51 protein-coding genes, 2 tRNA genes and 1 riboswitch (1 of these 54 cut by a window edge) are annotated in these 48,140 nt (G+C 70.8%); of the genes, 20 read left to right on the forward strand and 33 right to left on the reverse strand.

The genetic code is table 11. The annotated features are described in order from the left end of the window. Positions 1 to 973, reverse strand: the 5' portion of a protein-coding gene (locus ACIHCM_RS18825) for a DUF445 domain-containing protein (protein WP_399896876.1). 419 nt of this gene lie to the left of the window's left edge; 973 of the gene's 1,392 nt are visible here — the first part of the coding sequence; its start codon is at positions 971 to 973; its stop codon lies off the left edge, out of view. Positions 974 to 1,157: 184 nt separating this feature from the next. Between ACIHCM_RS18825 and ACIHCM_RS18830 the strand changes: the two genes are divergently transcribed. After that, positions 1,158 to 2,492, forward strand: a complete 1,335-nt coding sequence (locus ACIHCM_RS18830) for an SGNH/GDSL hydrolase family protein (RefSeq protein ID WP_399896879.1) — start codon at positions 1,158 to 1,160, stop codon at positions 2,490 to 2,492. Between the two features lie 50 nt (positions 2,493 to 2,542). On the opposite strand, the gene ACIHCM_RS18835 is transcribed toward ACIHCM_RS18830, so the two are convergent. Genes ACIHCM_RS18835 through ACIHCM_RS18850 form a run of 4 tightly spaced genes read right to left on the reverse strand, consistent with a single transcriptional unit; the run spans position 2,543 to position 5,928 of the window. Beyond that, positions 2,543 to 3,271 carry a DUF1707 domain-containing protein gene (locus tag ACIHCM_RS18835; protein ID WP_399896882.1) on the reverse strand — a complete coding sequence of 243 codons (729 nt, stop codon included), beginning with the start codon at positions 3,269 to 3,271 and terminating at the stop codon, positions 2,543 to 2,545. 33 nt (positions 3,272 to 3,304) lie between these two features. Next, on the reverse strand, positions 3,305 to 4,309 hold the full coding sequence (locus ACIHCM_RS18840; protein WP_399896885.1) for an ATP-binding cassette domain-containing protein: 1,005 nt from the start codon (positions 4,307 to 4,309) through the stop codon (positions 3,305 to 3,307). A gap of 4 nt (positions 4,310 to 4,313) precedes the next feature. Continuing rightward, the gene (locus ACIHCM_RS18845) at positions 4,314 to 5,078 is read right to left on the reverse strand and encodes an ABC transporter permease (protein ID WP_399897186.1); all 765 of its coding nucleotides are present in this window, start codon (positions 5,076 to 5,078) and stop codon (positions 4,314 to 4,316) included. Positions 5,079 to 5,127: 49 nt separating this feature from the next. Beyond that, on the reverse strand, positions 5,128 to 5,928 hold the full coding sequence (locus ACIHCM_RS18850) for an ABC transporter permease (RefSeq protein ID WP_399896888.1): 801 nt from the start codon (positions 5,926 to 5,928) through the stop codon (positions 5,128 to 5,130). A 185-nt stretch (positions 5,929 to 6,113) separates the two neighbouring features. On the opposite strand from ACIHCM_RS18850, the gene ACIHCM_RS18855 reads away from it, so the two are divergent. Then, positions 6,114 to 8,489 (forward strand): transglycosylase domain-containing protein, encoded by a 2,376-nt coding sequence (locus ACIHCM_RS18855; RefSeq protein ID WP_399896891.1) that lies wholly within the window; start codon positions 6,114 to 6,116, stop codon positions 8,487 to 8,489. A gap of 28 nt (positions 8,490 to 8,517) precedes the next feature. Here the strand turns inward: ACIHCM_RS18855 and ACIHCM_RS18860 are convergent, their stop codons facing one another. From ACIHCM_RS18860 to ACIHCM_RS18870, 3 genes are all read right to left on the reverse strand, one after another. Next, complete coding sequence (locus tag ACIHCM_RS18860) at positions 8,518 to 8,838, reverse strand: DMT family transporter (RefSeq protein ID WP_399896893.1); 321 nt, start codon at positions 8,836 to 8,838, stop codon at positions 8,518 to 8,520. A 35-nt stretch (positions 8,839 to 8,873) separates the two neighbouring features. Further along, positions 8,874 to 8,941: riboswitch (guanidine-III (ykkC-III) riboswitch) on the reverse strand. Between the two features lie 67 nt (positions 8,942 to 9,008). Next, a complete protein-coding gene (locus ACIHCM_RS18865) occupies positions 9,009 to 9,311 on the reverse strand; it encodes a co-chaperone GroES (protein WP_125517739.1) in 303 nt (100 codons plus the stop codon). A 95-nt stretch (positions 9,312 to 9,406) separates the two neighbouring features. Next, positions 9,407 to 9,736 carry a DUF3618 domain-containing protein gene (locus tag ACIHCM_RS18870; RefSeq protein ID WP_399896896.1) on the reverse strand — a complete coding sequence of 110 codons (330 nt, stop codon included), beginning with the start codon at positions 9,734 to 9,736 and terminating at the stop codon, positions 9,407 to 9,409. Between the two features lie 93 nt (positions 9,737 to 9,829). Between ACIHCM_RS18870 and bcp the strand changes: the two genes are divergently transcribed. After that, entirely contained in the window at positions 9,830 to 10,297 is a 468-nt protein-coding gene (gene bcp / locus ACIHCM_RS18875; protein WP_399896899.1) for a thioredoxin-dependent thiol peroxidase, read from the forward strand. 66 nt (positions 10,298 to 10,363) lie between these two features. Next, positions 10,364 to 10,436 (forward strand) — tRNA-Leu (locus tag ACIHCM_RS18880). A gap of 52 nt (positions 10,437 to 10,488) precedes the next feature. Here ACIHCM_RS18880 and rdgB read toward each other — a convergent pair. The 4 genes from rdgB to ACIHCM_RS18900 all read right to left on the reverse strand — a co-directional run bounded on the left by rdgB (position 10,489) and on the right by ACIHCM_RS18900 (position 12,770). Beyond that, positions 10,489 to 11,091, reverse strand: coding sequence for an RdgB/HAM1 family non-canonical purine NTP pyrophosphatase (rdgB, locus tag ACIHCM_RS18885; RefSeq protein ID WP_399896902.1), 603 nt, complete (start codon positions 11,089 to 11,091; stop codon positions 10,489 to 10,491). 46 nt (positions 11,092 to 11,137) lie between these two features. After that, positions 11,138 to 11,539 carry a hypothetical protein gene (locus tag ACIHCM_RS18890; protein WP_399896905.1) on the reverse strand — a complete coding sequence of 134 codons (402 nt, stop codon included), beginning with the start codon at positions 11,537 to 11,539 and terminating at the stop codon, positions 11,138 to 11,140. A 156-nt stretch (positions 11,540 to 11,695) separates the two neighbouring features. After that, the gene (rph, locus tag ACIHCM_RS18895) at positions 11,696 to 12,433 is read right to left on the reverse strand and encodes a ribonuclease PH (RefSeq protein WP_399896908.1); all 738 of its coding nucleotides are present in this window, start codon (positions 12,431 to 12,433) and stop codon (positions 11,696 to 11,698) included. Positions 12,434 to 12,536: 103 nt separating this feature from the next. Further along, positions 12,537 to 12,770: a glucose PTS transporter subunit EIIB gene (locus ACIHCM_RS18900; protein WP_393104696.1), complete on the reverse strand. Its 234-nt coding sequence runs from the start codon at positions 12,768 to 12,770 to the stop codon at positions 12,537 to 12,539. 184 nt (positions 12,771 to 12,954) lie between these two features. Between ACIHCM_RS18900 and ACIHCM_RS18905 the strand changes: the two genes are divergently transcribed. Together ACIHCM_RS18905 and ACIHCM_RS18910 are read left to right on the forward strand one after the other, a co-directional pair. Continuing rightward, positions 12,955 to 14,241: a PTS transporter subunit EIIC gene (locus ACIHCM_RS18905; RefSeq protein ID WP_399896912.1), complete on the forward strand. Its 1,287-nt coding sequence runs from the start codon at positions 12,955 to 12,957 to the stop codon at positions 14,239 to 14,241. 190 nt (positions 14,242 to 14,431) lie between these two features. Continuing rightward, positions 14,432 to 15,697 (forward strand): PTS transporter subunit EIIC, encoded by a 1,266-nt coding sequence (locus ACIHCM_RS18910; protein ID WP_399896915.1) that lies wholly within the window; start codon positions 14,432 to 14,434, stop codon positions 15,695 to 15,697. Between the two features lie 80 nt (positions 15,698 to 15,777). Here the strand turns inward: ACIHCM_RS18910 and ACIHCM_RS18915 are convergent, their stop codons facing one another. Beyond that, positions 15,778 to 16,530, reverse strand: a complete 753-nt coding sequence (locus ACIHCM_RS18915; RefSeq protein WP_399896918.1) for an MBL fold metallo-hydrolase — start codon at positions 16,528 to 16,530, stop codon at positions 15,778 to 15,780. A gap of 204 nt (positions 16,531 to 16,734) precedes the next feature. Here ACIHCM_RS18915 and ACIHCM_RS18920 point away from each other — a divergent pair, with 204 nt between their 5' ends. Beyond that, positions 16,735 to 17,181: a type II toxin-antitoxin system PemK/MazF family toxin gene (locus ACIHCM_RS18920; protein ID WP_399896921.1), complete on the forward strand. Its 447-nt coding sequence runs from the start codon at positions 16,735 to 16,737 to the stop codon at positions 17,179 to 17,181. A gap of 25 nt (positions 17,182 to 17,206) precedes the next feature. Here the strand turns inward: ACIHCM_RS18920 and ACIHCM_RS18925 are convergent, their stop codons facing one another. The 7 genes from ACIHCM_RS18925 to clpS all read right to left on the reverse strand — a co-directional run bounded on the left by ACIHCM_RS18925 (position 17,207) and on the right by clpS (position 21,980). Further along, positions 17,207 to 18,157 carry a PLP-dependent cysteine synthase family protein gene (locus tag ACIHCM_RS18925; RefSeq protein ID WP_399896924.1) on the reverse strand — a complete coding sequence of 317 codons (951 nt, stop codon included), beginning with the start codon at positions 18,155 to 18,157 and terminating at the stop codon, positions 17,207 to 17,209. 15 nt (positions 18,158 to 18,172) lie between these two features. Next, entirely contained in the window at positions 18,173 to 18,451 is a 279-nt protein-coding gene (locus tag ACIHCM_RS18930; protein WP_399896927.1) for a MoaD/ThiS family protein, read from the reverse strand. A gap of 114 nt (positions 18,452 to 18,565) precedes the next feature. Further along, a complete protein-coding gene (locus ACIHCM_RS18935) occupies positions 18,566 to 18,661 on the reverse strand; it encodes a putative leader peptide (RefSeq protein ID WP_365457717.1) in 96 nt (31 codons plus the stop codon). Between the two features lie 79 nt (positions 18,662 to 18,740). After that, positions 18,741 to 19,163, reverse strand: a complete 423-nt coding sequence (locus ACIHCM_RS18940) for a Mov34/MPN/PAD-1 family protein (protein ID WP_399896931.1) — start codon at positions 19,161 to 19,163, stop codon at positions 18,741 to 18,743. A gap of 133 nt (positions 19,164 to 19,296) precedes the next feature. Continuing rightward, complete coding sequence (locus ACIHCM_RS18945) at positions 19,297 to 20,715, reverse strand: amino acid permease (RefSeq protein ID WP_399896935.1); 1,419 nt, start codon at positions 20,713 to 20,715, stop codon at positions 19,297 to 19,299. Positions 20,716 to 21,057: 342 nt separating this feature from the next. Further along, positions 21,058 to 21,651, reverse strand: a complete 594-nt coding sequence (locus ACIHCM_RS18950; protein ID WP_399896938.1) for a DUF2017 domain-containing protein — start codon at positions 21,649 to 21,651, stop codon at positions 21,058 to 21,060. 11 nt (positions 21,652 to 21,662) lie between these two features. After that, entirely contained in the window at positions 21,663 to 21,980 is a 318-nt protein-coding gene (clpS, locus tag ACIHCM_RS18955) for an ATP-dependent Clp protease adapter ClpS (protein WP_141314019.1), read from the reverse strand. 58 nt (positions 21,981 to 22,038) lie between these two features. Here clpS and ACIHCM_RS18960 point away from each other — a divergent pair, with 58 nt between their 5' ends. Beyond that, the gene (locus tag ACIHCM_RS18960) at positions 22,039 to 23,391 is read left to right on the forward strand and encodes a nicotinate phosphoribosyltransferase (protein ID WP_399896942.1); all 1,353 of its coding nucleotides are present in this window, start codon (positions 22,039 to 22,041) and stop codon (positions 23,389 to 23,391) included. Positions 23,392 to 23,556: 165 nt separating this feature from the next. Further along, positions 23,557 to 24,141: an isochorismatase family protein gene (locus tag ACIHCM_RS18965; RefSeq protein ID WP_399896945.1), complete on the forward strand. Its 585-nt coding sequence runs from the start codon at positions 23,557 to 23,559 to the stop codon at positions 24,139 to 24,141. A gap of 20 nt (positions 24,142 to 24,161) precedes the next feature. On the opposite strand, the gene ACIHCM_RS18970 is transcribed toward ACIHCM_RS18965, so the two are convergent. Beyond that, positions 24,162 to 24,503 (reverse strand): hypothetical protein, encoded by a 342-nt coding sequence (locus tag ACIHCM_RS18970; RefSeq protein ID WP_399896948.1) that lies wholly within the window; start codon positions 24,501 to 24,503, stop codon positions 24,162 to 24,164. 122 nt (positions 24,504 to 24,625) lie between these two features. After that, positions 24,626 to 26,992 carry an immune inhibitor A domain-containing protein gene (locus ACIHCM_RS18975; RefSeq protein ID WP_399896951.1) on the reverse strand — a complete coding sequence of 789 codons (2,367 nt, stop codon included), beginning with the start codon at positions 26,990 to 26,992 and terminating at the stop codon, positions 24,626 to 24,628. Between the two features lie 393 nt (positions 26,993 to 27,385). On the opposite strand from ACIHCM_RS18975, the gene ACIHCM_RS18980 reads away from it, so the two are divergent. After that, positions 27,386 to 27,658, forward strand: a complete 273-nt coding sequence (locus ACIHCM_RS18980) for a hypothetical protein (RefSeq protein WP_399896953.1) — start codon at positions 27,386 to 27,388, stop codon at positions 27,656 to 27,658. 76 nt (positions 27,659 to 27,734) lie between these two features. On the opposite strand, the gene ACIHCM_RS18985 is transcribed toward ACIHCM_RS18980, so the two are convergent. Both ACIHCM_RS18985 and ACIHCM_RS18990 read right to left on the reverse strand, forming a co-directional pair. Further along, positions 27,735 to 28,424 carry an RDD family protein gene (locus ACIHCM_RS18985; RefSeq protein ID WP_399896956.1) on the reverse strand — a complete coding sequence of 230 codons (690 nt, stop codon included), beginning with the start codon at positions 28,422 to 28,424 and terminating at the stop codon, positions 27,735 to 27,737. Positions 28,425 to 28,516: 92 nt separating this feature from the next. Next, positions 28,517 to 30,088, reverse strand: coding sequence for an RDD family protein (locus ACIHCM_RS18990; protein ID WP_399896959.1), 1,572 nt, complete (start codon positions 30,086 to 30,088; stop codon positions 28,517 to 28,519). A 234-nt stretch (positions 30,089 to 30,322) separates the two neighbouring features. On the opposite strand from ACIHCM_RS18990, the gene ACIHCM_RS18995 reads away from it, so the two are divergent. Next, positions 30,323 to 30,733, forward strand: coding sequence for an SsgA family sporulation/cell division regulator (locus ACIHCM_RS18995; RefSeq protein ID WP_399896962.1), 411 nt, complete (start codon positions 30,323 to 30,325; stop codon positions 30,731 to 30,733). A gap of 13 nt (positions 30,734 to 30,746) precedes the next feature. On the opposite strand, the gene ACIHCM_RS19000 is transcribed toward ACIHCM_RS18995, so the two are convergent. Continuing rightward, entirely contained in the window at positions 30,747 to 32,153 is a 1,407-nt protein-coding gene (locus tag ACIHCM_RS19000; RefSeq protein WP_399896965.1) for an FAD-binding oxidoreductase, read from the reverse strand. Between the two features lie 92 nt (positions 32,154 to 32,245). On the opposite strand from ACIHCM_RS19000, the gene ACIHCM_RS19005 reads away from it, so the two are divergent. Next, a complete protein-coding gene (locus ACIHCM_RS19005) occupies positions 32,246 to 33,706 on the forward strand; it encodes a tetratricopeptide repeat protein (protein ID WP_399896968.1) in 1,461 nt (486 codons plus the stop codon). A 9-nt stretch (positions 33,707 to 33,715) separates the two neighbouring features. Here ACIHCM_RS19005 and hppD read toward each other — a convergent pair whose 3' ends face one another. Further along, the gene (gene hppD / locus ACIHCM_RS19010) at positions 33,716 to 34,861 is read right to left on the reverse strand and encodes a 4-hydroxyphenylpyruvate dioxygenase (RefSeq protein WP_399896971.1); all 1,146 of its coding nucleotides are present in this window, start codon (positions 34,859 to 34,861) and stop codon (positions 33,716 to 33,718) included. A gap of 124 nt (positions 34,862 to 34,985) precedes the next feature. Between hppD and ACIHCM_RS19015 the strand changes: the two genes are divergently transcribed. The 7 genes from ACIHCM_RS19015 (at position 34,986) to ACIHCM_RS19045 (ending at position 40,051) form a co-directional block, all read left to right on the forward strand. Then, positions 34,986 to 35,456: an Lrp/AsnC family transcriptional regulator gene (locus tag ACIHCM_RS19015; RefSeq protein WP_393104653.1), complete on the forward strand. Its 471-nt coding sequence runs from the start codon at positions 34,986 to 34,988 to the stop codon at positions 35,454 to 35,456. 58 nt (positions 35,457 to 35,514) lie between these two features. Next, positions 35,515 to 36,162 carry an ABC transporter permease gene (locus ACIHCM_RS19020; RefSeq protein WP_399896974.1) on the forward strand — a complete coding sequence of 216 codons (648 nt, stop codon included), beginning with the start codon at positions 35,515 to 35,517 and terminating at the stop codon, positions 36,160 to 36,162. Continuing rightward, the gene (locus ACIHCM_RS19025) at positions 36,155 to 37,393 is read left to right on the forward strand and encodes a betaine/proline/choline family ABC transporter ATP-binding protein (RefSeq protein ID WP_393104649.1); all 1,239 of its coding nucleotides are present in this window, start codon (positions 36,155 to 36,157) and stop codon (positions 37,391 to 37,393) included. Before ACIHCM_RS19020 ends, ACIHCM_RS19025 begins: the two co-directional genes overlap by 8 nt. Further along, on the forward strand, positions 37,390 to 38,250 hold the full coding sequence (locus tag ACIHCM_RS19030) for an ABC transporter permease (RefSeq protein ID WP_399896978.1): 861 nt from the start codon (positions 37,390 to 37,392) through the stop codon (positions 38,248 to 38,250). Before ACIHCM_RS19025 ends, ACIHCM_RS19030 begins: the two co-directional genes overlap by 4 nt. Further along, on the forward strand, positions 38,247 to 39,206 hold the full coding sequence (locus ACIHCM_RS19035) for a glycine betaine ABC transporter substrate-binding protein (protein ID WP_399896981.1): 960 nt from the start codon (positions 38,247 to 38,249) through the stop codon (positions 39,204 to 39,206). Before ACIHCM_RS19030 ends, ACIHCM_RS19035 begins: the two co-directional genes overlap by 4 nt. 69 nt (positions 39,207 to 39,275) lie before the next feature. After that, a complete protein-coding gene (locus tag ACIHCM_RS19040; RefSeq protein ID WP_399896984.1) occupies positions 39,276 to 39,866 on the forward strand; it encodes an ArsR/SmtB family transcription factor in 591 nt (196 codons plus the stop codon). Next, positions 39,863 to 40,051, forward strand: coding sequence for a hypothetical protein (locus tag ACIHCM_RS19045; protein WP_399896987.1), 189 nt, complete (start codon positions 39,863 to 39,865; stop codon positions 40,049 to 40,051). Before ACIHCM_RS19040 ends, ACIHCM_RS19045 begins: the two co-directional genes overlap by 4 nt. Positions 40,052 to 40,247: 196 nt before the next feature. Here the strand turns inward: ACIHCM_RS19045 and ACIHCM_RS19050 are convergent, their stop codons facing one another. From ACIHCM_RS19050 to ACIHCM_RS19075, 6 genes are all read right to left on the reverse strand, one after another. Continuing rightward, positions 40,248 to 41,039, reverse strand: a complete 792-nt coding sequence (locus tag ACIHCM_RS19050; RefSeq protein WP_399896989.1) for a S16 family serine protease — start codon at positions 41,037 to 41,039, stop codon at positions 40,248 to 40,250. Positions 41,040 to 41,098: 59 nt separating this feature from the next. After that, the gene (locus ACIHCM_RS19055) at positions 41,099 to 41,740 is read right to left on the reverse strand and encodes an IclR family transcriptional regulator (RefSeq protein ID WP_393104637.1); all 642 of its coding nucleotides are present in this window, start codon (positions 41,738 to 41,740) and stop codon (positions 41,099 to 41,101) included. A 373-nt stretch (positions 41,741 to 42,113) separates the two neighbouring features. Further along, positions 42,114 to 43,898 carry a DEAD/DEAH box helicase gene (locus ACIHCM_RS19060; protein ID WP_399896992.1) on the reverse strand — a complete coding sequence of 595 codons (1,785 nt, stop codon included), beginning with the start codon at positions 43,896 to 43,898 and terminating at the stop codon, positions 42,114 to 42,116. Between the two features lie 177 nt (positions 43,899 to 44,075). Continuing rightward, a complete protein-coding gene (locus ACIHCM_RS19065; protein ID WP_399896995.1) occupies positions 44,076 to 44,480 on the reverse strand; it encodes a type II toxin-antitoxin system death-on-curing family toxin in 405 nt (134 codons plus the stop codon). After that, a complete protein-coding gene (locus ACIHCM_RS19070; protein ID WP_399896997.1) occupies positions 44,477 to 44,677 on the reverse strand; it encodes a hypothetical protein in 201 nt (66 codons plus the stop codon). The genes ACIHCM_RS19065 and ACIHCM_RS19070 overlap by 4 nt, the downstream gene beginning before the upstream one ends. A 53-nt stretch (positions 44,678 to 44,730) precedes the next feature. Then, positions 44,731 to 46,182, reverse strand: a complete 1,452-nt coding sequence (locus ACIHCM_RS19075) for an MFS transporter (protein ID WP_399897000.1) — start codon at positions 46,180 to 46,182, stop codon at positions 44,731 to 44,733. A gap of 180 nt (positions 46,183 to 46,362) precedes the next feature. Between ACIHCM_RS19075 and ACIHCM_RS19080 the strand changes: the two genes are divergently transcribed. After that, positions 46,363 to 46,438: transfer RNA gene (locus ACIHCM_RS19080), tRNA-Cys, on the forward strand. 20 nt (positions 46,439 to 46,458) lie between these two features. Here the strand turns inward: ACIHCM_RS19080 and ACIHCM_RS19085 are convergent. Next, complete coding sequence (locus tag ACIHCM_RS19085; protein WP_399897003.1) at positions 46,459 to 47,637, reverse strand: SUKH-4 family immunity protein; 1,179 nt, start codon at positions 47,635 to 47,637, stop codon at positions 46,459 to 46,461. Positions 47,638 to 48,140 lie beyond the last annotated feature (503 nt).

Raw genomic sequence — 48,140 nt, forward strand, 5'->3', positions numbered from 1 at the left:
CCCTGGCGCGGGTGTCGGTGTCGGACTGGAGGTCGGAGGCGAAGTCGGAGAGGAAGCGGTCCAGGGCGCCGCGCGCCGGGTGGGACGGCATGTCCCGCATCTCGGCGCAGAAGCGCAGCAGCTCCTTGTAGACCCGCTCGCCCACCTTCCGGTCCACGAACCGCGGGGTCCAGCCGGGCGCGCCGCCCTGCACCGCGTCCATCACGGAGTCGCTGTGCAGCACCAGCCAGTCGTGCGCACGGGAGACGACCAGGTCGACGACCCGTTTGTGGCCGCCGTCGGCGACGACCTTCTCCAGCATCTTGCCGATGCCGGGCGCGATCTCCTGGACGCCCGCCCGGCGGGTGATGGCCTCGCCGACCACCGCCTGCACGTCGGAGTCGCGCAGCACGGTGAGCGCGCCGCGCAGGGCCGTCGCCAGTTCGGCGGTCACCCGGTCGGCGTTCTGGGGTTCGGCCAGCCAGGCGCCGAGGCGGCTGCCGATGCCGACGGCGCGCAGCCGCTGCCGTACCACGTCCTCGGAGAGGAAGTTCTCGCCGACGAACTCGCCGAGGGAGACGCCGAGCTGGTCCTTCTTGGTGGGGATGATCGCGGTGTGCGGGATGGGGATGCCGAGGGGGTGGCGGAAGAGGGCGGTGACGGCGAACCAGTCGGCCAGGGCGCCGACCATGCCGGCCTCGGCGGCCGCGGCGACATAGCCGGCCCAGGGGCCGGCACCCGAGTTCTGCGCCCATTTGGCCAGCACGTACACCACGGCCACGAGGAACAGCAGGCCGGTGGCGGTGAGCTTCATCCGGCGCACGCCGCGCCGCTTCTCCTCGTCCGCCGGGCTGAACGTCGTCATCGCCCGGACGGCGGACGCGGGCACGCCGCGCCCGCCGTCCGTGCGATTACCGGCGGCACCCGGTCGGGCATGCTGCTCTACGGCACCCGCGCCCGTTTCACCTGCTTGATCCGGTTTCGTACGATCCATCCGCTCCACCCGTTCCCGAGCCTCCACTCCTCATTGTCCCTTCCTGACCGACTCCTGGAACGTGACAAGAGTTCCCGGCGTCTGTGGGGAGGGGCGGCGCAACTTCCCCCCGCCCCATGGCGCATCATGGAGTGATCACGTCGGAGCCTCGGGCTCCACTTCCGCCCGAGGAGAAACGCACCGCATGACCAGGCGTCATCACGGTTATGCCTTGCTCGCCGCCGTCGTCTCACTGATCATGGCCGTGTCGGTCGCCATATACGCCGGAGCCGCCGCCGACGGCGGCACCGCACAAGGCGCGCTCGCAGGCCCCCGTCACCCGCACAACTCCGCCGCCCCTGCCTCCACCGGCACCTGGGTCGGTACCTGGTCGACGTCTCCGTCGGCCGCCGAGCCCGGCACCGAGGCAGCAGGCCTGCACGACCGCTCCGTACGCAACGTCGTGCACACCAGTGCCGGTGGTACGGGTGCCCGGATCACGCTGTCCAATCTCTACGGCCGGCTGCCGCTGACCGTCACGCGGGCCACGATCGCCCTCGCCGCCGCCGACGACAGCCCGGCCGCGGTGCCACGGAGCATGCGGCAGCTGACGTTCAGCGGCCTGCCCACGGTGGTGATCGCGCCGGGAGCGCAGGTGATGAGCGACGCCGTGCGCCTCGCGATCCCGCACGACAGCGACGTCCTGGTCACCACCTACGCCCCGGCCGAGCCGGGCCCGGTCACCGTGCACGCGCGCGTACGGCAGATCTCGTACGCCGCCCAGGGTGACCACACCAAGGACGTGACCGGCGTGCCCTACACCGAACAGGTGGAGGCCTGGCGCTATCTGACCGCCCTCGACGTGCTCAGCAACGAAGCCGACGGCACCCTCGTCGCCTTCGGCGACTCCCTCACCGAGGGCCACTCCTCCACCGTGGGCGCCAACCGGCGCTGGCCCGACGTCCTGTCCGACCTGCTGCGCGAGGCGGCCCACGCGGGCAAGGACGTGCCCCGGTACGGCGTCGTCAACCAGGGCATCGGCGGCAACCGCGTCCTGACCGGCGGTCTGGGCCGCCCCGCCGACAACCCCAGCGGCCTCGACCGCTTCCCCCGTGACGTGCTCGGCCGGACGAACGTCCGGGTCGTCGTGATCGACCTCGGCGTCAACGACATCCTGCGCTCGCCGTCCGTCTCCGACCCCGGCCTGATCCTCGACGGCCTGCGCACCCTGGTGCGCCAGGCACACGCGCGCGGCATCAGGGTGGTCGGCGCGACGCTGATGCCCTTCGGCGGCCACCGCGGATACAGCGCGGACCGCGAGGCGGTACGGCAGGAGATCAACGCCGAGATCCGGTCGGGGCGGCTCTTCGACGCGGTGGTCGACTTCGACCGGGCACTGCGCGATCCGTACGACCCGCGCAGGTTCCGCCCGGACTACGACTCCGGCGACCACCTGCACCCCAACGACCGTGGCTACGAGCGGATGGCGCGGGAGTTCGACCTGACGGCCCTGAAGGGCTCGGCCCCGGCGCGGCTCTGACGGGCCGCGCGGATACGCGCACCCGCTCCGCCTCCCGGTGCCGTGGGCGTCTACTCCGCGTCCCTGCGCCGCTGGTCGTGCCCCCAGCCGTGCGTCAGGTCCCCGTGCCCCAGCATCCGCCGGTCCGCCCCCTCGACGTCCCGCTCCTCGCCCTCGCGCCGGACACGCGCCGGCTTGCGCTCGATGCCCACCCCGCCCCAGAAGGCGAACCCGGAGACGATCACCCGCGGGGCGCCCGGGTCGCCGGGCACCCCGTCCTCGCGGCTGTCGAAGCCGCCCATGATGCCGATGCCGCGGACGACGACCTCGACGCCGGGCGGCACGACGATGCCCACACCGCCCATGATCGTCACGCAGTTGATCTCGACCTCGCGGTCGGCGAAGAGCGCGTCGCGCAGATCGAGCTCCCCGCCGCCCCAGAACGTGAAGCAGGTGAATCGCTTCGGTACCTTCCAGCGCCCCTTGCGCTGGAACCCGGACATCACGGCTACGGCCCCCGAGGACGATCCCGCGCCCCCGGTGATCCGCTCGGCCCAACCCCCGCGTGCGGCGGGCTCCTTGACCATCGACACCGAGGGTCCCGGCGCACCGCCCCCGGCCGGCAGGTCCCGCGTGATCGGCGCCAGCTCCCCGTAGGTCCGCGCCTGGTACGTCGCGTCGAGGCGCTCCTCGAACTCCGTCATGTCCAGCCGCCCCTCCGCGAGGGCGTCCCGCAGGACCTCGGCGACTCGCTCTCGGTCGGCGTCGGAGGCACGCAGCTCCGGGGCATCGTCGGTCATGGACAGCAGCCTACGTTTTCCCCGCCTCCGGCACTACGCGCTCGCCCGCTCCTCGTACATCCGCGCGATCACGGCCTCGATGTCCGGCTCCCGCACCGACAGGTCCAGCAGCGGGTACTCGGCCGCGATCCGCGCCACCAGCGGTGCCGCCGACTGGGCCGCCGGGAAGGCCAGCCACTGCCGGGGCCCCTCGACGCGCACCACCCGCGCGGGCGCCGGCACCGCGATCGGCGGCAGCTCCCGCTCCAGGTCGACGACGAGGGTGCGCTCGCTCTCCCCCGCCTCGTGCAGCCCGGCGAGCGGACCGTCGTACATCAGGCGCCCGTGGTCGATGACCATCACGCGGGAGCAGAGCTGCTCGATGTCCTGGAGGTCGTGGGTGGTGAGCAGCACCGTGGTGCCGCGCTCGGTGTTCAGGTCGCGCAGGAACTGGCGCACCCTGGCCTTGGAGATGACGTCCAGGCCGATGGTCGGTTCGTCGAGGTAGAGCACCTCGGGGTCGTGCAGCAGCGCCGCGGCGATGTCCCCGCGCATCCGCTGGCCCAGCGAGAGCTGCCGTACCGGCACGTCCAGCAGCTCGCCCAGCTCCAGGAGTTCGACACAGCGTTCGAGGTTCGCGCGGTAACGGGCGTCGGGAATCCGGTACATGCGGTGCGCCAGCCGGTACGAGTCGATCAGCGGCAGGTCCCACCACAGCGTCGTGCGCTGCCCGAACACCACCCCGATGCGGTGCGCCAGCCGCGAGCGCTCCCGGGACGGGTCGATGCCCGCGACCCGCAGCCGCCCGCCGCTGGGGGTGAGGATGCCGGTCAGCATCTTGATCGTGGTCGACTTCCCGGCGCCGTTCGGCCCGATGCAGCCGACCATCTCGCCGCGCGCCACGCGGAACGAGATCGAGTCGACGGCCCGCACCTGCCGCCGCTCCCGCTTGAGGAAGCCGGTCCTCTTGCGTACGTCGAAGACCTTCTCGACGCGGTCGAGTTCGATGAAGCCCTCGGCGGCGCCGGTCCCCGCGCCCTGTGCCTCTGTCGCCGTCACCCGGTCAGCTCCCTGTGCTCCGATACGACTTGAGTCCGGCCCGCCAGGCCAGTCCCGCGAGCGCGCAGCACGCAGCGGCCACCAGCGGCGGCGCGAAGGCCACCCACCCGGGCAGGTCCAGCGGGTACGGCCGCCCCAGGATGTGGCTCGCGGGCAGCCAGTTGACGAAGGCCAGCGGCAGCACGAAGGTCACGCCGCGCACCAGTTCCTTGCCGAACACGGTCGGCGGGTACTGGAGCAGTGTCGTACCGCCGTAGGTGAACGCGTTCTGCACCTCGGAGGCGTCCTGCGCGACGAACTGGAAAGCGGCGCCCGCGACGAACACCGCGCAGAAGATCGCCGCCCCGCTGAGCAGTGCCGTCGGCATCAGCAGCACCTTCAGCGGCGTCCAGTCGATGTCCACCGCCGCCAGCGCGTAGCCGAGGACCAGCGCGCCCTGGACGACCCGGCCCAGCCGGCGCAGCCCGAAGCGGTCGGCGCACACCTGCGCGAGCACCGGTGCCGGGCGCACCAGCAGGGTGTCCAGGGTGCCGTCGCGCACCCGTGCGCCCAGCCGGTCCATCGAGCCGATCGCCAGGTCCGCGAGACCGAAGGCGACGCTCGTCATGCCGTACAGGAAGGCGATCTCGGGCAGCGTGTAACCGCCGAGCGCGTCCACCTGGGAGAACATCAGCAGGATCGCGACGAAGTCCAGGAAGGTCAGGGCGAAGTTGCCGAGTGCGGTCAGCGCGAAGGAGGTGCGGTAGGCCAGCGTGGAACGGATCCACATCCCGACGATCAGACCGTAGGCCCGCACTCCCGTGGTGACCCGGCCGGGCTCAGCCACCCTGCACCACCACCCGCCGCACGGCCGCCGACTGCACCAGCCGCCCCGCCGCCAGCAGCGCCACCGCCCACGCCCCCTGGAAGAGATAGGTGCCCACCGGATCGGCCCGGCCCAGCAGCACATCCGCCGGGGCCTGGAGCAGCGACGACCAGGGCAGGGCCCGTACGACCTCGCCCAGGACGCCCGGGAACAGGTTCAGCGGCAACAGCATCCCCGAACAGAAGGTGCCGGTGATCATCAGCATCTGTGTCACCCCCGTGCCGTCGAGCAGCCAGAACGCGCTCAGCGCCACCAGGTACCGGATCCCGAAGCTGACCACCATCCCGAGCAGCACCGCGAGCAGACAGGCGCCCCAGGTCACCGGATCCGACGGCAGCGCGACGTCGAAGGCCAGCGCCCCGAACGCGAAGGGCACCACGCCCCGCCCCAGCAGCTGGAAGCAGGCCCGCCCCAAGTCACTCGCGAGCCACCACAGTTGGAGGTCGGCCGGGCGGTACAGGTCGATCGCGACATCACCCGTACGGATGCGTTCCATGAGCTCGTTCTCGAAGCCGCCACCCCCGATCGCGAGCGTCGACAGCAGCGCCTGCCCGAGCCACACGTAGGTGACGGCCTGTGCCTGGTCGTACCCGCCGAGCTGCGGTCTCTCGTCCCACAGCGCCAGGTAGGTGTACACGAGGATCAGCCCGAAGACGGTGTTGGTGAACACCCCGGCGGCGGTGGCCGCCCGATAGGTCGCGTACCGTCGGAAATTCCCCACCGCGACGGCCGCGTACAACCGTCCCGTGCCCACACCGAACCACCGTCCCCGTCCAGCCCGACACCGAAGCGCAGGAGCCTAGTACGCGGCGGAGAACGCCTGCCAGGCATTTTCCGGCGGGACACGTGCCGTGATCCGGGAACGGAACGCCCGGTGCGAGAGTCTTCAGATGGGGGCGCAGATGACGTACGAGGGAAATACAGGAGTCCGTGCACGACATGAGTGACGAGCCGCAGCCTCAGCAGCCGAACCAGGGCGGGCCCGGGGAGAGGAAGCCCGCACGGCCCCGGCGCACCGGCTGGCGCCGGATCCTGCCGACCTGGCGCATGGTGCTGGGCACATTCGTCATCGGCGTCCTGCTGCTGATCGGCCTGTTCTACCTCGGCTACTCGATGGTCAAGATCCCGCCCGCGAACGCCCTCGCGATCAAGCAGAGCAACGTCTACCTGTACGCGGACGGCTCCCAGCTCGCCCGGGACGGCGAGGTCAACCGGGAGAACGTCGCACTCGCCCAGATCTCCAAGGACGCGCAGCACGCCGTGCTGGCCGCCGAGGACCGCGACTTCTACACCGAGTCGGCGATCGACCCCAAGGCGATGGTCCGCGCGGCCTGGAACACGGCCACCGGCAAGGGCAAGCAGTCGGGCTCCACGATCACCCAGCAGTACGTGAAGAACTACTACCTGGCCCAGGAACAGACGGTCACCCGGAAGGTCAAGGAGTTCTTCATCTCGATCAAGCTCGATCAGGAGAAGAGCAAGAACGACATCCTGGAGGGCTACCTCAACACCAGCTATTTCGGCCGCAACGCCTACGGCATCCAGGCCGCCGCCCAGGCCTACTACGGCGTCGACGCCACCGAGCTGGACGCGGCCCGCGGTGCCTACCTGGCCGCGCTGCTGAACGCGCCCAGCGAGTACGACGTCGTCGCCCACCCCGAGAACAGGCCCGCCGCGCAGGCCCGCTGGAACTACGTCCTGGACGGCATGGTCAAGGAGGGCTGGATCACCCGCTCGGAGCGGGCGGGAATGAAGTTCCCGGTGCCGAAGGAGGCCACCGTCTCGACCGGGATGTCCGGGCAGCGGGGCTACGTCGTCGACGCGATCAAGCAGTACCTGGTCGAGCACGAGGTCGTCGACGCCGACGCCCTCGAAGCGGGCGGCTACCGCATCACCACCACCCTGCAGAAGCCCAAGCAGGACGCCTTCGTCAGGGCCGTGAACGACAAGCTCATGTCCAAGCTGGACAAGGAGAACCGCGAGGTCGACAACTACGTCCGCGCGGGCGGCGCCGCCATCGACCCGAAGACGGGCAAGGTCGTCGCGATGTACGGCGGCATCGACTACGTGAAGCAGTACACCAACGGCGCCACCCGGCGGGACTTCCAGGTCGGCTCCATCTTCAAGCCGTTCGTCTTCACCGCGGCCGTCGAGAACGGCTCGACCACCCAGGACGGCACGCGCATCACGCCCAACACCTTCTACGACGGCACCAACAAGCGCCCCGTGCAGGGCTGGAGCGGCAGTTACGCGCCGGAGAACGAGGACCAGGTGTCGTACGGCGACATCACGGTCCGCGAGGCCACCGACAAGTCGGTGAACTCGGTGTACGCGCAGCTGGCCGTCGACGTCGGCCCCGACAAGGTCATGCGCACCGCGGTCGACCTCGGCCTGCCCTCCAGCACGCCGGAGCTGGGCCCCTACCCCTCGATCGCGCTCGGGGTGGCACAGGCCAGCGTCCTCGACATGGCGCAGGCCTACGCGACGCTGGCGAACCACGGAGAGCACGGCACGTACACCCTGGTCGAGAAGCTCACCAGGGGCGGCTCCGAGGTCGGGCTGCCCGAGCGGCGCACCACCCAGGCCATCAGCCGTGAGGCCGCCGACACCACGACGACGGTCCTGCGCAGCGTCGTCGACAACGGCACGGCCACCCCCGCGCAGGCCGCCGGCCGTCCGGTGGCGGGCAAGACGGGCACCGCCGAGGAGGACCAGGCGGCCTGGTTCGCGGGTTACACCCCCGACCTGGCCACCGTGGTCGCGGTGATGGGCCAGGACCCGGAGACCGCCGCCCACAAGTCGCTGTACGGCGCGGTGGGGCTGGATCGCGTCAACGGCAGCGGGCCGCCCGCCGAGATCTGGGCCCAGTTCACCAAGGACGCCCTGGAAGGCACCCCGGTCACCGACTTCGACCTGCGGATCCAGGAGGGCGCCGACGTGGTGTTCACACCCCCGGCCCCGCCCACCGGCGACGGCGGCACCACCCCCGGGGACGGGAACACGCCGGGCGACTCCGATCCGCAGGCCCCGGGCGGCGTGCAGGGCGGCGTGAGCGACGGCGGCACGACGGGCGACGGCGGGACGACGACCGGGGGCACACCCACGGACGGCGGGGCCACCGGCGGGGACGCCGACGGCGGTACGGCCACCGACGGGGGCACGACCGGCGACGGCGGGACGACGGACGGCGGGGCCACCACCGACGGCGCCACGAGTGGCGATCCGGCCACCGGCGGGCCCCAGGGAGGCACCACCGGCGGCGGGACGTCCACGGGCACGACGACATCGGGGACGCAGGGCCCGCGCAGACCGTGAAGCCGCGGACAGTGGGCCGGTGACCGGTTCAGTGACCGGAGGTGGCCTTCAGGCCCACGACGGCGACCAGCAGCAGACAGACGAAGAAGATCCGGGCGGCGGTGACCGGCTCGTTCAGCACCACCATGCCGAGCACCGCCGCCCCGGCCGCCCCGATCCCGACCCACACGCCGTAGGCGGTACCGATGGGCAGGGACTTCGCGGCGTACGAGAGCAGCAGCATGCTGGCGACGATGCCGGCGCCGGTGAACAGGCTGGGGACGAGCCGGGTGAAGCCGTCGGTGTACTTCATTCCGATCGACCAGCCGACTTCGAGCAGGCCGGCGACGATCAGCAGAACCCAGGCCATGACAGGCACCTCCGGGAGACAGGCGGACTGACGGGGGTGCGTCGTCTTTGCCTTCGACCCGGTACGGCGCGTCTCGTCGGGTGCCACTCCAAGGTAGCAAAGGGCCGGGGCGCCAAGAGGCGGACGAAGGGGCTGGTGACCATGGTCACCAGCCCCTTCGTGCCACTCGCCTACAGGTACAGCCCCGTGGAGTCCTCGGACCCCTCGAACCGGTCGGCGGCCACCGCGTGCAGGTCACGCTCGCGCATCAGGACGTACGCGACACCGCGCACCTCCACCTCGGCGCGGTCCTCCGGGTCGTACAGGACCCGGTCGCCCGGCTCCACCGTCCGTACGTTCTGCCCCACCGCGACGACCTCCGCCCACGCCAGCCGGCGGCCGACGGCCGCCGTGGCGGGGATCAGGATGCCGCCACCGGAACGCCGCTCGCCCTCGCTGGTGTCCTGCCGCACGAGCACACGGTCGTGCAGCATCCGGATGGGCAGCTTGTCGGGATGGGTACTGTCGTTTCTGTTGCCGCTCACGTACTCGAACCTACCTGCATCCGGGGAATTCGTATGCCGGAGGGTCAGCGCCTGCGGCGCCGGGTGCCGAACGCGAGCAGTCCGACGACTCCCAGGGCGACCAGCGCGACCGGGAGCACACGCTCCATCCGGGGGGAGCCGCCCTCGTCCACGAACTGCCGCCTGACGTCGCTGACCGCCCGGTTCACCTGGACGTATGCCCGGCCCAGCGTGTGATCGACATTCGACACGACCTTGGCCTTGGCGTCCCCGACGATCGTCTTCGGGTGCACCCGCACCCCGATCTCGTCGAGGGTCTCGGCCAGCACTGCGCGGCGGCGCCTGATGTCCGCCTCGATCTGCGCCGGGGTTCTGGTGTCCGACGATTCCGCCACCGTACGGCCTCCGAAGTCTGCTGATGCTGTTCCGGACAGTCTGTCAGTTCCCTGGGCGACCGCGCTGTCAGGACCCCCGGTTACCCTGGCCCGATGAGCGAACGACTCCAGCCCGGGGATGTGGCCCCCGCCTTCACCCTGCCCGACGCCGACGGCAACCAGGTGTCCCTCGCGGACCACAAGGGCCGCAAGGTCATCGTCTACTTCTACCCCGCGGCACTGACGGCAGGCTGCACCAAGCAGGCCTGCGACTTCACGGACAACCTCGAGCTGCTGGCCGGCGCCGGCTACGACGTGATCGGCATCTCGCCGGACAAGCCCGAGAAGCTGGCGAAGTTCCGCGAGCAGGAGTCCCTGAAGGTCACCCTGCTCGCCGACCCCGACAAGCAGGTCCTGGAGTCCTACGGCGCCTTCGGCGAGAAGAAGCTCTACGGCAAGACGGTCGTCGGCGTCATCCGCTCCACGGTGGTCGTCGACGAGCAGGGCAACGTCGAACGCGCCCTGTACAACGTCAAGGCGACGGGCCACGTAGCCAAGATCATCAAGGACCTGGGGATCTGACCCCGTTCTGGTGCCGTGGTCGCCGACGACGTCATAATCAACCCCGGTAAGGTAGCGCGAAGTCGGGCGCCCGTACGCCAACGGCCGAGCGGCGATCTTTAGGTGGTCGTGTTTGTCGGTTCGAATCCGACCGGGCGCACAACGAGTCACGCCCTGCACCTCATGGCGAGGTGCAGGGCGTACCGCATCCCTCAGCCCAGCAACTCCCGTAGCACCGCCACCAGTGCACGGAACGCCTTGCCGCGGTGGCTGATGGCGTTCTTCTCGTCGGGGCTCAGCTCCGCGCAGGTGCGGCTCTCGCCCTCGGGCTGGAGGATCGGGTCGTAGCCGAAGCCGTGGGTGCCGGCCGGCTCGTGGCGCAGGCGGCCGCGCAGGCGGCCCTGAACCACCCGCTCCGTGCCGTCCGGCAGCGCGAGTGCCGCCGCGCAGGCGAAGTGGGCGCCGCGGTGCTCCGTGGCGATGTCCGAGAGCTGGGCCAGCAGCAGTTCGAGGTTGGCGCGGTCGTCGCCGTGCTTGCCGGACCAGCGGGCCGAGAAGATGCCGGGCGCGCCGCCGAGGACGTCGACGCACAGGCCCGAGTCGTCGGCGACCGCGGGCAGGCCGGTGGCCTGTGCGAGGGCGTGGGCCTTGAGCAGGGCGTTCTCGCCGAAGGTGACGCCCGTTTCCCGGACGTCGGGGACGTCGGGGTAGGCGTCCGCGCCGACGAGGTCGTGCGTCAGGCCTGCGTCGGCGAGGATCGCCTTCAGCTCGGTGATCTTTCCGGGGTTGCGGGTGGCGAGGATCAAGCGGGTCATGCCCTCAGTATCCAGGCCCCGGTGTGCCGTGCCGCCCGCACGCGGGTTACGGCGTGCAGACCTTGGTCAGTTCGCCGGCGGCGTCCGTGACCGGGCTGATGTCGGGGGTCTCGTCGCCGTTCTCCACCGACGTACGCACGTTGTCGACGGCCAGCTGGAGGTCGTCCACCGCCTTGTTCACGTCGGCGTTGTCGGTCTTGTCGCCGATCTCGCCGAGGTTCTTCTCGATGGAGTCGAGGGACTCCGCGAGCTGCGTCGGGTCGTTCGCGGCGCTCTCGACGGCCTGCTGGAGGTCCGTGACGCTGTCGGCGATGGCGTCGGCGGTCTGGACGCAGTCGAGTGCCTTGTTCACGGCGTCGCAGCCGGTGGTCAGCCCGGCGGTGAGCGCGACGGCCGCCAGGGTGGCGGCGACGGCTGCGGTACGGCGTCGGCGGCGGCTCGAGGCCATGGAACGGTCCCTCCCTCGGATCGGGCCCTGCGGGCCCGGTTGCTGGCCGGGCGCAGCGGCATGAGCCGTGCGTCCGTATCTCATGAGACGCGGCGACGGCCGGTACGGTTGCCCGCACCGACCACCGCCTTTTGTGCGCCCTTTACCTTCCGCGCGCTACTTCTGCAGGGTCGCTTCCAGCGCCGCGCGCTGGAGTGCGGCCAGCTCCGTGCAGCCGGCCACCGCGAGGTCGAGGAGCGCGTTGAGCTCCTCGCGGGCGAACGGCTCGGCCTCGGCGGTGCCCTGGACCTCGACGAACCGTCCGTCGCCGGTGCAGACGACGTTCATGTCGGTCTCGGCGCGCACGTCCTCCTCATAGCAGAGGTCGAGCAGCGGCACTCCACCGACGATGCCGACCGACACCGCGCTGACCGTGCCGGTGAGGGGCTGACGTCCGGCCCGGATCAGCTTCTTGCCCTGGGCCCAGGCGACGGCGTCGGCCAGGGCGACGTACGCGCCGGTGATGGCGGCGGTGCGGGTGCCGCCGTCGGCCTGGAGGACGTCGCAGTCCAGGACGATGGTGTTCTCGCCGAGGGCCTTGTAGTCGATGACCGCGCGCAGGGAGCGGCCGATGAGGCGGGAGATCTCGTGGGTGCGGCCGCCGATCTTGCCCTTGACCGACTCGCGGTCACCGCGGGTGTTGGTGGACCGGGGCAGCATCGCGTACTCCGCGGTGACCCAGCCTTCGCCGCTGCCCTTGCGCCAGCGAGGGACGCCTTCGGTGACGGAGGCGGTGCAGAAGACCTTGGTGTCGCCGAAGGAGACGAGGACGGAGCCCTCGGCGTGCTTGCTCCAGCCACGTTCGATGGTGACCGGGCGGAGCTGTTCGGGGGTGCGGCCGTCGATGCGAGACATGCCTCGAGCCTAGCCTCCCGTCATCCCTGCTCGGACCGCTGTGCGGAAGGGGCCCTTCCCGGTGCGGTGCGGGAAGGGCCCCTTCCGGAGCTGAGGCGGGGGCTCACATCATGTCTTCGATGTCCGCGGCGAGCGGGTCGGCGTCGGTGCCGATGACGACCTGGATCGCGGTGCCCATCTTCACGACGCCGTGCGCGCCGGCACCCTTGAGGGCGGCGTCGTCGACCAGGGCGGGGTCGGACACCTCGACCCGCAGCCGCGTGATGCAGCCCTCGACCTCTTCGATGTTGTCGATGCCGCCGAGCCCGGCAACGATCTTCTCAGCCTTGCTGGCCATGTCCTTCTCCCTGATCCGACCTGGTCCGAAGCGTTTTGTCGCAGTAACCCACAGTTGGCCCAGCTTCGCGAGCGGTCATGGCGTGCGTACCGAATGATGGCGTCACGACAGCGGAACCTTCCGCCGACTGGTCTACACCACCTGGCGGACGGTCGCCAAACCCGGTCCCTCCGGGAGGAGTCCGATGACTGCCGACAGCGTCGCCCGTCCCGCTCGCGACCGCTGGAACATCCTCTTCCAGGGCATGCAGAAGATGGGGCGCAGTCTTCAGCTCCCCATCGCCGTCCTCCCGGCGGCGGGCATCCTCAACCGGCTCGGGCAGCCGGACCTGTTCGGCGACCAGGGGCTCGGCTGGACGGACGTCTCCAAGGTGCTGGCGGGGGCGGGCGGGGCGCTGCTCGAGAGTTCCCTGGGCCTTCCCCTTCTCTTCTGTGTCGGTGTGGCGATCGGCATGGCGAAGAAGTCGGACGGCTCGACGGCGCTCGCGGCGGTCGCCGGGTTCCTCGTCTACTTCACGGTGCTGCGCCAGTTCCCCGAGGAGTGCCCGGCCGGGGCTCAGGTGGTCCTCGCGGGCTGCCGGGCCGAGGACGGGACGGTGTCGGTCTTCACGTACCAGAATCCGGGGGTCTTCGGCGGCATCGTCATGGGGCTGCTGTCCGCCTGCTTCTGGCAGCGCTACCACCGTACGAAGCTGGTGGACTGGCTCGGCTTCTTCAACGGGCGGCGGCTCGTGCCGATCATCATGGCGTTCGTGGCGATCGCCTTCGCGGTGCTGTGCCTGTGGGTCTGGCCGCCGGTCGGTGCCGCGCTGGAGAGCTTCAGCGACTGGCTGAGCGACCTGGGCGCGTGGGGCGCGGGCGTCTTCGGCGTCGCGAACCGGGCGCTTCTCGTCGTCGGCCTGCACCAGTTCCTGAACGTGCCCATCTGGTTCCAGTTCGGCACCTACACCGAGCCGGACGGCACGGTGGTGCACGGCGACATCAACATGTTCCTGGCGGGCGATCCCGACGCGGGCCAGTTCACCACCGGCTTCTTCCCGATCATGATGTTCGCGCTGCCCGCCGCGGCCCTGGCGATGACCCACTGCGCGAGGCCGGACCGCCGCAAGGAGGTCGGCGGTCTGATGCTGTCGGTGGCACTGACGTCGTTCGTCACCGGCATCACCGAGCCCCTGGAGTACTCGTTCCTCTTCGTGGCCCCCGCCCTCTACTTGATCCACGCCTTGCTGACCGGCGTGTCGATGGCGGTGTCGTGGGGCCTGGGAGCGAAGGACGGCTTCAGCTTCTCGGCCGGCCTGATCGACTACGTCATCAACTGGAACCTGGCGACCAAGCCGTGGCTGCTCGTTCCGATCGGTCTGGCGTTCGCGGCCGTGTATTACGCGATCTTCCGTTTCGCCATCACGGCGTTCGATCTGAAGACTCCGGGACGCGAGCCGGAGGACGAGGTCGAGGACGTCACGAAGGTCTGATCCGCCGGGCACTGCGGGTAGCCGTGCCGTAGCAGGAATCGCGGGTTCCTTATGCCGCCTTCATCGTGCTACAACAGGTCTACACCACTAAGTGGTGTAGACCACCGGACGCCGCCGTCCCCCTTCCTTTCCCTGGGCGGCGCCATGCCCTCCCCCAGCGTAGAGCCGGGGGTACACCCAGGAGGAAGTTGTGTCCACGGCCAGCGCCGCTCCCGCGGCCGAGAAGAAGAAGGGCTCCGGTGCGATGGCTGTCCTGCAGCGTATCGGCCGCAGCCTGATGCTGCCGGTTGCCGTGCTGCCCGCCGCCGCGCTGCTGGTCCGCTTCGGCAACGCCGACATGCTCGGCGACCCGTCGTACCCCGCCTTCCTGACGAAGATCGCCTCGTTCATGACGGCCGGCGGCAACGCCATCCTCGACAACATGGCCCTGCTCTTCGCGGTGGGCATCGCGATCGGCTTCGCGAAGAAGTCGGACGGCTCCACCGCCCTGGCGGCGGTCGTCGGTTACCTGGTCTTCAAGAACGTGCTGGCCACGTTCACCGACGGCAGCCTGCCGAAGAAGGAAGCCATCGTCGACGGCAAGATCGTCATGGTCGAGCAGGCGGTGGACGCCAAGGTGCTCGGCGGTGTGGTGATAGGCATCGTCGTGGCCCTGCTCTACCAGCGCTTCTACCGCACCAAGCTGCCCGACTGGGCGGGCTTCTTCGGTGGCCGCCGCCTGGTCCCGATCCTGGCGGCCTTCGCGGGCCTGATCATCGGCATCGTCTTCGGCTACATCTGGCCGGTCCTCGGCACGGGTCTGCACAACTTCGGTGAGTGGCTGGTCGGCTCCGGCGCCGTCGGCGCGGGCATCTTCGGTGTCGCCAACCGCGCCCTGATCCCGATCGGCATGCACCACCTGCTGAACTCCTTCCCGTGGTTCCAGGCCGGCGAGTACGAGGGCAAGAGCGGCGACATCGCCCGCTTCCTGGCCGGTGACCCGACCGCCGGCCAGTTCATGACCGGCTTCTTCCCGATCATGATGTTCGCCCTGCCCGCCGCCTGTCTGGCGATCGTGCACTGCGCCCGCCCCGAGCGCCGCAAGGTCGTCGGCGGCATGATGTTCTCCCTCGCCCTGACCTCGTTCGTCACCGGTGTCACCGAGCCGATCGAGTTCACCTTCATGTTCATCGCGCCGGTGCTCTACGCCATCCACGCGGTGCTGACCGGCGTCTCGATGGCGCTGACCTGGGCGCTCGGCATGAAGGACGGCTTCGGCTTCTCGGCCGGCGCGGTGGACTTCTTCCTGAACCTGGGCATCGCGACCAACCCGTGGGGCCTGGCCCTGGTCGGCCTCTGCTTCGCGGCGGTCTACTACGTGGTCTTCCGCTTCGCGATCACCAAGTTCAACCTGCCGACGCCGGGCCGCGAGTCCGACGAGGAGCTGGCGGAGCTGCAGAAGGCCGAGGCGAAGTAGTCCCGCCCCGACCGTACGAAGGCCCCCGGAGCTCGCTCGCTCCGGGGGCCTTCGCCATGTCGTGGTCGGCGTCGTGGCCGTCAGATGTCGTACGACTTCCTGGGGACCGCCAGTTCCACCGGACCGTCGTACACCGCGCGGGCGTCGGCGAGGTTGACCTCGGGGTCGGTCCACGGGGGGATGTGGGTGAGCACCAGCCGGCGGGCGCCTGCCCGTCCGGCCGTCTCGCCCGCCTCGCGGCCGTTGAGGTGCAGGTCCGGGATGTGCTCCTTGCCGTGCGTGAAAGCGGCCTCGCACAGGAAGAGGTCGCTGTCCCGGGCGAGTTCGTCCAGCGCGCCGCTGACGCCGGTGTCGCCGGAGTACGTCAGGGTGCGTCCGGCGTGCTCGATCCGGATGCCGTACGCCTCGACGGGATGCGCCACCCGCTCGGTGTGCACCGTGAAGGGGCCGATGTCGAACGTGGACGGCTTGACGGTGTGGAAGTCGAAGACCTCGCTCATCGAGGAGGCCGACGGGGTGTCGGCGTAGGCGGTGGTCAGACGGTGCTCGGTGCCCTCGGGGCCGTAGACCGGCAGGGGGTCGCAGCGGCCTCCGTCGTGGCGGTAGTAGCGCGCCACGAAATAGCCGAGCATGTCGATGCAGTGGTCGGCGTGCAGATGACTGAGGAAGATCGCGTCGAGGTCGTAGAGACCGCAGTGGCGCTGCAACTCGCCCAGGGCGCCATTGCCCATGTCGAGGAGCAGCCGGAAGCCGTCGGCCTCGACGAGGTAGCTCGAACAGGCCGATTCCGCGGACGGGAAGGACCCCGAGCAGCCGACGACGGTGAGCTTCATGAAGCAGAAACCTCCGCGGGCGGATGTGAGGAAAGGGGGGTCGTGCGGTCCGTCGAGCGTAAGGCGCAAAACGTCCGGTCGCTCCTCCGCCTGGGGCCGTTGTGGGGGAACTCACCTGTGCTGTCACCGGTTCGGCTGGACGCGGGGAGCACGCGGCGTGGCGGAGGGCGCGCGTGCGGGTGCGTACGCCGGTAACGTCATCGTATGGACACGTCCTGGTGGTTGGCACTCGCAGCGGTGGTGCTGCTCGCGCTGGTCGCCGCGCTCGTGGACGGCTGGGGGCGGCGACGGCCCGAGGGCCGGCGGACGCGGCCGCCGGGTCGCGCGCAGGGACCGGCCGCCCGGCCGCGGGCGGCGGAGATCTGGTGGGCGAGCGTGCCCTACGAGGACGGGCCCGGCGCGAAGGACCGCCCCTGCCTGGTGCTGTCGGTGCACGGGCGGCGGGCGACGGTCGCCAAGATCACCAGCAAGTACCACGACGAGCGGGCCGGGGTGATCCCGCTGCCGCCGGGTTCGGTCGGCGACACCCAGGGCCGGGCGAGCTTTTTGGAGACCGACGAGCTGCGCGAGGTCGCGGTGTGGGACTTCCGGCGCCGCGTCGGAGTGGTGGACCCGGTCCTGTGGGACCAGGTCCGTCACCTCGCGACGTGAGCGCCGCGCCCTCGGGCCGCGCCGCTCAGGCCCAGAGCTGCCCCTGCAAGGTCGCGATCGCTTCCTCGGTCGTCGCGGCGGTGTAGACGCCGGTGGAGAGGTACTTCCAGCCGCCGTCGGCCACGACGAACACGATGTCCGCGCTCTCCCCGGCCTTCAGCGCCTTCTTGCCGACGCCGATCGCCGCGTGCAGGGCCGCGCCGGTGGAGACGCCCGCGAAGATGCCCTCCTGCTGGAGCAGTTCACGTGTGCGGGTGACCGCGTCGGCGGAGCCGACCGAGAAGCGGGTGGTCAGCACCGAGGCGTCGTACAGCTCCGGCACGAAGCCCTCGTCGAGATTGCGCAGGCCGTACACCAGGTCGTCGTAGCGCGGCTCGGCAGCGACGATCTTCACGTCCGGTTTGTGCTCGCGCAGGAAGCGGCCGACGCCCATGAGGGTGCCCGTGGTGCCGAGGCCCGCGACGAAGTGGGTGATGGAGGGCAGGTCGGCGAGGATTTCCGGGCCGGTGGTGGCGTAGTGCGCACCGGCGTTGTCCGGGTTGCCGTACTGGTAGAGCATCACCCAGTCGGGGTGCTCGGCGGAGAGTTCCTTGGCGACGCGTACGGCGGTGTTGGAGCCCCCGGCGGCCGGGGAGGAGATGATCTCCGCGCCCCACATGCCGAGCAGGTCCCGGCGCTCCTGGGAGGTGTTCTCCGGCATCACGCACACCATGCGGTAGCCCTTGAGCTTGGCCGCCATCGCCAGGGAGATGCCGGTGTTGCCGGAGGTGGGCTCCAGGATGGTGCAGCCCGGGGTGAGCCGGCCGTCCTTCTCGGCCTGCTCGATCATGTGCAGGGCGGGACGGTCCTTGATCGAGCCGGTCGGGTTGCGGTCCTCCAGCTTGGCCCAGATCCGGACCTCGGCGGACGGCGACAGCCGCGGCAGGCGCACCAAGGGGGTGTTGCCCACCGCGGCCAGCGGGGAGTCGTATCGCATCGGGGGCCGGAGCCTTCAGGCCATGCCGCCGGCCACGGCCGGCAGGATCGTGACGTTGTCGCCGTCGGTCAGTTTGGTGTTGATGCCGTCGAGGAAGCGGACGTCCTCGTCGTTCAGATAGACGTTGACGAAGCGGCGCAACTGGTCGCCGTCCACGATGCGGGCCTGGATGCCCGTGTGCCGGGTGTCGAGGTCGGTGAACAGGTCGGCGAGGGTGGCCCCGGTGCCTTCGACGGCCTTCTGACCGTCGGTGTACTGGCGAAGGATGGTGGGGATGCGGACCTCGATGGCCATGGCTCAGGGCTCCTGTCGAAAGAGTCAGATCGGGGGCGCGCGGCAGCGCGGGTGGCAGCAGGTCGTGCGTACGTCGCGCCGCGGCTCACGGCCGTGCGGCGGCAGGCGTCGGCGTCAACAGATGGCGCTGGCGAGCCTGCACAGGTCGACGTGCAGCCGCGCCACGAGCAGGGCGCCCGGCGTCTTGTCGCTCACGTCGAGGAAAACCATGGGCTCATCGTATCGATTCCCGGTCCGGGTCCTGGAATGTGATCTCGGATAGTGGATGAATTCTGACCGAATCCCGGGATCAGTAGGACTCCACGACCCTGACCTCCTCCTCCGTGACCTCGCCGTCGACGATCCGGAAGGACCGGAACTGGAAATCGCCGAGGCCGTCGGTGTCCGCGGTGGAGACGAGGACGTAGTGGGCGCCGGGCTCGCCCGCGTAGGAGATGTCCGTGCGGGACGGGTACGCCTCGGTCGCCGTGTGCGAGTGGTAGATGATCACCGGCTCCTCGTCGCGGTCGTCCATCTCGCGGTAGAGCTTGAGGAGATCGCCGGAGTCGAACTCGTAGAACGTGGGCGAGCGGGCGGCGTTCAGCATCGGGATGAAGCGCTCGGGGCGGCCCTCGCCCACCGGGCCCGCGACCACGCCGCACGCCTCGTCGGGGTGGTCCTCGCGCGCGTGGGCGACGATCTGGTCGTGCAGGGCCTGGGTGATGGTCAGCATGCCCGTCAGGATAGACAGAGGGGCCGTCCCGTACCGAGGGGTGGTACGGGACGGCCCACATGCCGGACGCCCTGAGCGGCGGCGGCAGGGAGTACCACGAGCACTCGCTGCCGCCGGACGTCCTCGGCGTTGGTCAGCCGACCTTCTCGAACTCCGACGTGCGGCGCTCGGCGATCTGCGGGTTGCGCGACTTGAGGATCCTCCAGCCGATCCCCAGGGCGGCCGCCCAGCCGGCCATCACGTAGAGGCAGACGCGGGCGTCCGCGTCGTAGGCGATGATGCCGGTCACGAAGAGCAGGAACGCGATGGCGACGTACGAGCACTTCGCGCCGCCCGGTGCCGGGAAGGACGAGGCCGGCAGGCGCCCCGCCTCGACGGCGCGCCGGTACAGGACGTGGCTGATCAGGATCATCAGCCAGGTCCAGATGCCGGCGGCGGTGGCGATGGAGGTGACGTAACCGAAGGCCTTCTCCGGGACGACGTAGTTCAGGACCACGCCGATGCCCATGAAGCACACGGAGACGAAGATGCCGAGCGCGGGCGTCTTGGTCGACGACAGCTTGGCGAAGACCTTGGGTGCCTCGCCGCTCGTGGCCAGGTTCCGCAGCATGCGGCCCGTGGAGTACATGCCGGAGTTGCACGACGACAGCGCCGCGGTCAGCACGACGAAGTTGACGATGCCGGCGGCGGCCGGGATGCCGATGACCGCGAAGGCCTTCACGAAGGGGCTGACGCCCTCCGCGAACTCGGTCCACTTCACCACGCAGAGGATGACGGTGAGGGCACCGACGTAGAACAGGGCGATGCGCCACGGGAGGGTGTTGATCGCCTTGGGGAGGGTCTTCTCGGGGTTCTCGGACTCGCCGGCCGTGACACCGACCAGCTCGACCGCGAGGTAGGCGAACATGACGCCCTGGAGGGTCATCAGGGACGAGCCGATGCCCTTGGGGAAGAAGCCGTCGAAGGCCCAGAGGTTGGAGACGGCCGCCGTGTCACCGGCACTGCTGAAGCCGAAGGTCAGCACGCCGAGGCCGATCACGATCATGCCGATCAGGGCGGTGACCTTGACCATCGAGAACCAGAACTCCAGCTCGCCGAAGAGCTTCACGGAGATCAGGTTGACCCCGAACAGGATCACCAGGAAGACGAGTGCGGTCACCCACTGCGGAACGGACGGGAACCAGTAGTTGACGTAGATCGCGGCGGCGGTGAGCTCCGCCATGCCGGTGACGACCCACATCAGCCAGTACGTCCAGCCGGTGAAGTAACCGAAGAACGGGCCGAGGAACTCGCGGGAGTACTCCGCGAAGGAACCCGAGACGGGGCGGTAGAGCAGCAGCTCGCCGAGCGCCCGCATGATGAAGAAGATGATCACGCCGGCGAGGGCGTACATCAGGATCAGGCTGGGGCCGGCCTTGGCGATGTTCGCCCCGGCACCCAGGAACAGGCCGACGCCGATGGCGCCGCCGATCGCGATCATCTGGACCTGACGACTGCCGAGCCCGCGCTCGTAACCCTCTTCAGGAGCGTCCGTGACCTTCTCAGAGGCCATGTGTAGTGCGCCTTTCTCCATGCCGACCCGGACCTCTCGTCGGCCCCGGATCGGGTTTCGATCCCCCCGGATTGATGGAGCTGAGCAACCCTCCCAAGGCCGCTCGTGCCTGGCCGGCGGTCGCCGGCTCGGTGGCGCACCCGGCGCGACATAAGGGTGGTGTTCGCCGGGCGGTCGTGAAGATTTATCACGGCCGCAACACTGATCGCCGGGGCACCCTGTGACACACGACGCAGGAAAAATCGGACAAATAGCGCCATAAATGGGCAGAACCGACCGCAGCGGTGACAGGATCGTTATCCGGATTTGAGCGTCCGCTGAGCGAACACACCATCCCCACAATCAGGGCAAAAGGGTGGAGATCAAGGTCTCCTGGAGTCCACCGAGCCAGAGATACGCCATCACCATCGGCTTGCGCGGGTCCTCGTCCGGCAGCCGGTAGAGCAGGTCGGTGTCGTCCTCGTCGGCGATCTCCAGCCGGGAACCGATCGCGAGACGCAGATCGTTGAGGGCGCCGAGCCACTGCTGGGAGCGCTCAGGCGTCAGCTGCAGCACCGCCCCGCCGTCTCCCGGGGAGGCCAGCTCGTCCAGCGAGCGGATCACCGCGAGGGCGTTCTCCCGTTTGCCGGCCCGCAGGTCGTTCTCGGTGTAGCGGCGGAACTCGGCGGAGTGCGCCTGCTGCTCCTCGTCCGCCACCGGCTCCTCGGGGTCGCTGTAGGCGTCCGGGAACAGGCGGCGGAGCACCGGGTCGGAGGGCGGTTCACTCGGACCCTCGGCGAACAACTCGGCCAGCGGGTCGGCGGAGGTGTCCTCGCCGGGGCCGGGGCCGATGAGCTCCAGCAGCTGGACGGCCAGCGACCGGATGATGGAGATCTCGACGTCGTCGAGCGCGACGGCCGCGCCGCCGCCGGGGAGCGGTTCGAAGGTTCCTGGCATGGCGGCGATCGCTACTTCCGGTCCTGCTGGAGGGTGGCCCACAGACCGTAGCCGTGCATGGCCTGCACGTCGCGCTCCATCTCCTCGCGGCTACCGCTGGAGACGACCGCCCGGCCCTTGTGGTGGACGTCGAGCATGAGCTTGGTGGCCTTGTCCTTGGAGTAGCCGAAGTACGACTGGAAGACGTACGTCACATAGCTCATGAGGTTGACCGGGTCGTTGTGGACGATCGTGACCCAGGGGACGTCCGGCTCGGGGACGGCAGAGACCTCCTCCGCCGACTCGGTGCGTTCGATCTCGATGGGAGCGGCTGACGTCACAACTCCCATGCTGCCATGGGCGCCATAAATCGTCACACTGACGAAATGGGGTGTAGCATCGGTTGCCATGAACACAGCGGACCTTGGGCTGCCGGTGGACGTCCCCTCGACCGCCCTCTTCACGGACCAGTACGAGCTGACGATGCTCCAGGCCGCGCTGCGGAGCGGCACCGCCGGGCGGCGCAGCGTCTTCGAGGTCTTCACCCGGCGGCTGCCGGAGGGACGCCGGTACGGCGTGGTGGCCGGGACCGGCCGGGTGCTGGACGCGGTCGAGAACTTCCGCTTCGACGCGGGCGTCCTGCGCTTCCTGCGGGAGCGCGGGATCGTCGGCGAGGAGACCCTCGACTGGCTCGCCGCGTACCGCTTCTCCGGCGACATCTGGGGCTACCCCGAGGGCGAGGTGTACTTCCCGGGCTCGCCCGTCATGCGGGTGGAGGGCAGCTTCGCCGAGTGCGTGCTGCTGGAGACGGTGATCCTGTCCATCCTCAACCACGACTCCGCGATCGCCGCGGCGGCGTCCCGCATGTCCTCGGCCGCCGGGGACCGCCCGCTGATCGAGATGGGCGCCCGCCGCACCCACGAGCTCGCGGCGGTCGCCGCCGCGCGCGCCGCCTATATCGGCGGGTTCGCCTCCACCTCGGACCTCGCCGCCGGTTTCCGCTACGGGATCCCGACGGTGGGCACCTCCGCGCACGCCTTCACCCTGCTCCACGACCGCGAGCGGGACGCCTTCCAGGCCCAGGTCGAGTCCATGGGCCGCGGCACCACCCTGCTGGTGGACACGTACGACGTCGCGGAGGCCGTCCGTACGGCGGTGGAGGTCGCCGGGCCGGAGCTGGGGGCCGTGCGGATCGACTCGGGGGATCTGCTGCTGGTCGCGCACCGGGTGCGTCAGCAGCTGGACGAGCTGGGCGCCACCGGCACGAAGATCATCGTGACCTCGGACCTCGACGAGTACGCCATCGCCTCGCTGGCGGCGGCGCCCGTGGACGCGTACGGCGTCGGCACCCAGCTGGTGACCGGCTCCGGGCACCCGACGGCCGCGATGGTCTACAAGCTGGTCGCCCGCGCCGAGTCCGAGGACCCGAAGGCGCCGCTGGTGCCGGTGGCGAAGAAGTCGTCCGGCGGCAAGATCTCCGTCGGGGGCCGCAAGTGGGCCGCGCGCCGGCGGGACGAGCAGGGGGCGGCCGAGGCGGAGGTCCTCGGCACCGGGGCCGTCCCGGCGGGGCTGGTGGACCGGCAGCTGCTGGTGGAGCTGGTCAAGGGCGGTGAGGTGGTCGCCCGCGAGCCGCTCGACGCCATCCGCGACCGGCACATCGCCGCGCTCGCCGGCCTGCCCCTGTCGGCGACCCAGCTGTCCCGGGGGGAGCCGGTCCTGCCGACGGAGTACGTCACCGAGGACCAGCCGCGGGGCGCGTGAGCGTGCGCGCCCCCGTAGCGCCCCCTCCCGCAGCGTGCCCGGAGTCTCTAGGCTCGTAGGTTCAGGTTCACGCACCGGACCGGGCCCGCACCCCCGACCAGGCTCCGCACCGACCCGTACCGCCGGGACCACGACCGCGAGACCTCATAACGAAGGACACCGACCATGCGCCGCGCCTTGATCGTCGTAGACGTGCAGAACGATTTCTGCGAGGGGGGCAGCCTCGCGGTGGCCGGGGGTGCCGATGTGGCTGCCGCGATCACCGAGCTGATCGGGCAGGCACCCGCCGGGTACCGCCACGTGGTGGCGACCCGGGACCACCACATCGCGCCCGGCGGCCACTTCGCGGACAACCCCGACTTCGTGCACTCCTGGCCCGCGCACTGCGTCGCGGGCACGGAGGGGGTCGGCTTCCACCCGAACTTCGCCCCGGCCGTCGCCTCCGGCTCGGTCGACGCGGTCTTCGACAAGGGCGCGTACGCGGCGGCGTACAGCGGTTTCGAGGGCACCGACGAGAACGGCGTCGCGCTGGCCGACTGGCTGCGCGAGCGGCAGATCGACGAGGTGGACGTGGTGGGCATCGCGACCGACCACTGCGTACGGGCCACCGCCCTGGACGCGGCGCGCGAGGGCTTCCGCACCCACGTCCTGCTCGACCTCACGGCAGGCGTCGCGGAGGCCACGACGGAACGCGCCCTGGAGGAGCTGCGCGAGGCGGGCGTGGAACTGTCGGGGAAGCCGGTCGTCTGAGGCGCACCGGCATCCCGTCGTCACATCTGAGCCGTCGGGCGGCGCAGGAGGGCCCGGATGGGGCGCCAGAGCTCCTGGGTGAGGTCCGGGCCGCCGAGTGCCGCGTCGGGAGCCGTGCGCCATATCAGGCCGTCCGGGTGGTGGAGGACCGCCGTGATCTCGTCCGGGGTGGGCGGGGCCGCGTTGCCGCGCAGGTAGACCGCGCGCAGCCCCAGGTTGCGCAGCCTGGTCAGGGCGCGTGCCCGGTTCTGGGCATGGACGAGCACCCGCACCGCGGCGGACCCGTCGGCGGCGGGGCTGGGCAGATTCAGGGCCACCACGACCGTGCCGTTCGGCAGCTTGCAGAAACCTCCTGCGGCCATCTCTTCATACCCCCGTGTCTGCCGGTGTCAATAAGGGAATCACAGGACGCACCTAAACACGGATCGGCGGTGACCCGCCAGGGGGTCACCGCCGATCACGCTCTGACCTGGGCAGATACCGATTACCTACCCGCGGGGCCGACCTCCAGCTCGATCGTCGAGCCGTTCGCGGCCTCCTTCAGGATCTTGATCTTCGTGTTGGTGTCAGTGATCTTGACGCCGCCGGTCGGGTTCGACTCGTCGTAGTAGTCACCGGTGCGGTCGTTGAAGATCGAAACACCCTTCGACCCCGGGATGTACTTCGCCACGTCCGCCTTGTGCAGCGTCATGCCGTCGGTACGGCCGAGGCTGAACGGAGAGTCGTACGCCTGGATGCGGTTGCGCATCAGCGTGCCGTCGGCCCACTTGAGCGCGGTCGGGTGCGCGTCGATCGGCAGCACCAGACCGGTACCCGCGTGCTGGCTGGTGTTGTTGTCCTGCTGGGAGGTGTCCCACTTCCAGATCAACAGGCCGTTCTGGTACGCGTAGTGCTCCACCCAGTCCGGGCGCTCCGTGAAACCGAAGTTGTACGGGCCGACCTTGAGGGTCTTGTCGTACGACACGTACTGCCGGTTCTCGGCGATGTAGTACTGCGCGTAGTCCTTGGTGAAGGACGCGCCGACGCGGGAGAAGCCGGTGGCCGTCCAAGCGGCGTCCGCGCTCTCGGCGTTGTCGGAGAAGACGGGCGCACCGTCCGCGGTGACCTTGATCGCGTCGGCCGTGAAGCCCTTCTGGGCCACGCCGCCGTCGGTCTGGTAGCGGAAGCGCAGGCCGATCTTCTGGCCGGCGTAGGCGTCGAGCGAGTACGCGAACTTCTTGTAACCGTCGAGCGTGCCGTGCAGGGCGGGCTTGTCGCTGCCGTCGCGCGGGATCGGCTGCCCGTCCACCGTGCCGTCGAGGGCGGTCCAGTTGGCGCCGCCGTCGGTGGAGACCTCGGTGTAGAGGTAGTCGTAGTTGGCCTCGATGTCGTACCAGCCGTCGAAGGTCAGCTCGGCGGACGACTTGCCGGTGAGGTCGACCGAACGCGTCAGGGTGTTCTTGAGGTTGTCACCGCTGCCGCTCCACCACTGGGTCTGGCCCTCGGAGGGGGTGATGATCTCGGTCGTCACCGCCTTCTTCGGCAGCGTGACGACCAGCGCCTGCTTGTGCTTGGTGTTGTACTCCGCGACGCCCAGCTTGTGCCAGGAGTTGACGCCGGCCTTGGCGGTGTCGTAGTTCAGCCAGCCGAGCTGCAGCTTGTCCCAGGCGGTCATGTCGCCGGGCAGGTCGCCGATCTCGTTCTTGCCGGTGCCGAGCCAGGAGCCGGACGACATCAGCGTCCAGAAGCCGGTGGAGTTCTCGCCGCCCGCGGTGTCGTAGTGGTCCGGCAGACCGAGGTCGTGGCCGTACTCGTGGGCGTAGACGCCGAGCCCGCCGTTCTCGGGCTGGACGGTGTAGTCGCCGACCCAGATGCCGGTGGAGCCGATCTGCGTGCCGCCGAGCTTGTTCTGCTCGGGGCCGGTGGCGCCGGCGTCGGTGCCGAAGGCGTACCAGCGGTGGGCCCAGATCGCGTCGGTGCCCTGGGCGCCGCCGCCGGCGGACTCGTCCTCGCCGGCGTGCACGACCTGGAAGTGGTCGATGTAGCCGTCGGGCTCGTTGAAGTCGCCGTCGCCGTCGAAGTCGTAACGGTCCCACTCGTCGAAGCGCGCGGCGTCCGCCTTGATCTGCGCGTCGGTGCGGCCGGCCGCCTTCTGCTGGGCGACCCAGGCGTTCAGGCCGTCGCTGACGACGTTCCACACGCTCGGGCAGTTGGTGTCACCGCAGGCGTTGTTGCCGTAACGGGCCTCGTTGTAGGGGACCTTGACCCAGTCGGAGACCTCGCCCTCGACCGAGTAGCGGCCCGAGGACTGCTTCTCGTAGTACGTCTTGACCGAGTCGACGCCCTTGCCGGAGCCGAAGTACAGGTCCTCGAAGTACTCCTGGTCGTAGTCGGCCCGCCAGGCGGTGGAGTTGTCCTTCTTGCGGTCCGGCTTGGCGATCTGGTTGTGCAGCGGACCCGGGGTGCCGCCGTAGCGCGGGTCGGTCTTGTCGCCGAACTCGACCAGGATGGTGAAGATCTTGTCGGTCTTCTCCCGGCCCAGCTCGACGTACTTGGCGTCGCCCTTCTTGCTCTTGAGCTGGACGACCTTGGAGCCGTCGCGCTGCTTCACCGAAGCCTGGCCGGATATGACCTGCTTCAGGGCCTCTTCACGCTGGGCCTCGACGGTCTTGCTGAGCGGGCCGTCGAGGTTGTGCTCGTGGCCGTCGTGGTTCTCCGGCGACGCGGGGTCATGCCGGTCGACGGCGGGCGCCTTGGCCGCGGGGCCGCCCGAGTCCGCCTGGGCCACGGTGAGGCCGGAGATCGTGGCGGCCGCCGTGGCGAGCGCGACCGCGGTGGCAGCAGCTCTCAACGTCCAGGGTCTACTGGTCACTTGAGTTCCTCCCCAGCGTCCGGGCGCGCGGAAGGGGGGGTGATGGAGGTGGTGCGTCCGCGCGCGCCTGATCGACGCGTGTAGTCAAGTGCCGACATTTGACTAGAGGTTGCGGAGAAAAGACAGACCTTGACTTGAGCAGGACAACTGCACTATGCGGAGATGACATTTCGCTTACCGAACAAGGCCGGGGTGCGTCCGGCGGGCGCGCGGGACCGCCGACCCGGTGGCCGACATGACTCGGTGCGCCCCCTGTGCACCGGCACTGTTGGTCAGGTCACGCTTACGGTTCGTTCCGGTCGGGCATGCACGCGAAGAGAATTTGTCCGCACCCTCCCCCGCAGCGTGAGGCACGGGGGGAGTCCACCCCCATTCTCCGAGGACACGATTGCCATGCCTCGTCCGACCGCCGCACAGCTCGCCTACGGTTCGTGCACCGTGATCTTCTCGACGCTCGCCATGCTGCTGCTGTCACAGACGAGTTCGGGTGCGGGGATCGCGGTCATCGCCGTCGCGGCGCTCCTGCTCGGGCTGTTGGTCGCCATGACGGTGCCCATGCCGAAGCGGACCCCGATACCCGCGCACCGGCCCGCCGCGGACGTGGCGCCGCCGATGCCGGCGACGGCGCACCGCGAGCCCGTACGGGAACCCACGGCCCACTACTAGAACAGTCGCAGCAGCACCCCGTACGGCGGGCCCGCCACCTCCCAGGTGCCGGGCCCGCCGTACTGCCGGCCCGGCGTCACGTGGTGCTGACCACCACCGTCTTCGCCGCCTTGTCGTGCAGACCCTGCTTGTAGGGCCTGTCGAAGAAGCTCCAGCCGCCGCAGATCGCCGTCCAGATGCAGGCGCAGCAGAACGCGAACGGAATCCAGAGCACCGCCGCGCGAAGCAGGGACGACTGAGCGGAAGGTGTGGCTCCGTCTTCCAGTTGTGCCACGCGCATGTTCAGCCATTTCTTGCCGAGGGTCTGCCCCGACTTGGCGATCATGATCGTGTCGTACGCCATGTAGAGCACGGCCGCGATGAGGGACTGCCACACGGAGTCGCCCACGTCGACCCGGTCGGCGTCCACCTGGTACTCGTCCACGTTGAAGCCCCAGGTGACCAGCCAGACGACGATGCCGACGAGCACCATGTCGATGATCCGGGCCAGCGTGCGCCTGCCGCTGTCGGCGAGCGGGGGCATGCCGGCGAGCGGGTCGGCGGGATACTCGCCACCGCCGTGCGGGCCGCCGCCGTAGGGTCCACCGCCGTACGGGCCGCCGCCGGGGGGCGGGGGCTGGCCGCCACCGTACGGCGGCGGCTGCTCACCGCCACCGGGAGGCCTGTCGTACGGCGAGCCGGCCCCCTCGCCGGGCGGGGGCTGCTTCTTGAACGGGTCGTCCTCCGGCGGCTGCCCGCCGGAACCGGGGGGCGGTTCGGTGCTCATGGCCCGAGTCGAACCCGAACCCCGCGGGTCCGCATCCGGCGAGGGGCCGTCCGGAGTACCGGCCCCTCAAGGGCGCTCCGGACGCCCTCCCCTCAGCCCGCCACGAAGGTGTGCGCGGCCTTGTCGTGCCAGCACTGGCGCCACGGCCTGTCGAACACGCACCACAGGACGCCGATGAGGCCGAAGCAGAGCAGGCCGGGGACGCTGTAGACGAGCCAGCGGCGCAGGGCCGCGCCGAAGGACGGGGCCTCGTGGCCCTCGATGTCCCGCACGTCGAGGCCGAGCAGCTTCTTGCCCAGCGTGCGCCCCCACTTGGCGGTGGGCAGCGCCTCGTAGACGACGCCGAAGGCGAGCAGCACGGCGAGGACGATGCCCAGATACGCCGATGTCGTGCCGTCCAGCAGCCAGACCGTGACCGTCTGGCCGGACAGCTTGGCCTCGTCGATCTTCCCCTGGATGTGGTCGAGTGCCTGTGCGCCGAGCGGTACGGCGGCGACCGCGGTGACACCCAGGACGAGCACGGTGTCGATCAGCCGGGCGGCCAGCCGCTTGCCGAGGCCGGCCGGGCGGGCCGCGGCCTGCCGTCTCGCCGCCGCCTGGAAGACGTCCTCGACCGGGGGCTTCCACGGGGCCATGGGCTGCTCGTCGGGGGCTGCGGCGGCGTTGCCGGCGAGACGGTGCACCTGCTGGGCCCACGAGGACTGGCCGCCGCCGGAGCCCGTGGTGACGGGGGTGGCGGCCTGGGCCTGATGGGGGACGCTCGCGGCCTGCGGGGCGGGCGCCGGGGTCTGCGCCGCCGCGGCGCGGGCGGCGGCCGCCTTTCCGGCGCCGAAGCCCGGACCACCGGCGTTGCCGGCGCCCGGCCCGCCGGGCGGGGGCGCCCAGTCGGCGCCCTGGCCGCCGGACGCGGCGGGACGGGATGCCGCCGGGCCGGAGGCATCCGTGTGAGGCGCCGTCACCGGTCCCGGCGCCGGGGAGCCGGGGGCGGCCGTACCCGGCGTCCCCGTGCCCCCGCCGTGCGCCCCGTCCTGCTGCCCGGTGCGCGGGGTGAGCGCGCGGAACGTCATCGTGCCGGGATCCTCGGCGGCCTCGTCCGCACCGGCCGCGGCCCGCGACGTGGCGGCCGGGCGGCGGAAGACGAACGTGTTGCCGGAGGGCGCCGGCCCGGAATCGGCCGCCGAGGGGGCTCCCCCCTGTTCGAACGAAGGCGGGAAACCGGGGGACGGGGCCGGACCGTCCGTACGGGCGCCGCCACCGTCGGGCTGCGCGGGCGGGTCGGCCGGGACGCGCGGGTCGGAGCCCTGGGCCGCGGGCCAGGACACGCGCCGGTCCGGGTCGCCGCCGAAGCCGGACTGCCGGGAGCGGTCGGCTCCCCAGGCGGTGGCGGGTTCGGGGCGGCTGCCGTGCTGGGCGTCGTGGGCGTCCTGGCGTACGGGCGCGGGGTCCTCGTCGAAGAAGTGCGGTCCGGTCTCCTCCACCGCGGGCTGCGCGGGGCGGGTGCCGGACGGCGGGGCGAGCGGCTCGCCGTCGGCCGGTGCCGGGCGGCTGGTGCCCGGCACCCAGGCGGCTCCGTTCCAGTACCGGACATATCCAGGAATGGACGGGTCCGGGTAATAGCCCTCGCGGGGCCTGTCGTCGCCGGGTGCCGGGGTTGGGGCGCTCATGTCCGTCGTCCCGTATCTGCTCGGGGGTGTTATGGGGGTCTCCACATCTATCAGACCGGCGCAACCCCCACCGCCCGTCCCGCCGGACCCACCCCTTTCGAGCACGGTTGTGCTAGGGCCTGTCCCCCTCCCACGGCCGGAGAACTCGGGAAACCCGCGTAATGCTCCCGCCCTCCCGCGCTCTCGTCCTGTACGGGCCCGCCCCAGGGCCCCCGACCGAGGGAGAGGCACACCATGCACACCGTGGTGGAGCGCGAACTGGAGCTGAAGCTCATCCTGTCGCCGGAGCGCGGCATCCCGGTGCCGGCCCGGCTGGCCTACCGCACCGACGACCCCTATGCCGTGCACATCTGCTTCCACGTCGACTCCGAGCACCCCGTCAGCTGGACGTTCGCCCGTGACCTGCTGGTGGAGGGGGTGTTCCGGCCGTGCGGGCACGGGGACGTGCGCGTGTGGCCGGCGAAGGTGAACGGGCGCGGCGCCGTGCTGATGGCACTGACCTCACCCGACGGCGACGCCCTGCTGGAGGCACCGTCGGCGCAGGTGTCGGCCTGGCTGGAGCGCACGTTGCGTGTGGTGCCCCCGGGGAGTGAGGGCGAGCAGCTCGGCCTCGACGACGGTCTGGCCCAGCTGCTGGCCCGGTGAGTCCGATACGGCCTCAGAACAGCTTGCCGGGGTTGAGGATCCCCAGCGGGTCGAACGCCTGCTTGACCGCCCGCTGCATCTCCACCCCGACGGGGCCGATCTCGCGCGCCAGCCACTCCTTCTTCAGCACGCCCACGCCGTGTTCACCGGTGATCGTGCCGCCGAGTTCCAGGCCGAGGGCCATGATCTCGTCGAAGGACTCACGGGCGCGTGCGCACTCGTCGGGGTCCTGGGCGTCGAAGCACACGGTCGGGTGGGTGTTGCCGTCGCCCGCGTGGGCGACCACCCCGATGGTGAGCCGGAACTTCTCGGCGATGCGCTCGACGCCCTCGATCAGGTCGCCGAGCCGGGAACGGGGCACGCACACGTCGTCGATCATCGTGGTGCCGCCGACCGCCTCCAGCGCGGTGAGCGACAGCCGCCGCGCCTGCAGGAGCAGTTCGGACTCGGCCGCGTCGTCCGCCGGGACGACCTGGGTGGCGCCGGCGGCCTCGCACAGTGCGCCGACGGCGGCGAGGTCGGCGGTCGGGTCCGGGGTGTCGAAGGCAGCGAGCAGCAGGGCCTCGGTGGTCTCCGGCAGCCCCATGGAGGCCATGTCGTTGACGGCCTTGACCGTCGTACGGTCCATCAGTTCGAGGAGGGAGGGGACGTGCCCGCCGGCCATGATCCGGCACACGGCGTCGCAGGCGGCGGCCGCGGAGCCGAACTCGGCGGCCAGCACCAGCTGCTGCGGCGGCTTGGGCCGCAGGCCCAGAACAGCCCGTACGACGATACCGAGGGAGCCTTCGGAGCCGACGAACAGGCGGGTGAGGTCGTACCCGGCGACGCCCTTGGCGGTGCGGCGGCCGGTGGACATCAGGCGGCCGTCGGCGAGGACGACGTCGAGGCCGAGGACGTACTCGGCGGTCACCCCGTACTTCACGCAGCACAGGCCACCGGAGGCGGTGCCGATGTTGCCGCCGATGGTGCACATCTCCCAGCTGGAGGGATCCGGCGGGTAATAGAGGCCGTGTTCGCCGACGGCGCGGGAGAGGGCGGCGTTGACGACGCCGGGTTCGACCACGGCGATACGGTCGACCGGGCTGATCTCCAGGATCCGGTCCATCTTCGTCAGCGACAGCACCACGCAGCCCTCGGTGGCGTTGGCCCCGCCGGACAGGCCGGTGCGGGCGCCCTGCGGGACCACCGGAACGCGCAGCTCGGTGGCGACGCGCATGACGTGCTGGACCTGCTCGACGGTACGGGGCAGCACGACCACGGCCGGGGCGCCGGCCGGGCAGAAGCTCGCCATGTCGTTGGTGTAGGAGGCGGTGATGTCGGGGTCGGTGAGGACGGCCTCGGCCGGCAGGCCCGCGAGCAGCCGGTCCGTGAGGTTGCCCTGCGCTTCGTCGGGAGGGGCTTGGATACGGCTCATGATCACAGAGTGTCACCCGGGGCCATCGGTGTGAACCCCGTCCGCGGCACCGTTCGTGTGACGGGACGAGGTCGTCGTACTGACGCACAGTGTGCGCCATGAAGACCGGTGTGAAGACCGCCGTCGGTGCCGGCACGCGGACCGGGGCGAGCCTGCAGGGCGGGGACGGGCGTACCGGCCGCCGGCGGACCCGGCTGGTCGTGGGCGTGTTGCTCGGGCTGCTCGTGGGCGGCCTCGCCGTGGGCGGGCTGCTGTGGATTCAGCGCCCGCAGCCGCGGCCGGCGCCACCGCCCGAGCCCGGCCCGGCCGAGCTGGCGCTGGCCGCGGTCCATGCCGGGGTGCCGCCCGAGCCACGGGGTCTGGCGGTGCTGATCGAGGAGCGTGAACGGCGGCTGCGGGAGCATCCCCGGGACGCCCGGTCGTGGGCGGTGCTCGGCATGGCGTACGTGGAGCGGGGACGGCGGACCGCGGACGCCGCGTACTACCCGACCGCGGAACGGGCGCTGCGGACCTCCCTGAAGGTGTGGCCGGGCAACGCCGGGGCGCTGGAGGGCATGACGGCGCTGGCGAACGCGCGCCGGGACTTCCGGGCGGCGCGGACCTGGGGCGAGGCCGCACTGAAGGCGGACCGCAAGCGCTGGACGACCCACTCGCTGCTGATCGAGGCGTACACGGGCCTCGGCGACTACAAGGCCGCCCGCAGCACCCTGGACCGGCTCCAGAAACTGCACTCCGGTACGGCCGTGATGGTCCGGTCGGCCGCCGTGTACTGGGACCGGGGCTGGCGCGAGGACGCGCTGGCCACCCTGTCCGACGCGGCGGCGACCGCCGAGGCGCCGGCCGAGCGGGCGGCCTGGCTGGAGCGGGCCGGGCAGCTCGCCTGGGAGCGCGGGGAGCGGGAGGTGGCCCTGCGGCACTACGAGGAGGCCTTGCGCGCCGACCCCGGGCAGCGGGCCGCGCAGGCCGGGCAGGCGCGCGCGCTGGCGGCGCTGGGGCGGACGCCGGAGGCGCTGCGGGCGTACCGGGGGGCGGTGGCCGAGCGGCCGTCGCCGCAGTACGCGCTGGAGCTGGGCGAGCTGTACGAGTCGCTGGGGCTGGAGCAGGCGGCCCGCGCCCAGTACGACCTGCTGCACACGCAGGTCCGCAGCGCCGCCGCCGGCGGGGTGGACGAGGATCTGGTGCTGGGCCGCTACGAGGCGGATCACGGCGATCCCGAGGAGGCCGTGCGGCTGCTGCGCGCCGAGTGGCGCAAGCAGCCCGGCATCGCCGTGGCCGACGCCCTGGGGTGGGCGCTGCACCGGGCGGGCGAGCACGAGGAGGCGCTGGAGTACGCGGTGCGGGCGACCGACAAGGAGCACGGCGGCGGGGTGCGCAGCGCGCTGTACGCCTTTCACCGCGGGATGATCGAGAACACCCTGGGGCTGCCGGGTCCCGCGCGGCGCCATCTGGAGGAGGCGCTGCGGATCAACCCGTACTTCTCGCCGCTGTTCGCGCCGCTGGCACGGGAGAAGCTCAACGCGCTGGGCGAGCCGCCGGAGGTACCGGTTCCGGCGGCCTGACCCCGGCTGTCAGAGGTTGCCGCGCCGTTCCTGCTCGCGCTCGATGGCCTCGAAGAGGGCCTTGAAGTTGCCCTTGCCGAAGCCCATCGAGCCGTGCCTCTCGATGATCTCGAAGAAGACGGTCGGACGGTCCTGGACCGGCTTGGTGAAGATCTGCAGCAGGTAGCCGTCCTCGTCGCGGTCGGCGAGGATCTTCAGCTCACGCAGCGTGTCGATCGGCACGCGGGTCTCGCCGACCCACTCCCCGAGCGTGTCGTAGTACGAGTCGGGGGTGTCCAGGAACCGCACGCCGGCCGCCTTCATCGTGCGCACGGTCTGCACGATGTCGTTCGTGTTGAGCGCGATGTGCTGGACGCCCGCGCCGCCGTAGAACTCCAGGTACTCGTCGATCTGGGACTTCTTCTTGGCGACGGCGGGCTCGTTGATCGGGAACTTGACCTTGAGCGTGCCGTCCGCGACCACCTTCGACATCAGCGCGCTGTACTCGGTCGCGATGTCGTCGCCCACGAACTCCTTCATGTTCGTGAAGCCCATGACCTTGTTGTAGAAGCCGACCCACTCGTTCATCCGGCCGAGCTCGACGTTGCCCACGCAGTGGTCGATCGCCTGGAAGGTGCGCCGGGCGGGCGGCTCGACCATCGGGTCGGCGGCGACGAAGCCGGGCAGGTACGGGCCGTCGTAGCCGGAGCGCTCGACCAGGGTGTGCCGGGTCTCGCCGTACGTGGCGATGGCGGCGAGGACGACGGTGCCGTGCTCGTCCTTGAGCTCGTACGGCTCGGCCACCGGGCGGGCGCCCTGCTCGACGGCGTAGGCGAACGCCGCCCGCGCGTCCGGCACCTCGATCGCGAGGTCGACGACGCCGTCGCCGTGCGCCGCCACGTGCTCGGCGAGGAAGTGGCCCCAGGTGGTGGCGGGCTTGATCACCGAGGTGAACACGAACCGGGCGGAGCCGTTCTCCAGCACGTAGGCCGCGGTCTCACGGCTGCCGTTCTCCGGTCCGGAGTAGGCGACCAGCTGCATGCCGAACGCGGTGGAGTAGTAGTGCGCGGCCTGCTTGGCGTTGCCCACGGCGAACACGACCGCGTCCATCCCCTTGACCGGGAAGGGGTCGGCCTGCCGTGCGGTGTCGGGAGTGTGGTGTGTGGTCTGCGTCATGGCCGCAGCGTCTCGCCGGGCACGCAAGGTGCGCAATAGTTGGCGTCTTCACCGGGCAATATGACCAGTGGATTCCGCAATTAGGCGGACGCTCTGTACAGGATGACCATGTCGGGAGGCGGCCATGGCGATCGATCAGCTGGACGGGCGGATCATCGTGCTGCTGGCGCGGGAGCCACGGATCGGCGTACTGGAGATGTCCCGCAGGCTCGGGGTCGCGCGGGGCACCGTGCAGGCCCGGCTGGAGCGGCTTCAGTCGAATGGCGTCATCCGCGGATTCGGTCCGCAGGTGGACCCCGCGGCGCTCGGCTATCCGGTCACCGCCTTCGCCACCCTGCAGATCCGGCAGGGACAAGGTCCCGACGTACGGGCGCACTTGGCGACCGTGCCGGAGGTGCTGGAGCTGCACACGACGACCGGCAGCGGGGACATGCTGTGCCGGCTGGTGGCCCGCTCGAACGCCGATCTTCAGCGGGTGATCGACCGGGTCGTCGGTTTTGATGGGATCGTGCGGGCCGCCACGGCGATCGTCATGGAGAACCCCGTTCCGCTGCGGATCATCCCGCTGGTGGAGCAGGCGGCACTTCATGAGTGAACGAACGATCAATGGGAAGGCGACCGACGGGAGTGACCTAGCTGCGGGGTGATGGTGTGTGAATTTCTGGGAGTATCTCGGCAACCGCCATCAGCAGATCCTCACCGACGCCTACCAGCACGCCAGCGTCGTCTTCCAGTGCATGGTGATGGCGACGGCGATCGGGCTGCTCATCGGCGTGGTCACCTACCGCTCCGAATGGGCCGGAAACCTGGCGACCCTCTCCACCTCGACCATCCTCACCATTCCGTCACTGGCCATGATCGGCCTGCTGATCCCCCTGGTGGGACTCGGTGTGCCGCCGACCGTGATCGCCCTGACGCTCTACGGGCTGCTGCCGATCGTGCGTAACTCGATCGTGGGGCTGCGGGGCGTCGACCCGGCGCTGGTGGACGCGGCCACCGGCATCGGGATGTCCCGGACCAGGCGGCTGGCGCGGGTCGAGCTGCCGCTCGCCTGGCCGCCGATCCTGACCGGCATCCGGGTCTCCACGCAGATGCTGATGGGCATCGCGGCCATCGCCGCCTACGCCTCCGGTCCCGGACTGGGCAATCTGATCTTCCGTGGGCTCGCCTCCCTGGGCAGCAAGAACGCGCTGAACCAGGTGCTCGCGGGGACGGTCGGGATCATCATCCTGGCCCTGCTGTTCGACGCCGCGTACGTACTGATCGGGCGGCTGACCATTTCGAGGGGGATCCGTGTCTGAGTCCGCGTCCCACGGGGCGACCATCGAGCTGGAGAACCTCACCAAGCGGTACCCCGGCAATCCGCAGCCGGCCGTTGACAACGTCAGCATGGAGATCAAGGCGGGCGAGACCGTCATCTTCGTCGGCCCGTCCGGGTGCGGCAAGTCGACGACCCTCAAGATGATCAACAGGTTGATCGAGCCGTCGGGCGGCCGCATCCGGATCAACGGTGAGGACGTGACCCACATCGATCCGGTCAAGCTGCGCCGCAAGGTCGGCTATGCGATCCAGGCATCCGGCCTCTTCCCGCACATGACGGTCGCCCAGAACATTGCGCTCGTGCCGGGGATGATCGGCTGGCCGAAGGCACGCATCCGCGACCGGGTCGAGGAGATGCTCGACCTCGTCGGGCTCGATCCGGGCGAGTTCCACGGCCGCTACCCGCGCCAGCTGTCCGGCGGGCAGCAGCAGCGGGTGGGCGTGGCACGGGCGCTCGCCGCGGATCCGCCCGTGCTGCTGATGGACGAGCCGTTCGGAGCGGTGGACCCGATCACCCGGGACCACCTCCAGGACGAGCTGATCCGGCTCCAGCGCGAACTGCACAAGACGATCGTGTTCGTCACGCACGACTTCGACGAGGCGATCAAGCTGGGCGACCGGATCGCGGTCCTGCGGGAGCGTTCGCACATCGCGCAGTTCGACACACCGGAGGCGATCCTCACCAACCCGGCGGACGACTTCGTCTCCGGGTTCGTGGGCGCCGGGGCGGCGCTGAAGCGGCTGAACCTCACCCGCGTCCGGGACGTGGAGATCACCGATTACCCGACGGTGACCGTGGACGACCCGCTGCAGAGCATCTTCAACCGGCTCCGCTCCAGCGGTACGAACGAGATCCTGCTGCTGGACAAGCGGGGCCGCCCCTACAAGTGGCTCAGGCGGGGCGATCTGATGCGGGCCAAGGGCTCGCTGGCGCGGGCCGGAACCCTGGTCCACGACACGGTGACCCGGGACGCGACCCTGCGGGACGCGCTGGAGGCCGTCCTGACGGACAACACCGGGCGGGTCGCGGTGACCGGACGGCGCGGCGAGTACACGGGCGTGGTCGACATGGAGACGCTGATGAACTCCGTGCACGAGTTGCTGGAGGCCGACCGGCTGGACGCGCTGGAGCACCAGCACGACCTGGAGGAGACGCGGGCCGGCCAGACGCACGCGGAACAGGAGGGTCACGGAGGGGAGCCCAAGGCGTGACCACCTCTTCGGAGCAGAACCGTCCCCCCGGCGAGCACGACGTCAGAGGGCATGTCTTCCGGGACGAGGGCGAGGTGCCCGGCGACCAGGAGCCGCCTCCCCCACCGAGCCGGACGGCCCCCCGCCTCACCTGGCAGAAACTGACCCTCCTGCCGTCCTTCATCGTGGCCGTCCTGCTGGCGACCTGGCTGTGGTTCCGGCAGGCCGACCTGGACACGATCTCCGAAAACGCGCTGTCCGGGGGCCAGGTGCCGGAGGCGCTGTGGCAGCACATCCAGCTGACCGCGATCTCCACGTTCTTCGTGCTGATCATCGCGATCCCGCTGGGCATCCTGCTCACCCGCAAGACGTTCCGGAAGGTCACGCCGGTGGCGATGGCCTTCGCCAACATGGGCCAGGCGACCCCGGCGATCGGTCTGCTCGCACTGCTGGTGATCTGGCTGGGCATCGGCCGCAGGGCGGCCCTGATCGGCATCATCGCCTACGCCATCCTGCCCGTGCTGTCGAACACGATCTCCGGCCTCAAGGCGAACGACCCCGCACTGCTGGAGGCGGCCCGGGGCATCGGCATGTCACCGACGGGAGTGCTGGCCAGGGTGGAGCTGCCGCTGGCGGTCCCGCTGATCCTGGCGGGCGTCCGCACGGCGCTGGTGCTGAACGTCGGTACGGCGACGCTCGCGACCTTCGGGGGCGGAGGCGGCCTGGGTACGCTGATCACCACCGGTATCACCAGTCAGCGGATGCCCGTGCTGATCCTGGGATCCATCCTCACCGTCACCCTCGCCCTGCTGGTGGACTGGCTGGCCTCGCTGGCCGAACTGCTGTTGCGGCCACGAGGACTGGAGGTGGGCACATGAGGCGGTTGCTGTCTCTCACCACGGCGCTGGTGCTGGCCTCGGGCTGCGGGCTGACCAGCGGCTCCCCGATGGTCGACGACGTGCGGCCCGGGTCGATCGGGCAGGGCGAGCCGCTGAAGGGCGCCGACCTGACGGTCACCTCGAAGGAGTTCACCGAGCAGCTGATCCTCGGCGCGATCATGGGGATCGCCTTCGAGGCGGCGGGCGCGGAGGTCCTGGACCGGACCGGCATCCAGGGCTCGGTGGGGTCGCGCGAGGCGGTCAAGAGCGGTGAGGCGGACGCCGTGTTCGAGTACACGGGCACGGCCTGGATCACGTACATGGGCAACAGCAAGCCCATCCCCGACCCGCGGCAGCAGTGGCAGGCGGTGCGCGACGCGGACCGGGAGAACGGCCTGACCTGGCTGGAGCCGTCGACCCTGAACAACACCTACGCCCTGGCGATGAACCAGGCCAACGCGAAGAAGTACGGCACGAAGACCCTCTCGGACGTGGCCGCGCTGTCGAAGTCCGACCCGGGGGCCGTGACGCTGTGTGTGGAGGGCGAGTTCGCCAACCGCGCCGACGGGCTGCCGGGCATGCAGAAGGCGTACGGCATGAACATCCCGCCGTCCCGGGTCACCCAGATGGACACCGGAATCATCTACACCCAGGCGGCGAAGGGGGGGTGCACCTACGGAGAGGTCTTCACCACCGACGGCCGCATCAAGTCGATGAACCTGGTCGTGATGGACGACGACAAGAAGTTCTTCCCCAACTACAACGCCGCCCCCGTGATCAACACGAACACCCTCAAGGAGTGGCCGGCGATCGCGGACATCCTGAACCCGATCACGAAGAAGCTGAACAACTCCGTGGCCCAGAGCCTCAACGCGAAGGTCGACGTGGACGGGGAGGACCCGCATCAGGTCGCGCTGGACTGGCTGGTGCAGGAGGGGTTCGTGAAGGAGGGCTGACCACGCGTACGGGAATCACTTACAAAGAACCCCTTGCAAAGAAGACTTTGCAAGCATAGCTTTGTACGCATGACCGAGCCCCGGGATCGACAGATCCGCAGCCTCGACGCCCGCTCCCTGCGAGGCCTCGCCCACCCCCTGCGCATGCAGTTGCTCCGCGCCCTGCGGCAGGACGGGCCGGCCACCGCCTCACTGCTCGCCGAACGGCTCGGCGAGTCCAGCGGTGCCACCAGCTACCACCTGCGGCAGCTCGCCGCGCACGGATTCGTCGAGGACGCGCCGGAACACGGCAAGGGCCGGGAGCGGTGGTGGCGGGCGGCCGACGCGGGCATCAGCTTCGACTCCGGCCTGCTCGCCGGCGCGGACCCGGCCACCCGTGGCGCCGCCGACACCTTCCTGCACGAGATCGCGTCCACGCACGCCCGCGAGCTGGCCACCTGGGTGGGCACACGGGAGGACTGGCAGCCCGCGTGGGCGCAGGCCACCGACATGAGTGACTGGACGCTCCGCCTGACCCCCGACCGGGCCAGGGAACTCATCGGCAGGATGCACGAGTTGCTCGAGGACTACCGGGACGAGGAGGACACGCCCGGAGCGGAGCGGGTCCGCGTCCACACGCACACCTTCCCCATCGGCACGGAGACGGAGAGGTCCCGATGACACACCCCGCCACCCAACTCGCCCTGCACCACGCACGCTCCGCCGACCTCCGCGCGCGGGCCGCCGCGCACCGCCTCGCCGCGCAGGTCAGGTGCCGTGGCGAGCTGCGCACGCGGCTCGGCTGGACCCTGGTGGAAGTCGGGCTGCGGCTCGCGACCCCACCGAAGCCGGCGCTCGCGGGTTAGGGCCTGTCGTTTGGATCAGGTCGCAGAGAATCGGCGGTAGTTCGTCGGCGCCGGTGAGCGGGGTCTGGTGCGTGCGGCTGCAAGGCGGAGGAGGGCGTCGATGCGGAGCATCGGCAACCGGCGACAACGCCGCAGATGGGCGTGCCAGACCGCGCGTCTGCGGCGTGATCCAAACGACAGGCCCCAGGGGCAGGCACTAACAGCTGGGGACCGGGCCCGTCCCCTTCTCCAGGGCTTTCAGGGACTGGACCGCGCCCTTCAGGGTCTTGACCGGGATCAGGCGCAGGCCCTTGGGGAGTTCGGACTTGGCGTCGGTGCACTCGGCGCTCGGGACGAGGAAGACGGTGGCGCCGTCACGGTGGGCGGCCCGGGTCTTCAGGGCGACGCCGCCGACCGCTCCCACCGTGCCGTCGGCCTCGATGGTGCCCGTCCCGGCGACGGTGCGGCCGCCGGTGAGGTCACCGCCGCTGCCGTCGCCCTCCAGCTTGTCGATGATGCCGAGGGAGAACAGGAGGCCGGCGCTCGGGCCCCCCACGTCGGCGAGTTCGAGGTCGACCTTGATGTCCTTGTCCTGGACGCCGAGGTAGGTGAGCGCGGCCTCGGTCGCCGCGTTCTGGGACTCGCGCATCTGGGCCTCGTTGTGCTGTTCGATCTCCTTGACGGTGTCGCCGCTCGGGTAGACCGCGTCCCGGGGCATGACCGCCTGGTCGGAGCGCCACCAGCCGTCGATCACGGCGCCGAGCCCGACGCGGGTGTCCGGGCTGGTGGCCTCGATCGTCGTCATCCGCAACTGCCCGCTGGTCTCCCGGGTCGGCGCACCCGAGATCGTGATCACCGGTGTGCCCTGGTCCTCACCGAGCACATTCGCCGTCATACCCGGCTGCGCCACCGAGAACGGCAACGGCGCGAGCGCGGCGGCGGCGATCAGACCGGCGACGGGCAGTGCGCAGACGGCGAGGGCCTGGGGACGCGTGAGACGAGAGAGCACGAGGTCAATCTAACGCGCGGGGGTGTTCGAAACATCGCGGGTCCGGATCACCTCGCTCGTCAGCGCAGCGCCTCCGCCACCTCCCTGGCCGCGTCCACCACCCTCGGGCCGACCCGTTCCGGGACCGCGTCCGCGAGCATCACCACGCCCACGCTGCCCTCCACGCCGGTCACACCGACCAGGGGGGCGGCGGCGCCGCAGGCTCCTGCCTCCAGTTCGCCCTGGGTGAGGGTGTAGCCGGGGTCGCTGTGCGGGCGCTGACGGGCGGCCAGGATCGCCTTGCCGGCGGCGCCCCTGTCCAGGGGGTGCCGGAAGCCAGCCCGGTAGGCCACGTGATAGTCCGTCCAGGTCGGCTCGACCACCGCGACGGCCAGTGCCTCGGCCCCGTCCACCAGCGTCAGGTGCGCCGTCGCCCCGATGTCCTCGGCCAGCGACCGCAACGCCGGCAGCGCGGCTTCCCGTACCAGCGGATGCACCTGACGTCCGAGACCCAGCACCCCCAGCCCGACCCGGGCGCGCCCGCCCAGGTCGCGGCGTACCAGCGCATGCTGCTCCAGCGTGGCCAGGAGGCGGTACACGACGGTGCGGTTGACGCCCAGTTTGGTGGACAGCTCCGTGACGGTCAGCCCGTGGTCCGTGTCGGCCAGCAACTTGAGGACACGCAGTCCCCGGTCGAGCGTCTGAGAGGTCTCCGCTGTCACGACGCCCACTCCTTCAGTGGTGAGGTCGGCAGCCTTGTCGTGGCGGACACGTCGCCGAGTCCCGTCAGCGACGCGCTTCAGAGGCTGCCGATCGGCTGACGGCCCGGCCGGTGGTCCGGGCCCAGTCGCTTCACGGCTGCGCTCCGCGGCGGCGCTGCCACGGGGCGTGTGCGTAGCGGGACATTAGCGAGCTGGTTCGCTCAGCGGAAGTCTCCGTCCAGAATCCGGTCAGGGACCGGGGTGGGGTACTCCGGTTTGCCCTGATACATACGGCGCGCGGCGCCCCGACAGGGGCGTGGGGAACCGCGCGGGCGACCACGTGCGGTCCGCAGCCGAACGCGACGGTGCATCCCGGCCGAACAGGGCGCCGGCGTCAGCGCATCCGCGTGGCCCACTCCTGCACCTTGGCGATCCGCTGGCGCAGTTGCCCCGCCGTCGCCTCCGCGCTCGGCGGGCCCCCGCACACCCGGCGCAGTTCGGTGTGGATGACCCCGTGCGGCTTGCCGCTCTGGTGGACGTACGCGCCCACCATGTTGTTCAGCTGCCGCCGCAGCTCCATCAGTTCCTTGTGGCTGACCACCGGCCGCCGCTCGGCGGGCATTTCGAGCAGATCTGCCTCGGCGTCCGGCTTCTTGCGGCTGTGCGCGATCTGCCGCGCCTGCCGCTTCTGGAGCAGCAGTTGCACCTGGTCGGGTTCGAGCAGCCCCGGAATGCCGAGGTAGTCCTGCTCCTCCTCGCTCCCCGGGTGGGCCTGCATCCCGAACTCGGCGCCGTTGTACATGACCCGGTCGAAGACGGCGTCGGACTCCAGGGCCTCGAAGGGGAGCATGTCCTGCTCCCCGGTGTCCTCGTCCTTCTGCTGCTCCGCCTCCGCGAGGAGCTTGTCCTCCTCGGCGTACGGGTCCTCCTCGCCGTCCTTCTTCGGCTTGTCGAGCACATGGTCGCGCTCGCGCTCCATCTCGTTCGCGAAGGAGAGCAGATCCGGCACGGTCGGCAGGAACACGGACGCGGTCTCGCCACGCCGCCGCGACCGTACGAAACGGCCGACGGCCTGCGCGAAGAACAGCGGCGTCGAGATGGTCGTCGCGTAGACCCCCACCGCCAGCCGCGGTACGTCGACGCCCTCGGACACCATCCGCACCGCGACCATCCACCGGTCGGTGTTGTGGCTGAACTCGTCGATCCGGTCGGACGCGCCGGCGTCGTCGGACAGCACCACGGTCGCCTTGTCGCCGGTGATGTCCCTGATGAGCTTGGCGTACGCCCGTGCCGAGTCCTGGTCGGAGGCGATGACGAGGGCGCCGGCGTCCGGGATCGCCTTGCGCACCTCGGTCAGCCGCTGGTCGGCGGCGCGCAGCACGGCCGGCATCCACTCGCCGCGCGGATCCAGCGCGGTACGCCAGGCCTGGCTGATCGCGTCCTTGGTCATCGGCTCGCCGAGCCGCGCCTCGATCTCGTCGCCGGCCTTGGTGCGCCAGCGCATGTTGCCGCTGTAGGAGAGGAAGATGACCGGCCGCACGACGTTGTCCGCGAGTGCGGAGCCGTAACCGTAGGTGTAGTCGGCGGCGGACCGCCGGATCCCGTCGGCTCCCTCCTCGTACGCCACGAAGGGGATGGGGTTGGTGTCGGACCGGAACGGCGTACCCGTCAGGGCCAGCCGCCGGGTCGCCGGTTCGAAAGCCTCGAGACAGGCCTCGCCCCAGGACTTGGAGTCACCGGCGTGGTGGATCTCGTCGAGGATCACGAGGGTCTTGCGCTGCTCGACGCGGTTGCGGTGCAGCATGGGCCGCACGCCCACACCCGCGTACGTCACCGCGACCCCGTGGTACTCCTTGCCGAGCGGTCCCGCGCTGTACTCGGGATCGAGCTTGATCCCTATGCGCGCCGCCGCCTCCGCCCACTGCTTCTTCAGATGCTCGGTGGGCGCGACCACGGTCACCTGCTGCACGACATGGTGGTGCAGCAGCCAGGACGCCAGCGTCAGCGCGAAGGTCGTCTTGCCGGCGCCGGGCGTGGCCACCGCCAGGAAGTCACGCGGCTGCTCCTGGAGGTACTTCTCCATCGCGCCCTGCTGCCAGGCACGCAGCTTGCCGGCGGTACCCCAGGGGGCACGGCCGGGGAAGGCGGGCGAGAGGTGATGGGAGGAGGAAGCAGTCATGGGCGTGGGCCTGTAGGGCCCTCCGTTGTGGGTGGTGGCGGGCGACGGGTGGGCGGTAGTCACGGTCTCCGTGGGGGTCGAGCGGCAGGTCTGGGTATGACAACCGGGCCACCCTACCGGCGGGCCCCTCCGCTCCCGCAGCGAACTCCCCCGCCTCACCCACGGGTGGGACCGACGTCACAACTCCCTCAGCCGCCCCGCGATCCGCCCCACGTCACCCTCCGCGCCGGACGCCACATCGACCACCAGCTCGTACGCCCTGTCCTGGTCGCACGCGGCGAGGTCCGTGCCGTTGACGGCCAGGAACGTCGCCGCCGCCAGCCAGGCGGTGCGCTTGTTCCCGTCGACGAGCGGGTGGTTCGTCGCGAGGGCGTGGAGAAGGGCGGCGGCCTGTTCGTACAGGTCGTCGTAGGCCGCCGTACCGAACATCCGGGCTCTCGGCCGGTGTACGGCCGACGCGAGCAGACCGGGGGCCCGGGCCTCGGGCGCGCGCCCGCCGAAGGCGGTCCCGGCGAGGGCGGTCACCTCCGCGACGGTGAGGTGGCGCGTGGTGCGGTGGCGCGCAGCGGGGTCGGGCGTCATTCCCCCAGCCTCCGCAGCAGATCGGCGTGCGCCGAGGCGAGCCGCTCGGCCGCCGCACGCACGAGCGCGCCCTCGTCACGCAGATGGGCACGTACGGCGTCCAGGGCGATGTCCTCCGGCCGGCGCCCGCACGCGTCGGCGAGGTCGTCGAGGGCCCGCCGGAGGTCGTCCGGGAGCGGAAGGGTGAGCTCGCGCATGGGCGGGAGGCTATGCGGCGCGGTCCGCCCGGGGCGAGCGCATTACGGCTCGCTCACCGCTCCCGCACCCGGGTCGTCACCCACGCCCCCACCAGCGCCACGGCCGCCATCGGCAGGAACACCGCGGCGAACGCCGCCGGGTGGGAGGCCGTGGCCGTGGCCGCCGTGTGCGTCACCGCGCCGCCCCCCAGGGCCGCGAAGGCCGCGCCGCCGGCGGCCAGGAGGAGGATGTTGGAGAGGCCGTCGGAGATCTGGAGGGCGGCGGAGTTGGTGCCGGCCTGGTCGGGGGCGGAGAGCTTCAGGAGCAGGACGCTGGTGGAGGAGATCACCAGGCCCATGCCGAGGCAGCCGAAGCCCCAGGCGACGGCGACGATCCACACCGGTACGGAGTCGAGCAGGACGCTGGGGGCGGTGACGATGGCCGCCGCGACCAGCAGCATGCCCAGCGTCATCAGGCCGTCCCGGTACGGCTCCAGGCGGGGCCGCGACTGCAGCCACGAGCCCAGCGCCCAGGTGGCCCCGCCCGCCGCGAGGGAGAGACCGGCCAGCGTCGGGGAGAGGCCCCGCTGCGTGACCAGCATCAGCGGCACGAAGGACTCCGCGGCGATGAACGCCCCCGCGGCGACGCCGCGCAGCAGCACGACCGAGGGCAGCCCGCGCGCCGCCCGGTAGGTGCCGCGCGGGAGGAGTCCCCGCACTGCCGGGATCAGCAGCGCGGCGCCTGCCACGGCGGGCAGCAGCGACAGCCAGCGCAGGTCCTGGGCCGCGTACTGGAGCAGGCCGGCGCCGAAGGAGATGCCGAGGGCGAGGCGGATGCGCCGGCCGTCGAAGGAACCCTGCCCCGCCCCGTCGCCGCCCCGCACCGCTCCGGAGGCCCGCGTCCGTATCTGCGGCAGCGCGAGCGCCAGCGGGAGCAGGACCAGCACCGGTGTCCCGAGGAACACCCAGCGCCAGCCCAGCTGTTCGGTCACCGTGCCCGCCGCGAGCGGCCCGACCACCGACGGCACGACCCAGCTCGCCGCGAACGCCGCCATGATCGCCGGCCGCATCCGCTCCGGGTAGGCACGCCCGACCACGACGTACAGCGCCACGATCACCATCCCGCCGCCGAGCCCCTGCACCGCCCGACCGAGGATGAACAGCCACATCGCCCCCGCCGTCCCGGACAGCACCAGCCCCGCGGCGAAGGCGCCGATGCCGGTCGTGAGCGGGCCGAGAGGGCCTCGCCGGTCCGACCACTGCCCCGCGAGCACCATGGCGAACAGGCTCGTCGTGAAGTACCCCGAGAACGCGAACGCGTACAGCGACACCCCGTCCAGCTCCCGCGCCGCCACCGGCATCGCCGTGCCCACGGCCGTCGCCTCGAAGGCGATGAGCAGCACCACCGAGACGATGCCCACGCTCAGCGCCCGGTACGACCGGCCGAGCACACCCTCGCCGTCGGGTTCCGGCGGAAGTACGGGGGCGTCTGCGACCTCGGTGTCGCGGGGGTTCAGGGCAGCCATGTCTGCCAGCGTAAGGTGCACAACGGGGTCTGACCCCTGTCGGGAGACGGTGATCGCCTCAGTCCTTGGTCGTAGACCCCGCCGTTCGTGAACGGCACATGGCAGTCCCGTTGCACCGCCCCGCCCGGCCTTGAGCGCCGCCCGCCCCGGCCCTACGGTCGAGCCACGTCACCAGCACACGGCCGTGTGCCCGAGTGGTCCCAGGGACTCGCCTGCAAAGCGAGGTACGCGGGTTCGAATCCCGCCACGGCCTCCAGTCACCCGTCGGTGGGCCCGCTACAGCACTCCGCCCGCCTCGTCCTGGAACAGCTCCGTCCAGTAGTGCCAGCCGGAGCGGTCGGCCGTGCCCGTCGGGTCGACCCTGCGCAGGACGTCGATCATCGTCGCGGCCAGCTGGTCGTACGTCTCCGTCGTCAGCTCGTGGTCCGCCGCCGCGTCGATCGCCTTCTCGCGGTGCAGCAGCCACAGGGTGAAGGCCAGGGTGGACATGTCCGTGTTGAGGGGGTACAGCCTCGCGTCGGGCTCGCTCCAGTTCAGGACCTCGCCCGTGGCTCCGTCGACGACCAGGCTGTTGTCCTCGATGAGATGGCCGAGGCGTATCAGGTGGTCCGCGCGGTCGGGGAGCCGCTCGGTAGGGAAGTCGCCGGGGCGCTCGTCGGTGTAGTACTCCGTGAGGGTCGGCAGCGGGACGTCCGTGTCCAGGTAGAAGAGGAAGCCGTCCTCGGGCAGGCCCGTCTCGCGCAGGAACCGGCGCGTGGGCTCGTGGGTGAGGGTCGTGGGGAAGTCGACCTCCTCGAAGCGGGCGATCCGGCCCGGGCCGAACTCCTGGTCGAGCAGGCGCGGGGGCAGGTCCAGGGTGAGGCCGGACTCCGTGCCCGGGCCGGCCATCAGGGCGAGGGGGCGGATCAGCGCCGCCATCCGCCAGTACGGCGGCATCGCGGCGTCCGGCCCCGTCCCCTCCTCGAACACCGCCAGCAACTGCCGCGTCGCCTCCGCCACCGCCTTCGGCCCGCAGCGGCCGGCGTAGGAGGCGAACTGACCCCGCACATCCGCCAGTTCCTCCGTGGCCGCGGCGAACCGGACCAGCGTCCGCAGCGACGGCGCCAGCGGGCGGCTGTCCATGAGGTCGGGACGGTCGTGGAAGAAGTACGTCGTCGAGATCTCGCCGGTCGCGCCGTCGAGCAGCACGGACTCCGACTCCAGGCCGTCGGGCGCCAGAAGGCCGCCTATCACGAGCTGTTCACGCAGCCGGGCCATCAGGCGGCCGGGGTCCGCCGTCGAGTCCGCCACCGTCCGCAAGCCGTCCCTGCGCAGGGCGTCGAACGTCAGCAGGGCGCTGTCGCCCGGCAGTCCGGGACCCGTCAGCCAGCGGCGCGTGGGCGCGTGGGTGACGTGCGGGCCGAGTTGGTCCTCGGTCAGGGTGATCACCGCGGCAGCGGCGTCGATCGTGCTCATGGTTCCCCCGCGCATGGTTGTCCACGGGGTACGCCCGCCGTCCGTGCCCCGCGCGGCCGTCCCCACTGCCCAAAACAGTACGCGCCACCACTGACAATCGCTCCGGCCTGCGGAAACACGGAGCTAACGGCACCTATCGAACGACGACCCGGGCGCCGTCACCCCTGGGCGGAGCGCCCCGAGAAAGCCGCCGTCCCGCGCCCGCCGGAGCGCCGGCGGCAGCGACCGGACCCCGGCGCCCCCGGAGTCACTGCCCCGTCACCACCGCCGCCTGCGGCCGGATCGGCAACCGGTTCACCGGTCGGCCCGCCGCCGGCCCGTCAGCCGCACCACGAGAGCCCCGCTCACTGCCCCGTCACCACCGCCGCCTGCGGCCGGATCGGCAACCGGTTCACCGGTCGGCCCGTCGCCGGCCCGTCAGCCGCACCACGAGAGCCCCGCTCACTGCCCCGTCACCACCGCCGCCTGCGGCCGGATCGGCAACCGGTTCACCGGTCGGCCCG

The sequence above is a fragment of the Streptomyces sp. NPDC052023 genome (genome assembly GCF_044548465.1).
Lineage (GTDB): Bacteria > Actinomycetota > Actinomycetes > Streptomycetales > Streptomycetaceae > Streptomyces.

Bases quoted from the DNA above. Each gene is read 5' to 3' on its own strand.
- ACIHCM_RS18830 (WP_399896879.1), top strand. From the start codon at position 1,158: ATGACCAGGCGTCATCACGGTTATGCCTTGCTCGCCGCCGTCGTCTCA.
- ACIHCM_RS18835 (WP_399896882.1), bottom strand. From the start codon at position 3,271: ATGACCGACGATGCCCCGGAGCTGCGTGCCTCCGACGCCGACCGAGAG.
- ACIHCM_RS18845 (WP_399897186.1), bottom strand. From the start codon at position 5,078: ATGTGGATCCGTTCCACGCTGGCCTACCGCACCTCCTTCGCGCTGACC.
- ACIHCM_RS18855 (WP_399896891.1), top strand. From the start codon at position 6,114: ATGAGTGACGAGCCGCAGCCTCAGCAGCCGAACCAGGGCGGGCCCGGG.
- ACIHCM_RS18860 (WP_399896893.1), bottom strand. From the start codon at position 8,838: ATGGCCTGGGTTCTGCTGATCGTCGCCGGCCTGCTCGAAGTCGGCTGG.
- ACIHCM_RS18865 (WP_125517739.1), bottom strand. From the start codon at position 9,311: ATGCTGCACGACCGTGTGCTCGTGCGGCAGGACACCAGCGAGGGCGAG.
- bcp (WP_399896899.1), top strand. From the start codon at position 9,830: ATGAGCGAACGACTCCAGCCCGGGGATGTGGCCCCCGCCTTCACCCTG.
- rdgB (WP_399896902.1), bottom strand. From the start codon at position 11,091: ATGACCCGCTTGATCCTCGCCACCCGCAACCCCGGAAAGATCACCGAG.
- ACIHCM_RS18890 (WP_399896905.1), bottom strand. From the start codon at position 11,539: ATGGCCTCGAGCCGCCGCCGACGCCGTACCGCAGCCGTCGCCGCCACC.
- rph (WP_399896908.1), bottom strand. From the start codon at position 12,433: ATGTCTCGCATCGACGGCCGCACCCCCGAACAGCTCCGCCCGGTCACC.
- ACIHCM_RS18900 (WP_393104696.1), bottom strand. From the start codon at position 12,770: ATGGCCAGCAAGGCTGAGAAGATCGTTGCCGGGCTCGGCGGCATCGAC.
- ACIHCM_RS18905 (WP_399896912.1), top strand. From the start codon at position 12,955: ATGACTGCCGACAGCGTCGCCCGTCCCGCTCGCGACCGCTGGAACATC.
- ACIHCM_RS18915 (WP_399896918.1), bottom strand. From the start codon at position 16,530: ATGAAGCTCACCGTCGTCGGCTGCTCGGGGTCCTTCCCGTCCGCGGAA.
- ACIHCM_RS18920 (WP_399896921.1), top strand. From the start codon at position 16,735: ATGGACACGTCCTGGTGGTTGGCACTCGCAGCGGTGGTGCTGCTCGCG.
- ACIHCM_RS18925 (WP_399896924.1), bottom strand. From the start codon at position 18,157: ATGCGATACGACTCCCCGCTGGCCGCGGTGGGCAACACCCCCTTGGTG.
- ACIHCM_RS18930 (WP_399896927.1), bottom strand. From the start codon at position 18,451: ATGGCCATCGAGGTCCGCATCCCCACCATCCTTCGCCAGTACACCGAC.
- ACIHCM_RS18935 (WP_365457717.1), bottom strand. From the start codon at position 18,661: ATGGTTTTCCTCGACGTGAGCGACAAGACGCCGGGCGCCCTGCTCGTG.
- ACIHCM_RS18940 (WP_399896931.1), bottom strand. From the start codon at position 19,163: ATGCTGACCATCACCCAGGCCCTGCACGACCAGATCGTCGCCCACGCG.
- ACIHCM_RS18945 (WP_399896935.1), bottom strand. From the start codon at position 20,715: ATGGCCTCTGAGAAGGTCACGGACGCTCCTGAAGAGGGTTACGAGCGC.
- ACIHCM_RS18950 (WP_399896938.1), bottom strand. From the start codon at position 21,651: ATGCCAGGAACCTTCGAACCGCTCCCCGGCGGCGGCGCGGCCGTCGCG.
- clpS (WP_141314019.1), bottom strand. From the start codon at position 21,980: ATGGGAGTTGTGACGTCAGCCGCTCCCATCGAGATCGAACGCACCGAG.
- ACIHCM_RS18960 (WP_399896942.1), top strand. From the start codon at position 22,039: ATGAACACAGCGGACCTTGGGCTGCCGGTGGACGTCCCCTCGACCGCC.
- ACIHCM_RS18965 (WP_399896945.1), top strand. From the start codon at position 23,557: ATGCGCCGCGCCTTGATCGTCGTAGACGTGCAGAACGATTTCTGCGAG.
- ACIHCM_RS18970 (WP_399896948.1), bottom strand. From the start codon at position 24,503: ATGGCCGCAGGAGGTTTCTGCAAGCTGCCGAACGGCACGGTCGTGGTG.
- ACIHCM_RS18980 (WP_399896953.1), top strand. From the start codon at position 27,386: ATGCCTCGTCCGACCGCCGCACAGCTCGCCTACGGTTCGTGCACCGTG.
- ACIHCM_RS18985 (WP_399896956.1), bottom strand. From the start codon at position 28,424: ATGAGCACCGAACCGCCCCCCGGTTCCGGCGGGCAGCCGCCGGAGGAC.
- ACIHCM_RS18990 (WP_399896959.1), bottom strand. From the start codon at position 30,088: ATGAGCGCCCCAACCCCGGCACCCGGCGACGACAGGCCCCGCGAGGGC.
- ACIHCM_RS18995 (WP_399896962.1), top strand. From the start codon at position 30,323: ATGCACACCGTGGTGGAGCGCGAACTGGAGCTGAAGCTCATCCTGTCG.
- ACIHCM_RS19005 (WP_399896968.1), top strand. From the start codon at position 32,246: ATGAAGACCGGTGTGAAGACCGCCGTCGGTGCCGGCACGCGGACCGGG.
- hppD (WP_399896971.1), bottom strand. From the start codon at position 34,861: ATGACGCAGACCACACACCACACTCCCGACACCGCACGGCAGGCCGAC.
- ACIHCM_RS19015 (WP_393104653.1), top strand. From the start codon at position 34,986: ATGGCGATCGATCAGCTGGACGGGCGGATCATCGTGCTGCTGGCGCGG.
- ACIHCM_RS19035 (WP_399896981.1), top strand. From the start codon at position 38,247: ATGAGGCGGTTGCTGTCTCTCACCACGGCGCTGGTGCTGGCCTCGGGC.
- ACIHCM_RS19040 (WP_399896984.1), top strand. From the start codon at position 39,276: ATGACCGAGCCCCGGGATCGACAGATCCGCAGCCTCGACGCCCGCTCC.
- ACIHCM_RS19045 (WP_399896987.1), top strand. From the start codon at position 39,863: ATGACACACCCCGCCACCCAACTCGCCCTGCACCACGCACGCTCCGCC.
- ACIHCM_RS19060 (WP_399896992.1), bottom strand. From the start codon at position 43,898: ATGACTGCTTCCTCCTCCCATCACCTCTCGCCCGCCTTCCCCGGCCGT.
- ACIHCM_RS19065 (WP_399896995.1), bottom strand. From the start codon at position 44,480: ATGACGCCCGACCCCGCTGCGCGCCACCGCACCACGCGCCACCTCACC.
- ACIHCM_RS19070 (WP_399896997.1), bottom strand. From the start codon at position 44,677: ATGCGCGAGCTCACCCTTCCGCTCCCGGACGACCTCCGGCGGGCCCTC.
- ACIHCM_RS19075 (WP_399897000.1), bottom strand. From the start codon at position 46,182: ATGGCTGCCCTGAACCCCCGCGACACCGAGGTCGCAGACGCCCCCGTA.
- ACIHCM_RS19085 (WP_399897003.1), bottom strand. From the start codon at position 47,637: ATGAGCACGATCGACGCCGCTGCCGCGGTGATCACCCTGACCGAGGAC.